51 protein-coding genes and 1 pseudogene (2 of these 52 cut by a window edge) are annotated in these 56767 nt (G+C 71.5%); 26 read left to right on the plus strand and 26 right to left on the minus strand.

Translation table 11 applies throughout. From position 1 onward, the window contains the following. Positions 1-413, plus strand: the 3' portion of a protein-coding gene (locus LXN57_RS33225; RefSeq protein WP_251802171.1) for an SAM-dependent methyltransferase. The gene continues 403 nt to the left of window position 1, outside the view; the window shows 413 of its 816 coding nt (coding positions 404-816); its start codon lies beyond the left edge, outside the window; the stop codon is at positions 411-413. A gap of 83 nt (positions 414-496) precedes the next feature. Here the strand turns inward: LXN57_RS33225 and LXN57_RS33230 are convergent, their stop codons facing one another. Continuing rightward, on the minus strand, positions 497-1216 hold the full coding sequence (locus LXN57_RS33230) for an SDR family NAD(P)-dependent oxidoreductase (RefSeq protein ID WP_251802172.1): 720 nt from the start codon (positions 1214-1216) through the stop codon (positions 497-499). A gap of 69 nt (positions 1217-1285) precedes the next feature. Here LXN57_RS33230 and LXN57_RS33235 point away from each other — a divergent pair, with 69 nt between their 5' ends. The 4 genes from LXN57_RS33235 (at position 1286) to LXN57_RS33250 (ending at position 5620) form a co-directional block, all read left to right on the plus strand. Continuing rightward, positions 1286-2113, plus strand: coding sequence for a LysR family transcriptional regulator (locus tag LXN57_RS33235; protein WP_251802173.1), 828 nt, complete (start codon positions 1286-1288; stop codon positions 2111-2113). A 320-nt stretch (positions 2114-2433) separates the two neighbouring features. Beyond that, positions 2434-3720, plus strand: a complete 1287-nt coding sequence (locus tag LXN57_RS33240; RefSeq protein ID WP_251802174.1) for a TetR family transcriptional regulator — start codon at positions 2434-2436, stop codon at positions 3718-3720. A gap of 53 nt (positions 3721-3773) precedes the next feature. Next, positions 3774-4361 carry a transcriptional regulator gene (locus LXN57_RS33245; RefSeq protein WP_251802175.1) on the plus strand — a complete coding sequence of 196 codons (588 nt, stop codon included), beginning with the start codon at positions 3774-3776 and terminating at the stop codon, positions 4359-4361. Next, on the plus strand, positions 4358-5620 hold the full coding sequence (locus LXN57_RS33250) for a PEP/pyruvate-binding domain-containing protein (protein ID WP_251802176.1): 1263 nt from the start codon (positions 4358-4360) through the stop codon (positions 5618-5620). The genes LXN57_RS33245 and LXN57_RS33250 overlap by 4 nt, the downstream gene beginning before the upstream one ends. Here the strand turns inward: LXN57_RS33250 and LXN57_RS33255 are convergent. Beyond that, complete coding sequence (locus LXN57_RS33255) at positions 5617-5973, minus strand: PRC-barrel domain-containing protein (RefSeq protein ID WP_251802177.1); 357 nt, start codon at positions 5971-5973, stop codon at positions 5617-5619. The two genes, LXN57_RS33250 and LXN57_RS33255, sit on opposite strands and share 4 nt — an antisense overlap. 59 nt (positions 5974-6032) lie before the next feature. Beyond that, the gene (locus tag LXN57_RS33260; RefSeq protein ID WP_251802178.1) at positions 6033-6644 is read right to left on the minus strand and encodes a GntR family transcriptional regulator; all 612 of its coding nucleotides are present in this window, start codon (positions 6642-6644) and stop codon (positions 6033-6035) included. Positions 6645-6722: 78 nt separating this feature from the next. Here LXN57_RS33260 and LXN57_RS33265 point away from each other — a divergent pair, with 78 nt between their 5' ends. Further along, the gene (locus LXN57_RS33265; protein WP_251802179.1) at positions 6723-7259 is read left to right on the plus strand and encodes a YbhB/YbcL family Raf kinase inhibitor-like protein; all 537 of its coding nucleotides are present in this window, start codon (positions 6723-6725) and stop codon (positions 7257-7259) included. 224 nt (positions 7260-7483) lie between these two features. On the opposite strand, the gene LXN57_RS33270 is transcribed toward LXN57_RS33265, so the two are convergent. Together LXN57_RS33270 and LXN57_RS33275 are read right to left on the minus strand one after the other, a co-directional pair. Further along, a complete protein-coding gene (locus LXN57_RS33270) occupies positions 7484-8620 on the minus strand; it encodes an amidohydrolase family protein (protein WP_251802180.1) in 1137 nt (378 codons plus the stop codon). Positions 8621-8950: 330 nt separating this feature from the next. Further along, positions 8951-9361 carry an MFS transporter gene (locus tag LXN57_RS33275; protein ID WP_251802181.1) on the minus strand — a complete coding sequence of 137 codons (411 nt, stop codon included), beginning with the start codon at positions 9359-9361 and terminating at the stop codon, positions 8951-8953. Between the two features lie 150 nt (positions 9362-9511). On the opposite strand from LXN57_RS33275, the gene LXN57_RS33280 reads away from it, so the two are divergent. From LXN57_RS33280 to LXN57_RS33300, 5 genes are all read left to right on the plus strand, one after another. Next, positions 9512-10129 carry a VOC family protein gene (locus LXN57_RS33280; RefSeq protein ID WP_251802182.1) on the plus strand — a complete coding sequence of 206 codons (618 nt, stop codon included), beginning with the start codon at positions 9512-9514 and terminating at the stop codon, positions 10127-10129. 188 nt (positions 10130-10317) lie between these two features. Continuing rightward, on the plus strand, positions 10318-11241 hold the full coding sequence (locus LXN57_RS33285) for an ABC transporter substrate-binding protein (RefSeq protein ID WP_251802183.1): 924 nt from the start codon (positions 10318-10320) through the stop codon (positions 11239-11241). Next, positions 11228-11974 (plus strand): class I SAM-dependent methyltransferase, encoded by a 747-nt coding sequence (locus LXN57_RS33290; RefSeq protein WP_251802184.1) that lies wholly within the window; start codon positions 11228-11230, stop codon positions 11972-11974. The genes LXN57_RS33285 and LXN57_RS33290 overlap by 14 nt, the downstream gene beginning before the upstream one ends. Continuing rightward, a complete protein-coding gene (locus LXN57_RS33295) occupies positions 11971-13083 on the plus strand; it encodes a FecCD family ABC transporter permease (RefSeq protein WP_251802185.1) in 1113 nt (370 codons plus the stop codon). Before LXN57_RS33290 ends, LXN57_RS33295 begins: the two co-directional genes overlap by 4 nt. Beyond that, the gene (locus LXN57_RS33300; RefSeq protein WP_251802186.1) at positions 13080-13850 is read left to right on the plus strand and encodes an ABC transporter ATP-binding protein; all 771 of its coding nucleotides are present in this window, start codon (positions 13080-13082) and stop codon (positions 13848-13850) included. Before LXN57_RS33295 ends, LXN57_RS33300 begins: the two co-directional genes overlap by 4 nt. A 116-nt stretch (positions 13851-13966) precedes the next feature. Here LXN57_RS33300 and LXN57_RS33305 read toward each other — a convergent pair whose 3' ends face one another. From LXN57_RS33305 to lon, 4 genes are all read right to left on the minus strand, one after another. Beyond that, the gene (locus LXN57_RS33305) at positions 13967-16384 is read right to left on the minus strand and encodes a transglycosylase domain-containing protein (protein WP_251802187.1); all 2418 of its coding nucleotides are present in this window, start codon (positions 16382-16384) and stop codon (positions 13967-13969) included. A gap of 494 nt (positions 16385-16878) precedes the next feature. Next, positions 16879-17523 carry a transcriptional repressor LexA gene (gene lexA / locus LXN57_RS33310; protein ID WP_251802188.1) on the minus strand — a complete coding sequence of 215 codons (645 nt, stop codon included), beginning with the start codon at positions 17521-17523 and terminating at the stop codon, positions 16879-16881. Between the two features lie 155 nt (positions 17524-17678). Further along, a complete protein-coding gene (locus tag LXN57_RS33315; protein WP_251802189.1) occupies positions 17679-19025 on the minus strand; it encodes a UTP--glucose-1-phosphate uridylyltransferase in 1347 nt (448 codons plus the stop codon). A 24-nt stretch (positions 19026-19049) separates the two neighbouring features. Further along, positions 19050-21302 (minus strand): endopeptidase La, encoded by a 2253-nt coding sequence (gene lon / locus LXN57_RS33320; protein WP_438872940.1) that lies wholly within the window; start codon positions 21300-21302, stop codon positions 19050-19052. 274 nt (positions 21303-21576) lie between these two features. Here lon and LXN57_RS33325 point away from each other — a divergent pair, with 274 nt between their 5' ends. Beyond that, on the plus strand, positions 21577-22215 hold the full coding sequence (locus tag LXN57_RS33325) for a hypothetical protein (RefSeq protein ID WP_251802191.1): 639 nt from the start codon (positions 21577-21579) through the stop codon (positions 22213-22215). A 15-nt stretch (positions 22216-22230) separates the two neighbouring features. Here LXN57_RS33325 and LXN57_RS33330 read toward each other — a convergent pair whose 3' ends face one another. Further along, entirely contained in the window at positions 22231-23037 is an 807-nt protein-coding gene (locus LXN57_RS33330; protein ID WP_251802192.1) for a (2Fe-2S)-binding protein, read from the minus strand. 32 nt (positions 23038-23069) lie between these two features. On the opposite strand from LXN57_RS33330, the pseudogene LXN57_RS33335 reads away from it, so the two are divergent. The 7 genes and pseudogenes from LXN57_RS33335 to LXN57_RS33365 all read left to right on the plus strand — a co-directional run. Further along, a pseudogene (locus LXN57_RS33335) lies at positions 23070-23660 on the plus strand (DUF1996 domain-containing protein); the annotation flags it as partial. A gap of 58 nt (positions 23661-23718) precedes the next feature. After that, positions 23719-25194, plus strand: coding sequence for a GGDEF domain-containing protein (locus LXN57_RS48040; protein WP_285904699.1), 1476 nt, complete (start codon positions 23719-23721; stop codon positions 25192-25194). Between the two features lie 200 nt (positions 25195-25394). Further along, positions 25395-26030, plus strand: coding sequence for a hypothetical protein (locus tag LXN57_RS33345; protein ID WP_251802193.1), 636 nt, complete (start codon positions 25395-25397; stop codon positions 26028-26030). Positions 26031-26178: 148 nt separating this feature from the next. Further along, the gene (locus tag LXN57_RS33350) at positions 26179-27666 is read left to right on the plus strand and encodes an MFS transporter (RefSeq protein ID WP_251802194.1); all 1488 of its coding nucleotides are present in this window, start codon (positions 26179-26181) and stop codon (positions 27664-27666) included. A gap of 61 nt (positions 27667-27727) precedes the next feature. Next, on the plus strand, positions 27728-28078 hold the full coding sequence (locus tag LXN57_RS33355; protein WP_251802195.1) for a TetR/AcrR family transcriptional regulator: 351 nt from the start codon (positions 27728-27730) through the stop codon (positions 28076-28078). A 100-nt stretch (positions 28079-28178) separates the two neighbouring features. Further along, a complete protein-coding gene (locus LXN57_RS33360) occupies positions 28179-29600 on the plus strand; it encodes a glycerophosphodiester phosphodiesterase family protein (protein WP_251802196.1) in 1422 nt (473 codons plus the stop codon). Between the two features lie 39 nt (positions 29601-29639). Beyond that, positions 29640-30428: an alpha/beta hydrolase gene (locus LXN57_RS33365; protein ID WP_251802197.1), complete on the plus strand. Its 789-nt coding sequence runs from the start codon at positions 29640-29642 to the stop codon at positions 30426-30428. On the opposite strand, the gene LXN57_RS33370 is transcribed toward LXN57_RS33365, so the two are convergent. Together LXN57_RS33370 and LXN57_RS33375 are read right to left on the minus strand one after the other, a co-directional pair. Further along, positions 30409-31143, minus strand: a complete 735-nt coding sequence (locus tag LXN57_RS33370; protein ID WP_251802198.1) for a CPBP family intramembrane glutamic endopeptidase — start codon at positions 31141-31143, stop codon at positions 30409-30411. The two genes, LXN57_RS33365 and LXN57_RS33370, sit on opposite strands and share 20 nt — an antisense overlap. A 32-nt stretch (positions 31144-31175) precedes the next feature. After that, positions 31176-32018, minus strand: coding sequence for a helix-turn-helix transcriptional regulator (locus LXN57_RS33375; RefSeq protein ID WP_251802199.1), 843 nt, complete (start codon positions 32016-32018; stop codon positions 31176-31178). Positions 32019-32142: 124 nt separating this feature from the next. Here LXN57_RS33375 and LXN57_RS33380 point away from each other — a divergent pair, with 124 nt between their 5' ends. Both LXN57_RS33380 and LXN57_RS33385 read left to right on the plus strand, forming a co-directional pair. Next, positions 32143-33141 (plus strand): aldo/keto reductase, encoded by a 999-nt coding sequence (locus LXN57_RS33380; RefSeq protein ID WP_251802200.1) that lies wholly within the window; start codon positions 32143-32145, stop codon positions 33139-33141. 340 nt (positions 33142-33481) lie between these two features. Further along, positions 33482-35389 carry a putative bifunctional diguanylate cyclase/phosphodiesterase gene (locus LXN57_RS33385; RefSeq protein ID WP_251802201.1) on the plus strand — a complete coding sequence of 636 codons (1908 nt, stop codon included), beginning with the start codon at positions 33482-33484 and terminating at the stop codon, positions 35387-35389. Positions 35390-35462: 73 nt separating this feature from the next. Here the strand turns inward: LXN57_RS33385 and LXN57_RS33390 are convergent, their stop codons facing one another. The 6 genes from LXN57_RS33390 to LXN57_RS33415 form a co-directional block, all read right to left on the minus strand. Further along, a complete protein-coding gene (locus LXN57_RS33390; protein ID WP_251802202.1) occupies positions 35463-36701 on the minus strand; it encodes a ricin-type beta-trefoil lectin domain protein in 1239 nt (412 codons plus the stop codon). A 137-nt stretch (positions 36702-36838) separates the two neighbouring features. Then, a complete protein-coding gene (locus LXN57_RS33395; protein ID WP_251802203.1) occupies positions 36839-37072 on the minus strand; it encodes a hypothetical protein in 234 nt (77 codons plus the stop codon). A 96-nt stretch (positions 37073-37168) separates the two neighbouring features. After that, positions 37169-37462 carry a hypothetical protein gene (locus LXN57_RS33400; protein WP_438872939.1) on the minus strand — a complete coding sequence of 98 codons (294 nt, stop codon included), beginning with the start codon at positions 37460-37462 and terminating at the stop codon, positions 37169-37171. Positions 37463-37551: 89 nt separating this feature from the next. Further along, a complete protein-coding gene (locus tag LXN57_RS33405) occupies positions 37552-37857 on the minus strand; it encodes an immunity protein TriTu family protein (protein WP_251802204.1) in 306 nt (101 codons plus the stop codon). Further along, positions 37857-41981, minus strand: a complete 4125-nt coding sequence (locus LXN57_RS33410) for a TreTu family toxin (RefSeq protein WP_251802233.1) — start codon at positions 41979-41981, stop codon at positions 37857-37859. Before LXN57_RS33410 ends, LXN57_RS33405 begins: the two co-directional genes overlap by 1 nt. 162 nt (positions 41982-42143) lie before the next feature. After that, entirely contained in the window at positions 42144-42632 is a 489-nt protein-coding gene (locus tag LXN57_RS33415; RefSeq protein ID WP_251802205.1) for a hypothetical protein, read from the minus strand. A gap of 207 nt (positions 42633-42839) precedes the next feature. Here LXN57_RS33415 and LXN57_RS33420 point away from each other — a divergent pair, with 207 nt between their 5' ends. Next, positions 42840-45782 carry an MGH1-like glycoside hydrolase domain-containing protein gene (locus LXN57_RS33420; RefSeq protein ID WP_251802206.1) on the plus strand — a complete coding sequence of 981 codons (2943 nt, stop codon included), beginning with the start codon at positions 42840-42842 and terminating at the stop codon, positions 45780-45782. Here the strand turns inward: LXN57_RS33420 and LXN57_RS33425 are convergent. The 4 genes from LXN57_RS33425 to LXN57_RS33440 all read right to left on the minus strand — a co-directional run bounded on the left by LXN57_RS33425 (position 45779) and on the right by LXN57_RS33440 (position 47911). After that, entirely contained in the window at positions 45779-45982 is a 204-nt protein-coding gene (locus LXN57_RS33425) for a hypothetical protein (RefSeq protein ID WP_251802207.1), read from the minus strand. The genes LXN57_RS33420 and LXN57_RS33425 overlap by 4 nt on opposite strands. A gap of 74 nt (positions 45983-46056) precedes the next feature. Continuing rightward, complete coding sequence (locus LXN57_RS33430) at positions 46057-46440, minus strand: DUF5615 family PIN-like protein (RefSeq protein ID WP_251802208.1); 384 nt, start codon at positions 46438-46440, stop codon at positions 46057-46059. Further along, complete coding sequence (locus tag LXN57_RS33435; protein ID WP_251802209.1) at positions 46398-46847, minus strand: hypothetical protein; 450 nt, start codon at positions 46845-46847, stop codon at positions 46398-46400. The genes LXN57_RS33430 and LXN57_RS33435 overlap by 43 nt, the downstream gene beginning before the upstream one ends. Positions 46848-46900: 53 nt before the next feature. After that, the gene (locus LXN57_RS33440) at positions 46901-47911 is read right to left on the minus strand and encodes a molybdopterin-dependent oxidoreductase (protein ID WP_251802210.1); all 1011 of its coding nucleotides are present in this window, start codon (positions 47909-47911) and stop codon (positions 46901-46903) included. 133 nt (positions 47912-48044) lie between these two features. Between LXN57_RS33440 and trhA the strand changes: the two genes are divergently transcribed. Both trhA and LXN57_RS33450 read left to right on the plus strand, forming a co-directional pair. Beyond that, positions 48045-48872: a PAQR family membrane homeostasis protein TrhA gene (gene trhA, locus LXN57_RS33445; protein ID WP_251802211.1), complete on the plus strand. Its 828-nt coding sequence runs from the start codon at positions 48045-48047 to the stop codon at positions 48870-48872. A gap of 143 nt (positions 48873-49015) precedes the next feature. Next, a complete protein-coding gene (locus tag LXN57_RS33450) occupies positions 49016-49165 on the plus strand; it encodes a response regulator transcription factor (RefSeq protein ID WP_285904701.1) in 150 nt (49 codons plus the stop codon). Here the strand turns inward: LXN57_RS33450 and LXN57_RS33455 are convergent. The 3 genes from LXN57_RS33455 to LXN57_RS33465 are packed head-to-tail and all read right to left on the minus strand — an operon-like array spanning position 49155 to position 51477. Continuing rightward, positions 49155-49757 (minus strand): TetR/AcrR family transcriptional regulator, encoded by a 603-nt coding sequence (locus LXN57_RS33455; RefSeq protein ID WP_251802212.1) that lies wholly within the window; start codon positions 49755-49757, stop codon positions 49155-49157. The two genes, LXN57_RS33450 and LXN57_RS33455, sit on opposite strands and share 11 nt — an antisense overlap. Positions 49758-49761: 4 nt before the next feature. Further along, positions 49762-50190, minus strand: coding sequence for a nuclear transport factor 2 family protein (locus LXN57_RS33460; protein ID WP_251802213.1), 429 nt, complete (start codon positions 50188-50190; stop codon positions 49762-49764). Between the two features lie 42 nt (positions 50191-50232). Beyond that, complete coding sequence (locus LXN57_RS33465) at positions 50233-51477, minus strand: putative bifunctional diguanylate cyclase/phosphodiesterase (protein ID WP_251802214.1); 1245 nt, start codon at positions 51475-51477, stop codon at positions 50233-50235. Positions 51478-51571: 94 nt separating this feature from the next. Here LXN57_RS33465 and LXN57_RS33470 point away from each other — a divergent pair, with 94 nt between their 5' ends. Further along, the gene (locus LXN57_RS33470; RefSeq protein WP_251802215.1) at positions 51572-53173 is read left to right on the plus strand and encodes a GGDEF domain-containing protein; all 1602 of its coding nucleotides are present in this window, start codon (positions 51572-51574) and stop codon (positions 53171-53173) included. Between the two features lie 60 nt (positions 53174-53233). Next, positions 53234-56356: an ATP-binding protein gene (locus LXN57_RS33475; RefSeq protein WP_251802216.1), complete on the plus strand. Its 3123-nt coding sequence runs from the start codon at positions 53234-53236 to the stop codon at positions 56354-56356. Here LXN57_RS33475 and LXN57_RS33480 read toward each other — a convergent pair. Beyond that, a protein-coding gene (locus tag LXN57_RS33480; RefSeq protein WP_251802217.1) for a hemerythrin domain-containing protein crosses the window boundary here: on the minus strand, positions 56316-56767 show its 3' portion. The gene runs 184 nt beyond the window's last position; only the last 452 of its 636 coding nucleotides appear in the window; its start codon lies beyond the right edge, outside the window; its stop codon occupies positions 56316-56318. The genes LXN57_RS33475 and LXN57_RS33480 overlap by 41 nt on opposite strands.

Below are 56767 nucleotides of genomic sequence, written 5' to 3' on the forward strand. Positions count from 1 at the left end.
ACCGGCCGGCCGAAATCCTCGAGCACCCGACGCTGCGCGAGACCCTCGACCTCGACCAGCCGATCGGCCTGATGCTGATCGCCGTGCTGCACTTCATCCACCGCGACGGCGCGGCCCAGCCGATCGTGCGCCGACTGCTCGACGCCCTGCCCTCGGGCAGCTACCTGGTGGCCACCCACGCCACCGCCGACTTCGGCACCCCCGAGCAGCAGAAGCTCTACCAGCAGCTCATCGCGCAGGGTAAGTCCGACGTCTGGACCAGGCCCAAGGACGAGTTCACCGCCCTGTTCGACGGCCTCGAGCTGGTCGAGCCGGGTGTCGTGCCGGCCAGCGAGTGGCGGCCCGAACCGGGCGCCGAGATCCCGGCCCGCTCCGACATCAACATCTGGACGGCGGTCGGCCGCAAGCCGTAGCCGCCCCCCACCCGACTGGCGTCGTCCTCACCAGGCCACAGGGCCGGCGTCGTCCTCACCAGGCCACAGGGCCGGCGTCGTCCTCACCAGGCGACGGGGCCGGCGTCGTCGAAGAAGCCGCCGGTCGGGCCGTCGGCGGGCAGGGTGGCCAGGTGGAGGGCGATCGCCGCACCCTGGGTGGGGGTGCGGTAGCCGCTGAAGTGGTTCAGGTCGGTCGCCACGTAGCCCGGGCAGCCCAGGTTGATCAGGATGTCCGTGTCCGCGAGCTCCTTGGCGTACTGCACGGTGACGGCATTCAGAAACGTCTTCGAGGGTGCGTACGCGGCGGAGATCGGCCCGGTCCCGCCGGTGTTCGCGCTCTGCAGCGTCAGCGAGCCCACGCTGCTCGACATGTTCACGATCCGCGGCGCGGACGAGCGGCGCAGCAGCGGCAGCATGGCGTTGGTGACCCGGATGACGCCGAGCACGTTGGTGTCGATCACCGTCCGGACCACGGCCGGGTCGACCACGGTCGGCTCCTGCGGCACCCCGCCGGTGATCGCGGCGTTGTTGACGAGCACGTCCAGGCCACGTTCCTCCAGCAGGGCCGCGGCCGCGGCGACGCTGGCGTCGTCGGTCACGTCCAGGGGCACCCCGAACGCGTCGACGCCGGACGCGCACAACTTCTCGACGGCGGTCTCCCGCCTTTCGGCTGAGCGGGCGCCCACGCCGACTGCCCAGCCCAGCGCGCCCAGGCCGGCCGCGATCTCGTACCCGATGCCCTTGTTCGCGCCGGTGACCAGCGCAATTGTCTTCTCGCTCATGAATCGATCCTGTCCGCGGCGGCGATTTCGGGCCAACACCATCTGGGTGCGCAGCGATACCGTGGCGGTATGGAAACGCGGGAGCTGCGCTATTTCGTCGCCGTCGCCGAGGAGCTGCACTTCGGCCGGGCGGCGCTGCGCCTCGGCATGGCCCAGCCACCGCTGTCGCGCGCGATCAGCCAGCTCGAGCGGCGGCTCGGCGTAGATCTGTTGCACCGCAGCAGCCGCTCGGTGGCGCTGACCGAGGCCGGCGCGGTGCTGCTGCACGAGGGGCGGGCGGCTCTGGACGCGGTGGCGGCGGCTGAACGGCGTACGCGCCGGGCCTCGGAAAACCCGGGGCTGGTGCTCGTCTCGAAGGCCGGGGCGGCCGGCGAGCTGCTGCCGAAGATGCTCGACGCGTACGCCGCCGAACCGGGCGCCGTGCCGGTCGAGGTCGTGTTGTGCGGCCCCGGCCAGCAGGAGGCGCTGCTGCGGGACGGCCGGGCCGACGTGGCGCTGCTGCACCTGCCGTTCGACTCGACCGCCGGGCTCGACACCGAGGAACTCAGCACCGAGAGCCAGGTGCTCGTGATGCCGGCCGGCCACGAGCTGAGCACGCGGTCCAGCCTGCGAATGTCCGACCTGGCGGACGTGCTGTGGCCGCGCTGGCCGGAACTCGACGGCACGTATGCGCCCGGCCCCGGTCCCGAGGTGCACGACGCCACCCAGCTGCTCCAGCTGATCTCGCTGGGCCGGGCCGTGACCGTGCTGCCCGAGTCGATCCGGGCCTCGCTGCACGAGGGTCTGACCACCGTCCCCGTGCTGGATGCGCCCCTGGTCACAACCGTGATCGCGTGGCCGCGGCACAGCCGGTCACTCGCCCTGGCCAGCCTGATCCAGGCAGCGACCCGCATCTGAGAACACGCTCGGTGACCGGCCAGAAGTGACCGAATCTCCAACGCATGCGGTCACTGGCCTGGAGCCTCTGACAGTCGACGATCGCGACTGAGAACACACGCGGTCAGCGCAGCTCAGGCATCGCCGGGGACGCGATCTCGCTGACGCGCGCGCCAGGTGCCACTACGCCGGCTCCCACCTGGTGGTCCGGGACAGCATGGCCGCGCCCGATGGGTCGGACAGAACCTTCCGCCGCTGGTACACCTGCGCCTCGTGCAGCCCATCAAAGAGCGGGCTTTCGCATGTTCCGAACATCCGGATGATGTGAGTATCCTGATGATGTGAGGATCTCGCGGATGGAGCAGCAGGCTCGGACCAGGAGGGCCGTGTTGACCGCGGCGCGGGCTGAGTTCGCCGAGCGTGGCTACTCGGAAGCCAAGATCGACCGCATCGCGGAGCGGGCCGAACTGACTCGCGGGGCCGTCTACTCCAACTTTCCGAGCAAGCGGGCGCTGTATCTGGCGGTGCTGCTCGACGGTGCCGAGCCGGCCCGCACGCGGGACCCATCGGCGCCTCCTGCTGAGCACACGCGCTCACATGGGCAGGCCGCTGAGCAGAAGCGCGCGATGGAACCAGCCGACGAGCAGGAACGCGCAGCCGGGCATGCCGCTGAACAGGAACCTGCAGCCGGATCGACCGCTGAGCGCGAGCACATCAGCGGACTCCTGCCAGCGACGGAACGGAATGACCCGGGTCGGGTCAACCAGCGGTCGCCCGCGGCGGAGCTGGAGGCGCTCGATGTGCCGGGCGCGGTCGAGGCGTTCGCCCGGGTGTGGCTGGAACGGCTGCCGCTCGCCTACGACGACAACACGGCTGGGCGTTTGCGGGCGCGGTCGCTGACCGGGGTGTTCGACGACGACGAACGGGGCCGGGCGGCCCTGGCTCAGCTCACCTGGCTGGAAGCCCTGCTGCTGGCGGTCGCGCTCGAGTCGTGCCGGGCGCGGGGCGCCGGGCGGCGGGTGCGGCTGGCCGAACTGATTCTCACGATGCTGCACGGCGCGGCCACGCTGGCCGAGACCGCCCCCGGCTTCGGCGACGCGTTCGACGTGGCGGGCGCCTGCCGACATCTGGCCGGGCTGGACGTGGCTGACGAGTGGAATCCGCCCTATCTTCCCTACGTGGCACCGGCCCGCCCGGTCGCCGAGGCCTGGGTCTCCCCCGGCGCGGTCGCCGATGAGCTCAGCGGTCGCTCCTTCGAGGTCGGCGACGGCGTGGTCGTGCTGCTCGGCGCCGGCCGTCTCGGGTCGGCCGAGGATGCCGTCCGATCGGCCCGGCCGGGCGAGGTGGTCATAATCGCGGTCGTGACCGACGATCCGGCCGAGACGGGGGCGCTCGTCCGGCTGCGGTTGAACGATCTGGCGACGATGCTGCGCCAGATCTTCGGTCCGGCCTTCCGCCCGTCGCTGCGCCTGGTCCTGGACGAAAGCGGCGCGCTGGCATCAGCGATGGGCGCCACTCCGGCCTTCGATACCGAGACGTCCGTCCGGATCAAGAACGGCGAGATAGTCGCCCGCTCCGACGGCCGCGGCGCCGGACACGCAACGGCGATCGCCAGGGAGACGCCGTGAACGCCGCGCGGCGGGGGGCGAGGAGTCGTACGGGATGACGGGCTGGGGGCGCTGTGAGTGATGTGCTGCATGTGTTGCGGTGTATGGGGTTTGCTGAGCTGTCGCGGATCGCTGATGCGGTGGGGCGGGCGGAGGGGGAAACCGAGTCGGCGCTGATCGACCTTGCGGTCGACGGGTTGGTGACCCGGGAGATGGGGGCCTGGGGGCTCACCGCGGCGGGGCGGGCGGAGGACCTCCGGCGCACTGCGGCCGAGCTTCGGGCGGCGGGGGCCGCGGGGGCGGTCGAATCCGCGTACGGAAGGTTCCTGGTTCTCAATCCGGAGCTGCTGGACCTCTGCTCGGCCTGGCAGCTGCGCAGCGTGGACGGGGTGGCCGTGGCCAATGACCACCGCGACACCGCGTACGACGGAAGGGTTCTGGAGCTTTTCGGGGATCTCGACCGGCGCGTGGAAGTGGTGTGTGTCGAGCTGGCTGGGGCGCTGCCTCGGTTCGGGCGCTATCGGGAACGGCTGGCTTCGGCGCTCGGGCGGGCTCGGGGCGGGGCGCTGGAGGAGTTGGCGGACAGCATGACCTCGTACCACGTGGTGTGGTTTCAGTTGCATGAGGATCTGCTGGTGACGCTCGGGCGGCCGCGCACATGATCCGGTCGCTCGGGCCTGCGGTGGACGCGCCGGCGGACACCATCGGCGGCAAGGCAGCCGGGCTCGTCACCCTGATGCGGCTGGGGTTGCCGGTGCCGACCGGGTTCGTCGTGGACGTCGCCGCCGGGCGAGCCTTTCTGCGGGACGGGCAGATGCCGAGCGGGCTGGAAGCGGCCCGTGACGCCCTGGGGGTGGACGCGGTTTCGGTGCGGTCGGGGGCGGCGGTGTCGATGCCGGGCATGATGTCCACGGTGCTCGACGTGCGCGGGCCGGTCACTCCGGCCGTACGGGAAATCTTCGGCTCTTGGAACACCGCGCGCGCCCGCACCTACCGGACGTTGCACGGAATCCCGCACGACCTGGGCACCGCCGTTGTCGTGCAGGCGATGGTGTACGGGGATCGGGACAGCCACAGTGGCAGCGGCGTCGCTTTCAGCCGCGACCCCACCACCGGCGACCGCGAACCGTACGGCGATCTGCTGTTCCGCGGCCGCGGAGATGACGTCGTCTCGGGGCGTGCGGTCACGCTGCCGCTTCCGGTGCTGGCCGATCGGGAGCCGGCGGTGTGGGCCGAGCTGGCCGAGGCGCTTTCGGCTCTGGAGAAGCACTTCCGCGACGCCTGCCACGTCGAGTTCACTGTGGAGTCGGGCCGGTTGTGGCTCCTTCAGGTGCGCCCGGGCGGGCTGACCGCGCGGGCCGCCGTCCGGGTGGCTGTCGACCTGGCCGACGAGGGGCTGATCGACCGGCGCGAAGCCGTACGCCGCATTTCGCCGCAACGGCTACGGGCCGCCGCCGTCCCTCGGCTGCTCGGCGGCGATCTGCTGGCCCGCGGTCGCGGCGCTTCCCCGGGCGTGGCCACCGGCCGGGTCGCTGTGACCGCCGACCGGGCCGTGCGGATGGCCGGCGACGGGCCCGTCATCCTGGTACGCCCGGAGACCTCGCCCCTCGACCTGCACGGCCTCGCCGCCGCGACCGGCATCGTGACCAACCTTGGCGGCCTCGCCAGCCACGCCGCGGTCGTCGCGCGCTCGCTGGGCCGCCCCGCCGTCGTCGGCGCCACCGATCTGCGGCTGCCCGAGGGCACGATCATCAGCATCGACGGCGCCAGCGGCGCGGTCGTGCGGGGCAACCCCGGCTTGATCCCGGCCGTGGCCGACACCCACCTGCACCGCTTGCTGTCGTGGGCCGACGACGTCTCGGGCGACCGCTCGCCCCGCTCCGGCGAGGAACGACTCGCCGCCGCCCACGCCAAGGGCTAGCGCCGGGCCAGGCGACGCTCGCCGGCCGCGCCGGTCTGGTACGGCAGGTTGTAGTGGGCGAAGACCTTGGGCTCCTCGGTGGCCTCCAGCTCGCCGTCGACGTCGATCGTCGGCGCGTCGCCCACCGTCTTCTTGTCGTAACGGACCCGTACGGCGCTCGGCAGCACGGTCGCGCCGTCCAGGGGCACGAAGACCAGCCGGTGCCGGCCGAACATGCCGACCCGTACGGTGGCGAACGCGGGCTGATCGGTGACCGTGTCGACGTAGACCGCCTCCAGGTCGCCGATTTTGTTGCTGTCGGGGTCGATGACCTTCTCGCCGCGCCAGTCGCGCAGGTTCTCAGCGGGGAACATGCACGTCAGATGCCCTGTGCCGGCCGTTGCGAAACGACTTCGCCCAGTGACTTCGCGCGCTAGAGCAGCACCGCCGCCGTGTACAGAATGTGCCTGCGCAGCAGGGTGGCGGCCCGGTCGGCGTCGCGGGCCAGGACGGCCTGCTCGATCGCCTCGTGCTCGGCGGCCGCGTCGCGCGTCGGGTTGGCCTCGAACGACCACCGGCGGGCCAGCTCACCGGCCGTCCAGAGGCGGTCGAACGTCTCCAGCACCACGTCGTTGCCGCAACCGCTCAGCAGCGTGCGGTGGAACAGCCGGTGGGCCTCGGCCCAGTCACCGGTCACGGCGAAGGGAGTGCCGGCCAGGCGGTGGTAGGCGGCCCGGACGGCGGCCTCCCATTCCAGGTCGCCGCGGGCCACGGCCAGGCTCAGGGCGGCCGGTTCGACCAGCGAGCGGGTCTCGGCGATCTGCTGCCAGCGCTCGGCGCCGGTGTCCGGCACGACAAAGCCCCGGTTGGGCAGCCGGTAGGCCAGCCCCTCGCCCACCAGCCGTAGCAGGGCCTCGCGGGCGACGGCCAGGCTCACGCCGTGGCGGGTGGCCAGCTCTTGCGGCTTCAGCGCCTGCCGCGGCTCGAATTCACCGTCGAGGACGGCCGCTCGCAGCGAGGCGTACACCTTCTCCGACGCTGTCATGGTGGTCACCCTACCGAAAATAATCGATTATCTGTAGGTTAGTCGATCGTAAGGACACGATCTCAGCGAGGAGACACCATGAACGACCCGTTCGCCCGGCTGCCCGAGGTGCCGGCCTTCACGGTTACCAGCACCAGCGTGAAGCACGGCGAGGTGCTGCCCGCCGCGCAGATGTCCGGCCTGTTCGGCGTCCCCGGCGGCCAGGACGCCTCGCCCCAGCTGAGCTGGAGCGGCGCCCCCGAGGGAACGAAGAGCTACGCGGTCACGATGTACGACCCCGATGCCCCGACCGGCTCCGGCTTCTGGCACTGGGCCGTCGCCGGCATCCCTGCCACCGTGACGTCCCTTCCCGAGGGCGCGGGCGACGAAGCCGGCTCCGGGCTGCCCGAGTCCGCCTACCAGCTGCCCACCGACGCCGGCGCGGCCCGCTTCGTCGGCGCCGCCCCGCCCGCCGGCCACGGCCCGCACCGCTACTTCATCACCGTGCACGCGCTCGATGTGGAGGACATCGGCGTTCCCCCGACCGCGACCCCGGCGTTCCTCGGCTTCAACTTCCTCGGCCACATCCTGGGCCGCGCCACCCTGGTCGCCACCGCGGAGACCCCGGCGTCCTGATCGCTCGCCGCGCTTCTCGCACTTCGTGGCGCACAGTGCGAGAGGCGCGGCCTCCGGGCGGGTATGCGTGCGAGCATTCACATTCGGGTCGCCGCCGGCCGCGAACCTCGTTCAATTGAGAAGAGCCTGCATGAGACCGCGTTATGGGGCAGCCGCGCATCGCATGCCTCGGCCGCATTCTCCCTTACCGCACGAATTCTTTCACTCCGGCCGACGCGGGCGCATCACTTCACGGGCACTTTCATTCTGAACAGCTTCTCTGCATTTCGGAACGCAATCTTTTCCTTGTCTTCGCGTGGCAGATCGACTCCGCGGAACCAGTCGGTCTGCACCTTTATGTCAGCGAACGGGTAGTCGGTTGCGAACATCACCCGATCCACGCTCATGAACTTCAGCAGGAGATCGAGCAGTTCGGTCTGGGGGAATGCGCTGGTTGTGATCCAGAAGTTGTCCTGGAAGTATTGCCCGAAGGGCTTCTCGAGCGAGTTTTCGGTCGGCTCGCCCATGTCTTCGATGATCCGCTTGTAGTAGAAGGGAAGACCCTCGCCCATGTGGCCGATGATGACCTTCAGCTTGGGGAATCTGTCGAAAACCCCGTACGCGATCATCCGGATGCATTGGGTCAGCACCTCCTGGTGCCAGCCATATCCAGACCCACTGAAAATGTAGTCTTGGAACTCTTCCGTGTATTCAGACCGGGTGGTGCTGTAGTAGATCTTGAAGATCTCGTCAGCCGGATAGCCGGGATGCAGGTAGATCGGCACGTCGAGAGCAACGGCACGTGCCAGCACGGGCTCGAAATCGGGATGATCGAGAAACTTCTTCGTGATGTGCCCGTTGGTCAGTGCGCCCAGGAAGCCATCTTCCTTGACCGAGCGTTCCAGTTCGTCCGCCGCCGCCTCCGGGCTCTGCAAGGGCAAGGTGGCGAAAGCCTTGAAGCGGCCCGGATACTTGGCGATCGGCCCGTCCACAAGTTGCCGGTTAAGACGATAGGCAAGGTCGATGCCCCTTTGCCCAGGGACATTTTGTACGGACGGTGTATGAGCAGAGAGGATTTGAACGTTGAGTCCCCCCGCATCCATAGCGTCGATGCGGCGTTGGCCTAGATCCGAAAGACCAATTTCCTCAAGGAACTCGATGTGTTCCTCGTTGATGGAGTTCAGCTTCAACAACGTGGGAGTCGAAAATGTCTCCTCCGTGCCGATGAAGGGCAGGTCCCGGTCTCGCAACGCAATGTCCGGAGTCTTGTCCGGAGTCTTGTTCCCGTCCGCTGCCGAAACGGCGGCGTACGTGGACAAGCCGGCACCAGCACCAAGTGCCGTGGCAGCGGCCAGAAAGCCGCGGCGTCCCATGGACTTCATGTCAGTCTCTCTTCAAGTGTTTGTGTGGCGTGGTTATCCGTACGGCATCCGTCTGCGAGATGCTTCAGTTCGACCCTTCGTCGTTACCAGGCGCCCACGCCGCGTCCCCCTTCGACCTCGGCGCCGGACCCCGCGTTGTTGTCGGCGTACGACCCGTAGGCGGCGACAGGGAACGCCGTCACCAGCGCCATGGCGCCCACCCCGGATCTCAACCGCCCGGGCGGCGCTTTCCCGGACCGCGTTACTTTGACAGCCATCAATACCTCCGGCGCACGAGTTGCCTCGCTCATCTGACGCCGACTTTCGTACCAAGCGAATCTGAGACGACCGTTAAAAAAAGGCTCCTGGCACGATCTCCTGGTACTCCGGCGGGGGATGTTGACCTTGGCTGAGCTGGACGTCGGGCGGTGCGAAGACGAAGGCAGCCACCGTCGACGTCCCCGGATCGGGTGTGACGGCGCACGCGACCGAGGCGACCAGCATCACCAGCAGCCCGGCGATCAGTACCTTCTTGCGTCCGAAGTGGTCGGCCGGCGCCCCGGCGAGCAGCAGCAACGAGGCGACCGTGATGAGGTATCCGGTCAGCACCCACTGCAGCTGGGTGACGCTCGCGGGCAATTCGCGGCCGATCGCGGGGACGGCCACATTGATCATGTACGCGTCGACGAAGCCGACCATCGACGCCAGCACCGTCGCCGTGACCAGCGCCACCCCACCCGGCGAGCGCAGCTTGACTGTCATGCCAACCAGCCTGGGCCCCGGGGCCCTGGTTCGCGCCCGTGGCATGCCCTGGCGCCCTGGAAACCAGTGTGTCCCCCTGGCGCGACCCGGTGCCCCTGAGCGCGAGATTAAGGGGTGTCGAGTTTTCCCGTACGAACTCAGGAGCACACCATGGACATGAAGCTCGAAGTCGTCGTTGTCCCCGTCGCGGACGTCGACCGGGCCAAGGAGTTCTACACCAGGCTCGGCTGGCGGCTGGACGCGGATTTCGCCTCCGACGACGGATTCCGGGTCGTTCAGGTGACCCCGCCCGGCTCGCCCGCGTCGATCATCTTCGGCAGCCTGGTCCTCGAGCAGGAGCCCGGCAGCGCCCAGGGCCTACATCTGGTCGTCAGCGACATCGACGCCGCGCACGACGAGCTCAAGCGGGCCGGCGCCGAGCCCAGCGAGGTTTTCCACGACGCGGCCGGCGTCTTCCACCGCGGTGGCACGGACAACCGGGTGACCGGCCCCGACCCGAACCGCAGCAGCTACGGCTCGTACCTGTCGTTCAGCGACCCGGACGGCAACGGCTGGGTGCTGCAGGAGGTCACCAACCGCCTGCCCGGCCGTGTCGACCCGAGCACGACCGCGTTCGCCACCACGGCCGATCTGGCCGCTGCCCTGCGCCGGGCCGCAGCCGCGCACGGTGAGCACGAGAAGCGCACCGGCGCCGCGGACCCGGACTGGCCGGACTGGTACGCCGACTACATGGTCAAGGAGCAGGCCGGAGCCGAGCTGCCCCGCTGAGCTCACGGGCGGGCGCCACGCGTCGGCGCCCGCCACTTCCTTCAGCCGAAGATGCCGCGCGGGAAGATCCTGCGGAACAGCCCGCGCGACCGCCCAGCTGGGACCCACGGGTGCTCATATGTGCAGTTGACCGCCCGGAAAAACGGCTACTAGGGTGCGCCCTTGTGAAAACGACTTTCATTTCTATGATGCTGGCACTGGTTGTGCTGTCGGGCTGCGCGACCGTTGCCGCGTCGCCCGCGCCGCCCGCCGCCGCGGCCGTGACGGTCACCAACTGCGGGCGCGAGGTGACGGTCCCCGCACCACCGGCGCGGGCGGTCACCATGGAGCAGAACGCCACCGAGATCCTGCTCAGCCTCGGCCTCGCCGACCGGATGGCGGGCACGAGCTACCAGACCGACCCCGTGCTGCCGGCCCTCGCGAGCGCCTACGCGGGTGTTCCGGTGCTGGCGAAGCTGTATCCGTCGCGTGAGAAGGTGCTCGAGACCCGGCCGGACTTCGTGTACTCCACCTTCACCTCGGCCTACGCGCCGGACGCGGCGGGGCCGCGCGCCGGGCTGGGCGAGCTCGGCATCCCGGCGTACCTGTCGAGATTCGCCTGCGAGAAGTCGCCCGCCGGCTTCACGTTCGACGGGCTCTTCCAGGAGATCGAGGAGGTGGCGTCGCTGTTCGGCGTGCGGGACCGCGGCGCTTCGCTCGTCGCCGCGCAGCGGGCCCGGCTGGCGGCGGCCACGAAACACGACGAGACCTCGGTGCTCTGGTACTACTCGGGCACGAGTACGCCGTACGTGGCCGGAAAGGGCGGCGTGCCGGCGGCGGTCAGCTCGCGACTGGGGTTGCGCAACGTCTACGGCGAAGCCGGCGTGACCTGGCCGGCCGGCAACTGGGAGCAGATCGCGACGCGCAACCCGGCCTGGATCGTGGTCGCCGACCTCACGCGGGGCGGGGACGGGGACAGCGCGCGGTCCAAGATGGATTTTCTGCGCTCGAACCCGGTGACCTCGAAGCTGGACGCGGTCAAGGCAGGGCGGTTCATCACCGTGCCCGGATCGTCGCTCGACCCGTCGGTGCGCAGCATCGACGCCCTGGAGGCCGTGAATGCGCGCCTCTGAGCTTCTGCGTTCGTGGGACAGGCAGCAGAGCGCGTACGTCGCCCACCGCGAGAACCGCTTCACGGCCATGCTCGACGTCCTGACGCTGGGCCCGTCACCGAGCCCGCACGTGCTCGACCTCGCCTGCGGGCCGGGCGCGCTCTCGCACCGGATCCTGGCGGCGCTGCCGGACGCCACCGTCACCGCCGTCGACTACGACCCGGTCCTGCTGCGTGTCGCCGCGGGCGCGCTTTCGGCGTACGGGGACCGCGTGCGCGTCGTCGAGGCCGACCTCGTCTCGCCGTCGTGGCCGTCGCTGGCCGGGCCCGGCCCGGTCGACGCCGTGGTCAGTTCCACCGCGCTGCACTGGCTCTCCCCCGCGCAGCTGCTCGCCGTCTATCAGGATGCGGCCACCCTGCTGCGGCCCGGCGGCGTGCTGATGAACGCGGACCACCTGCGTTTCGACGAACGGTCACCCACGTTGCTCGATCTGTCGAAACGGCACGACGAACGCACCCAGCGGGACGGCTTCGCGGCCGGCGCTCTCGACTACGCGGCCTGGCACGCCGAGGCGTACGAGGAACCGGAACTGGCCGCGCTGCGGGAGGAGCGGGAGAAGCGGTTCGCCGACCGCCCGCCGCAGCCGCACGCGCCGCTCGAGTTGCACCTGGCCGCGCTGCGCACCGCCGGCTTCGCCGAGACCGGCACCGTCTGGCAGTACCTCGACGACTACGTCGTGTTCGCCCGGCGATGAAAGCCGTCGTAGCGGCCGCGGTGCTCGTGCTGAGCATCGCGGCCGCGGTGACCATCGGCGTGGCCGACCTGTCGGCGGCCGACGTGCTGCGCACGGTGGCCGCGCACAGCGGACTGCCGGTCGCCCCGCTGCCACCGCTGGCCGACAGCATCGTGTGGGACCTGCGCATGCCCCGCGTGCTGCTGGCCGCGCTGGTCGGCGCCGGCCTGGCCGTCTGCGGCGCCGTGCTGCAGGCGCTGACCCGCAACCCGCTCGCCGACCCGTACCTGCTCGGCATCTCGGCCGGCGCCTCGACCGGCGCGGTCGGCGTGCTGGTGCTGGGCCTCGGCGCCGGGGCCGTGGCCCTCTCGACCGGCGCCTTCGCCGGCAGCGTGGCCGCCTTCGCGGTAGCGCTGCTGCTGGCCGGCCGACGATGGACGCAGCCGTCCCGCATCCTGCTGGCCGGCGTCGCCACCGCCCAGCTGTTCAGCGCCGTCACCAGCCTGACCATGGTGGCTGCGGCCAGCCCCGACAGCACGCGCAGCACGCTGTTCTGGTTGCTCGGCTCGCTCACCGCGGCGTCGTGGCAGTCGGTTGCCCTGTGCGGTGCGGCCGGCGGCGTGGTGCTGCTGGTCTGCTGGGCTTCGGCGCCCGCCCTGGACGCGTTCTCGTTCGGGGCCGATGTCGCCGAATCGCTCGGCTTCGCGCCGGGCCGGGTGCGGGCGCTGCTCTTCGCGGCGACCGCGCTGCTGGCGGCCGTGCTCGTCGCTGCCAGCGGCGCGATCGGCTTCGTCGGCCTGACCGTGCCGCACCTGGCCCGCCGCCTGACCGGCGCCCGCCACCGCACGCTGCTGCCGCTGACCGCCCTGGCCGGCGCGATTCTGCTCGTGTGGGCGGACACCCTGGCCCGCACGGCGTTCGCGCCCCAGGAGCTGCCCGTGGGCGTCGTCACCGCACTGCTGGGCGTGCCCGTGTTCGCGTTGATCTTTCGAGGCCGCGGCTTCCATCCCGAACCCCCTCCCTCCCGGGGCAGGGGGCGGACCGTACGTGATCCGGCTGGGAAGACCGCTGGTTATCCACAATCCCGGGCTGTCCACAGGCCCGTCAGCGAGAGCGAGCTCCTTCGGTGAGGATCGAGGCACGAGACATCGGGCGGCGCCTGCGGGACGCCACGCCCCTGCTGGCCGAGGTGACGCTCAGCGCCCCCACCGGCAGCACGGTCGGCCTGCTCGGCCCCAACGGCTCGGGCAAGTCGACTCTGCTGCGGCTGCTGGCCGGCCTCGACCGGCCCGACGACGGCCGCGTGCTGCTCGACGGCGCCGACCGCCGGGCCTTGCCGCGGCGGCAGGTGGCCCGCCATGTCGCGGTCGTCTCGCAGCACACGCCCGACGACGCGGACATGACCGTCGGCGACGTCGTGCTGCTGGGCCGCATCCCCCACCGCGCGCGGCTGGCGCCGGTCAGTGCCGACGATCTGCGCCGGTCCGCGGCCGCCCTCGACCGGGCCGGCCTCGGCGGTTGGGAGAACCGCTCGTGGACCTCGCTCTCCGGCGGCGAACGCCAACGCGTCGCCCTCGCCCGCGCGCTCGTGCAGGAGCCGGACGTGCTGCTGCTCGACGAGCCGACCAACCACCTCGACATCCGGCACCGGTTCGCGCTGCTGGAGGACCTCACGCGCCTGCCGGTCACCGCGGTCGCCGCCCTGCACGATCTCGACCTGGCCGCCCAGTACTGCGACGAGATCGTCCTGCTGGCGGCCGGCCGGGTCGTAGCCTGCGGGCCGCCGGCTGCTGTCCTGACGGCCGATCGCGTCGAGCGGGTCTTCGGCGTCACGGCCGAGGTCGGCCCGGACGTCACCGGCCGCCACCGGGTCGCCCTACGGGCCGCCTCCGGCTGACCGCCGCACCCAAGTGTCGGCCCGGGACAAATAGCCGGACCGAGAAAAGGCCGGAGCCGACGAAAACGGCCGGCACGGGCTGAGCCCGTGCCGGCCGTTCTGGTGGATCGGCGTCCCTATCTGTTCCCGCCGCCGGCGCCGCCGTTGCCGGCCGGCGGGAACCCGGTGTTCGGGTCGTTGATCGGCGGGGTTCCGGTGCCGGGGTTGTTGGGGTTGGTGCCCGGGTTGTTCGGGTTGGTGCCGGGCGGGCAGACCGTGCCGTTCAGGATGCAGCCGTTGTTCTCCGGCGGCGGGGGCAGCGGGTCGAGGCCGTTGCCCTTCTTGCTCGGGTCGCCAACCTTCACGTCCGGCGGGAAGTCGGTCTTCTCGGCGTCCAGGGCCTTGTTGGCCAGGTCCATGAAGATCTTCCAGGTGTCGCCAGGGGTCGAGCCGCCGGTCATGCCTTTCTTGGTGCCGGGCTTGTAGATCGGCAGCAGCTGCATCTGGGTCTTGACCTGCTTCTCGCGGCCGATCCAGACCGTCGCGGCCAGGTTCGGGGTGCCGCCGACCCACCAGGCGTCGCCGTTCTGGCCGCTCTTACCGTCCTTGTACTCCCAGGTGCCGGACTTGCCGATGGCGTCGTAGCCGTTGCGCAGGTTCTGGCCGTTCTTGCCGGGGATCTTCTGCAGCACGTGGTCGAGCGCGGCGACCACGTCCGGCTCGAAGGCCTTGACGCCTTGGAGCCGCTCGGTGTGGAACGTCTTGAACTTGCCCGTCTTCTCGTCGCGCTTCTGCACCGACTTCACGAAGTGGGCCTTGTTGTAGATGCCCTGGTTGGCCAGCGTGGCCACGCCGTTCGCGTGGTCGAGCGCGGTGATCGCGTACTGGCCGTAGCCGATCTCGTTGCCGTACTGCTTGAGCGCGTCGCCCTTGGCCTTGGCCAGGTCGACCCGAGCGCCGATCTTGGTTGGGCTGGAGATGAACTGGACGCCGGCCTTGCGGGCGGCCTCGGCCACCTTGTCCGGGCCGAGCGCCGCGGCCAGGTGGTAGAAGGGGAAGTTGTACGACTGGACGGTCGCCTCGTCGAGCGGGCACCGCCGCTTGTCACAGGTGAAGTTGGTGCGGCTGGAGTTGTTGATCGCGTCGCCGCCGACCTTCTTGGCCTCGGAGTCCCAGGTGGTGTCGAGGCCGTACCCGTCGCTGAGCGCGGCCAGCAGCGTGTAGATCTTGAAAGACGAGCCGGGCGGACGCCCACCGCCGATGAAGTCGCCGCTGTCGTTGTAGTTGGGACCCGCGTAGTCCCAACCGACGCCGTCGCCGTTCGGGCCGCCGTAGTAGGCGAGCACCCGCCCGGTCTTCGGGTCGACCGCGACCAGCGCCGTCTTGTACGTCGCGTCGAGCTTGCGCAGCGGCGACTTGTCGCTGGTGCGCTTGGCGGCGGTCTCGGCGGCCTTCTGCACGGCCGGGTTGATCGTGGTGGTGATCCGCAGACCACCCTTCTTCTGCTCGGCGTCGCTGATGCCGATCGCCCGCAGTTCCTGCTTCACGTACTTGACGATCTTGCCGGAGGCGCTGTCGGTGCCGCACGAGGTGCGGCAGGCGTCCGGGTTGAACTTCTGGACCTTGGGGTACGCGGTCGGAAGCTGCTTGATCCAGCCCTTCTCGAGCATGTTGTTGAGCGTGTACTTCCAGCGGATCTCGGCGTCCGCCCGGTTGTTGTCCGGGTCGTAGCCGCGGTGCGTCTTGGACGGCTCGGGCTGCTTGATCACCGAGGCGATGACGGCGGCCTCGGACGCGGTGATGGCGCCCTTCTGGCCGGGCTGGGTCAGCGACGAACGGCCGTTGCCGAAGTACGCCTTGACCGCTGCCTCGATGCCGTTGGCACCCCGGCCGAAGTACACCGAGTTGAGGTAGCGGCCGAGGATCTCTTCCTTGGAGTAGTGGTCCTCCATCTTGCGGGCGATCACGGCCTCGCGCAGCTTGCGGTTGTAGCTGATCTCTTTCAGCTCGGCCGCGTGCCGCGCGTACTGCTGGGTGATCGTCGACGCGCCCTGCTGGTCGCCGCCGGTGAAGTTGTTCCACGCGGCGCGGGCGATGCCCTTCATGTCGATGCCGTTGTGGTCGTAGAAGTTCTTGTCCTCGGCCGCCATGACGGCCTGCCCGATAAGCGGGTTGATGCCCTGGTAGGGCACCACCGAGCGGGTCGAGTTGCCGATGGTGGCCACGACCGTCTTGTTGTCGGCCGCGAAGATCTGGCTGACCTGGTCCTCGACCGGGGGCTCGGTGAACTGGACGTCGTCGAAGAAGTACGCGCCGCCGACCACGCCTGCGCCCAGCACGATCACGAGCACGGCCGCGGCCACGGTCAGCAGGTTGGTGCGGCGGCGCTTCTTGGCCGCCTTGACCTGGTCCTTGGCGGGCTTGGGGGGCACGCCGGGCGGGCCCGGCGGCGTGGGGCGAACGGCGGCCCGCGCGACGGCAGCCGAGGCGCCGACCCTGGCCGCTCCGACGGGCGCGGCACCGACAGGCGCGGCGCCGACGGAGGCGGAGCCCACGGACGCGGAGCCGACGGACGCGGAGCCCACGGGCGCGGCGCCGACGGAGGCGGAACCGACCGACGCGCGGCCGCCGACAGACGCCGAGCCCACCGAGGCCCGGCCACCGACCGCGGCGGAACCGACCGAAGCGCGCCCCCCCGCGGGAGCGGGCGGCACAGAGGCGGAGCCGGCGCCGGGCACGCGGGCCCGGGCGCTCGGAGACTGCGGATCGCCGTAGGGGTTCATCTATCCTCGTCGTCGCCGGAGTGGATCTCCTATTTACACGACTCGGCCAGGACCGGACAACGCGTCCTGACGGTGTCGTGCGCTTCTGAAGCCGAGTTCGGGAAGACATGATAAGGCCCCGCACCGTAAATGCGGGTGCTCACCTTCCGTGCACGGGCGAATCCGGGCCTCCGACCTGCACGAATACCGACCGAACGGCCCTACCGCCGAAGTGATCCACGACACCGTACGCATCGGGATCTCGCTGGCGAACAAGCGGCAACTTCCTAGGTGCGGCGCAGCACCGAGACGACCTTGCCGAGCACCGTGGCCCGGTCGCCGTCGATGTTCTCGTAGGCGCGGTTGCGCGGCTCGAGGACCACGTGGCCGCCCCGGCGGCGGTAGACCTTCACGGTCGCCTCGTCGTCGATCATGGCGGCCACGATGTCGCCGTTGTACGCCTCGTGCTGCTGCTTCACCACGACGATGTCGCCGTCGCAGATGGCGGCGTCGATCATCGAGTCACCGCGTACGCGCAGACCGAACAGACTGCCCCGGCCCACCAGCTCGCGGGGCAGGGCGAGCACCTCGTCGGAGTTCTGCTCGGCCAGAATCGGCGTGCCGGCCGCGATGTCACCGAGCAACGGCACCCCCACGGTCGCCGGCTGTGCGGGCTGCCGCTGCTCGGGCAGCAGGAACATCCGTACGTCAATGGGCCTGGTCGCCCGCCCGCGGCACAGGAAGCCGAGCTCTTCGAGGGCGCGCAGATGCCGCCCGACCGTCGAGGTGGAGGCCAGCCCGAGCGCGTCCGCGATCTCCCGCGACGACGGCGAGTAGCCGTGCCGCTGGGCCCAGGTCTGGATGACGGTGAGGATCTGGCGTTGCCGCTCGGTCAGCCTCGACGTGTCGTAGTAGTCCTCATCCGTCAGCACCCCAGGATCCTGCCAGCCTTCTCACGACCGGCCTGGTAGGCGCGCCGACAGCTTCGCCGTCGCCGCCGGCAGCTGCGTCAGATGTCGTCGACCACGCGCCCCAGATCCGCCGGCTTCGCGATGCGGGCCTGCGAGAACACCAGCTACTCAGCTGCTCAGCCGCGCAGGGTTTCGCCGTCCGGGACGGTGAGCGGGCCGGTCAGGTGGACGTCGCCCTCGATGGTGACGTCGGCGCCGAAGGTCACGTCGCCGTCGACGGTCAGGTGGGTGGCCTCGCGCAGGGACGGCGGGCCGGCCGGGAAGTGCTGGTCGAAGGCGGGCATCAGGCGGAAATGGGCCGGGTCCAGCGTCACCACCGGACCGGAGCCGTCGAAGCTGGGGCGCATGTGGCCGTCCGCGGTCAGCTCGTAGGCGTCGGAGCGGACGACCAGCAGGTCGTCGGTGGTCTTGACCGGTGCGAAGCGGGTTCGCGGCACCAGCACCGGGCGGGCGCCGTCGATGGAGCCGATCGCGGCGCCCATCGCGGTCTCCAGCTGGATCACCGGCGTACTGGACGGGTCTTTGGGGTCGACGGTTTTGCGGTTGACGATGAGCGGGAGCTCGGGATCGGCCGGGTCGGCCTCCTGCAGTCGCCGCAGGGCTCGCAGGTCGATCCACAGGTTGTTCGTGTTGTAGTACCGCCAGCGTTCGACGTCGCTGAACGAGTCGTCGCCGTCGGGCACCTGGGCGGTCTCGCGCAGCACGACCCGGCCCCGGTAGCGGGCCAGGTGACCGCCCTTGCGGTCGGCCGGCGTGCCGCGGACGACCTCCATCGCGAACGGGACCTGCTCGGCCGCCATCCACGCGGCCAGGCGGACGTCGAGGGTGGCGCCCAGGTTGTCGGCGTTCGACACGAAACACCAGCGCACGCCCGCGTCGAGCAGCTTGTCGAGCGTTCCCGAGGCGGTCAGCGCGGTGTAGAGATCGCCGTGGCCGGGCGGGCACCACTCCAGGGTGGGGTCGGCCGGCCACTCCACCGGGAACAGGGTGTCGGCGCGCAGTTTGGGTTCGCGGCCCTGCAGGAAGTCCTCCGCGCCGGTCCCCTCGAGCGCGGCCATCGACGGGCCCCGGGTGGTGGCCGAGTTCATCAGCAGCAGAGGCAGGCGTACGCCGTACCGCTTCCGGACGGCCAGCACCTGAGTGGCGATGATGCCGAGGAAGCTGCGGCCCGGCTTGACCTCGAGCAGCGACTTGGGCCCGCTCAGGCCCATGCTCGTACCCAGGCCGCCGTTGAGCTTGACCACGGCGAGCTGGTCGAGGACCTCGCGGGCCCGCTCCACCGACGGCTCGGGCAGATCGTCCAGCCCGGGCACGTCGGTGAGCGGTTCCAGCTCGTCGCCGGGGAGCAGCCCGGCCCGCGGCGCTTCCACCTGGTCGAGCCGGCGGCGCAATGCTGCCAGCTCGGCCGGGTGGGCGCCGTCCTTCTCCGCCTTCGACAGGGTCGCTCGGGCGTAAGCCTCCATACCCGAGACCCTATCGCCGGGGCCTTACGCCGCGGCGACCATTCCCGCGGACACGGGCTCCAGGGCCGAGCTGAGGATCTCCCGTACGTCGGAGACGATGTGCACGGTCAGGGCGGCCAGCACGTCGGCGGGCACCTCGTCGAGGTCGGGCTCGTTGCGTTTCGGCAGGAAGACCTCGGTGAGGCCGGCCCGCTGGGCCGCGAGCAGCTTCTGCTTCACACCGCCGATGGGCAGGACCCGCCCGGTCAGCGACACCTCGCCGGTCATGCCGACCTCGGCCCGCACGTTGCGGCCGAGCAGCAGCGAGACCAGCGCCGTGGTCATCGTGACGCCGGCCGACGGCCCGTCCTTGGGCACCGCGCCCGCGGGCACGTGCAGGTGGATCGGGTGGTCGAGCTGCTCGGGCGAGATGCCCAGCTCCTCCGCGTGGGCCCGGACGTAGGAGAGCGCGATCTGCGCCGACTCCTTCATCACGTCGCCGAGCTGGCCGGTGACCGACAGGCCGCCCTTGTCACCGGGCAGCAGCGACGCCTCGATGTAGAGCACATCCCCGCCCATCCCGGTCACAGCCAGACCGGTGGCCACACCGGGAACGGCCGTGCGCTCGGCCGACTCCGGCTCGAAGCGCGGCCTTCCGATGAGGTCCTTGAGGTCGGCCGCCCCGACGGTGACGGGCAGCTCGCCCAGCGCCGCCTTGCGGAACACCTTGGCCAGCAGGCGCTCGAACGACCGTACGCCCGCCTCCCGGGTGTAGTTCGCGGCGATCTCGCGCAGCGCGTCCTCGGTGACCGTCACCTCGCCCTCGGACAGGGCAGCGCGCGAAAGCTGCCGCGGCACCAGGAAGTCGCGGGCGATGGCGACCTTGTCGCTCTCGGTGTAGCCGTCGATCGCGATGAGCTCCATCCGGTCGAACAGCGCCTGCGGGATCGTCTCGAGCACGTTGGCGGTGGCGATGAACACCACGTCCGACAGGTCGAGATCGAGATCGAGGTAGTGGTCGCGGAACGTGTGGTTCTGCGCCGGATCGAGCACCTCGAGCAGCGCCGCCGCGGGGTCGCCGCGGTAGTCGCTGCCGACCTTGTCGACCTCGTCGAGCAGGACGACCGGGTTCATCGAGCCCGACTCGCGGATGGCCCGCACGATGCGGCCGGGCAGGGCCCCGACGTACGTACGGCGGTGGCCGCGGATCTCCGCCTCGTCGCGGACGCCACCGAGGGCGACCCGGACGAACTTGCGGCCCAGGGTGCGGGCGACCGACTCACCCAGCGAGGTCTTGCCGACTCCGGGCGGCCCGGCCAGCAGGATCACCGCGCCGGAACCGCGGCCGCCGACGACCGTCAGCCCGCGGGACTCGCGGCGGGCGCGCACGCCGAGGTACTCGACGATGCGGTCCTTGACCTCGTCGAGGCCGTGGTGGTCGGCGTCGAGCACGGCTCGGGCCGCCACCAGGTCGGTGTTGTCGGTGGTGCGGACGTTCCAGGGCAGGTCGAGGACCGTGTCGAGCCAGGTGCGGATCCAGCCGGCCTCGGGGTTCTGGTCGCCGGCCCGCTCCAGCTTGCCGACCTCGCGCAGCGCGGCCTCGCGGACGTCGCCGGGCAGGTCGGCCGCCTCGACCCGGGCGCGGTAGTCGTCGTTGCCGTCGGCCTCGCCCTCGCCGAGCTCCTTGCGGATGGCCTTGAGCTGCTCGCGGAGCAGGTACTCCCGGTTGCGCTGCTCGACCGACTCGCGGACATCGCTGTCGATCTTGTCGCTGACCTCGGACTCGGCCAGGAAGTCGCGGGTCCACTCGATCAGCAGCCGCAGCCGGGCCTCCACGTCGGGAGTCTCCAGCAGCTCGCGCTTGCGGTCGTTGGACAGGTACGGGGCCCAGCCGGCGGTGTCGGCCAGGTCGCCCGGGTCGTCGATGGCGCTGACCGAGTCGATGACCTGCCACGCCTCGCGGCGCTGCAACACCGAGACGACCAGCTGCTTGTACTCGGCGGCCAGCTCACGGGCGTGCTCGCTCGGCGCGACGGTCGCGACCGGCTCGGCCTCGACCCACAGGGCCGCGCCGGGGCCGGTCACCCCGCTGCCGATGCGTGCTCGGACGCCGGTGCGGAGAACGGCAGCGGGCGTGCCGCCGCGGGACTTGCCGACCTGCCGCAGGCTCGCCACGACGCCGTGGGACGCGTAGCGGTCCTCGAGCCGGGGCGCGATGAGCAGCTCGGAGCCGGCCGAGGTGCGGGCCGCGTCCACGGCGGCCTGGGCCGCCTCGTCGAGCTCGACCGGCACGACCATGCCCGGCAGCAGAACGATGTCGTCAAGGAACAACACGGGAAGTCGCTTGGTGGCCACCCGGCACCTCCGAAAAGTTGAGTATGAGCCGCTCAACCTCGAAGGCCGTCAACATCTTCCGCCGTTCACTGCCAGCGAACACCGTCCGCCAGCAGGCTCAGCACCACGGGCAGTGCGAGGTCCGCGCGGAGGCATATGGCACAAACAGGTGATTCCTGCCATTGGGTCTGGGTAGACGATCGAACGACAAAGATCACGACTCCTGGAGGTTCTCCCCGTGCGTCGCTCCGCAACTCTGACCACCAGCGCCGCTCTGACCGGCCTCGCGCTGGTCCTGTCGGCGTGCAGCACGCCCTCCCCGGCCCAGGCCCCGGCCGGCATCGCGTCGACGCCGTCGGCAACGGCGCCGGAGACCACGTCGCCCTCACCAACTCCGGACGACACCAGGGTCGACCCGGCCGCGGCCACCAAGCAGATCCTGGGCGGCAAGCGGCAGGCTCTCATCCACATCACCGAGGACGACAAGGACTGGAGCGCCTCCTACGAGGGGCCGATCACCATCGGCTCCGGCACCGACGACGGCGCCCGGTTCCGGCTCATTCCGGCCGGCAACGGCCAGTTCCTGATCGAGGCGCTTCGGGCCCGCGAGGAGGGCGGCCGCTGGTGCGTGAACGCCGACACCGGGGACGAGCCGGTCAGCCTGGGCACGGTCAAGTGCGCCGAGAACGAGAACACCCTCTTCCGGATCAGCGCGACCGGCAAGTCGGACGACAAGGGCCGCCCCACGCACTGGATCTCCAACGAGAAGTTCGGCACCGTGCAGGTGCGAAACGACGGCTCGGCGCTCTACATCCAGGAGGTCGGCGACGGCGGCAGCCGCGGCACTTTCAGCTTCGTCGACCGTGGCGCCCTCTGAGAACCGCGGCGCCCGCTAAGGCCCGTAGGCGAGCAGCCGCGTACGGCGGGAGTCGTCGTCGCGCAGGGGGCAGGTGTCGCAGCGGTTCTCGGCGGGCGAGCCGGGTTCGGACGTGCTGCGGTAGTAGAGGCAGCACGTGCCGCGCACCTGGTGCAGACGATCGCCGGCCGGGAACTGGCGGCTGCGCGGGAAGCGTACGGGGACGTGCCGGGCCAGCGCGTCCAGCAGGCGCTGCGCCCGCGACCAGGCGGCCTGCTGGTCGCGCCCGGCCAGTTCGGCCAGCCACAGGGCCGTCGCCGTGACGTCGTCGGCGGCCAGACCCCAGAGGTTGCGTAGCCCGAACGGGGCCCGGGTGCGCACCGCCTCGAAGAGCGGGGTCAGCGTGGCCGCGGCCCGCGACGCCCACCAGTCGTCGAGGGCGTTCTCGTCCGGCAGGGCGACGCTGTCGGGGTGGGCGGCCGCCGGGTCGCCGGTCAGCACCGCGATCACGCCCGTACGTACGCCGCGCGCGTCGAACTCGCCGTTGCCGGCGGGCAACGCGGTCAGGTTGGACAGCGCCGGGTCGGGGCAGCGCCGGTCGAGCAGCAGCGAACCGACGGTCGGGCCGACCACCGCGGCGGCCAGGGCAGAGCCGAGGGTGCTGCCGGCGACGTTGCGGCCGCCGTGCTCGGCGATGAGCAGTTCCAGCCAGTGGTCGAGGCGGCCGTCGGCCTCGGCGGTGGCCAGCGCGACCCAGCCGTCTCCCGGTCGTACGGAAAAACCCGCGTAATCGTCGAGCGCCGCCAGCCGGGCGGCGGTTTCAGCGGCCGGGGCGAACACCATGCGGTAAGGCTAACCTAACCTCCGGCGCCACCTGCCGCCCGGCGCCCGACCTGTCGGCCTACTGGATCCCCACCCTCTACGAGAACGACCGGGCCATCGAGCCCAAGGACGTGGTCGTCTACTACGGCTCGCGCCTGACCGACCCGTCGGTCACGGTGCCCTTCCCTCAGGGCTTCCGCATGATCGCCGGCGACGCCCGGTCGCAGACGCCGACGCCCGCCGGTTCGGTCAACGCGTTCTACTGCGCCGGGCCGGGCGGCGAGATCGGCCGCAGCGCCGACGGCAACTGGCCGGTCTGCGCGCCCACCGCGGTGCTGATGTTCCACCTGGTCTTCCAGGACTGCTGGGACGGCCGGAACCTCGACAGCCCCACCCACAAGGCGCACGTCGCGTACAGCTACGACGGCACCTGCCGCGGCGACTACCCGGTCGCCATCCCCAACCTGTCGTTCCTGATCGCCTACCCCACCAGCGGTAGCCCGAGCGGCTTCCGGCTGGCGTCCGGGATGGCCTCCTCGATGCACGGCGACGCGTTCATGGCCTGGGACAACAGGGCGCTGGGCGAGCGCGTGAAGAACTGCGTCGTCCAGAAGGCGAAGTGCAACACCAACGGCGACTTCTAAACCCGCCCCCGCGTACGCCGATCATGTCCGGGTCAGGACACTCGGCAGGGGGTACGCGGTGGGCAGATGGCGCCGGCCGGCGGCCTGGCAGGTCTATCTCGCCCTCTGCGCGGTGGCCTCCGGGGTCTACTACGCGTTCCCGTACGAATTGGTGCAGTCGGTCGTCGTCGGCGTGCTCGGCATGTCGGCGGCGGCTGCCATCGTCGTCGGTGTCAAGGTCAACAAGCCCGCCGTACGCTGGCCCTGGTACCTGCTGGCGGCCGCGCGCGCCTGCTTCGCGCTGGCCGAGGTCGTCTACTGGTTGCAGCACATCTCGGCCGGCGGCGACGTCTTCCCCGGGTACGCCGACTGGTTGTACCTGGCCTTCGCGGCCATGCTGGCGGTGGCCGTGGTCGGCCTCGTGCGGGCCCGCCGCCCCGGCCGGGACATGCCAGGCCTGATCGACGCCCTCGTCCTGTCCACCGGCGCCGCCCTGCTCACCTGGGTCTTCCTGCTGGTCCCGTACGTACGGGCCGAGGACCTGAGCCCCCTGGGCCGAGCCGTCTCCCTGGCCTACCCCATCTCCGACCTGCTCGTGCTGGCCGTCCTGTCCCGCCTCGTTACCGGCCGCGGCGACCGCCCGCCGGCCTACTGGCTGTTCGTCGGCAGCGTGCTCACCCTGCTGGTAGCCGACGTCGGCTACGCGCTGCTGGAGCTCAGCATCGGCTACACGGCCGGCAACATCATCGACCTGGGCTGGCTCGCCATGCAGGCCCTGGGCGGAGCCGCCGCCCTGCACCCGTCGGTGGCGACACTGTCGAGCCGTAGCGCCCCCGTGGCAGCCGGCGCCCCCGCTCCCCGGCGCCGGGTCCTGATGCTGGCCGCCGCCAGCCTGACCGCCCCAGCCGTGCTGGCCATCGAGTGGCTGCGCGGCATGCCGATCGACGTCCCCATCATCGTCGCCGGCAGCACCATCCTGTTCCTGCTGGTGATCGCCCGCATGGACGGCCTGCTCCGCCAGCTGGCGGGCGCCCTGCGAGCGGTGGAACGCCAGGCCAGCACCGACCAGCTGACCGGCCTGGCCAACCGGCGCCGCTTCCACGACCGCTGGGCGGCCACCCTCACCGGCTCCACCGGCCCCACCGCCCTGCTCTACCTCGACCTGGACGGCTTCAAGCCGGTCAACGACACGTACGGCCATGAGGCCGGTGACGCGGTCCTGGTCGAGGTGGCCACGCGCATCAACGCCGCCGTCCGCCGGGGCGACGTGGTTGCCCGCCTGGGCGGCGACGAGTTCGCCGTCATCCTCCCCGAAACCGACGACGCCCTGGCCGGCACGGTAGCCGAACGAATCCTGACGTCCCTCGCCGAGCCGTTCGACGCCCTCTCCCACCCGGTCCACGTGGGCGCCAGCATCGGCGTCATCACCACCGCCCCCCACGCGAACCCCGACACCGAACTACGCCGGGCCGACCAGGCCATGTACACAGCCAAGAACAGCGGCCGCAACCGCGTGCACCACAGCTTCCCGATCGCTTCCGTCGGAACGCGGTGAGTGGGTAACCGCTGCCGGAGTCTGGCCGGCACGGACGGTCGCCGGGCGTCAAACGGTGTGTCAAACAGGGGCGCTGTCCTATGAGGGCTGCGCCGGCTCGCCGGTCTCCTGTACGCCGAGGCCGACGACCCGCTGCGGGCCCTGCGGTGGGGGCTGGCCGAGATCCGCCGCGGCCTGGGGTGGAGGTCGACGGGGATCCGGTGCGGCTGCGCCTTCCGCCGGGCGCCGTGGTCGATGTCGATGTGCTCCGTCACGGATCGTGGGTGGCCGCCGTCGCGTTGCCGGGGCTGGGTTCCGACCTGCTGGACGGCATCGCGGTGCGGGGTGCGCCCGCGTTCGAAGCGTGGCTGCTCTCGGAGCGGCGGCGGATCGCGGCGGCGTCCGAGGCGATACTGCACGAGGCCGCGCTCGGGCGGCTGGCCGCGGGTGATCTCACGGCGGCTCGTGGCCTGGCCGTGCGGGCCCGGCGCGGCGAGGTCCACCTGACCTCGGGCGATCCCGGTGCCGCGGCCCGCATCCTGCAGCAGGACTTCGCCCGGGCCTGCCAGATCGGTGACCCCTGCTGGGAGGGGATGGCCGCCCGGTCGCTCGCGCTCGTCGCCGAGGCGGCGGGGAACACCGGGCGGGCCTTCGACCTGCTCGCCGACGCCCGCCGGCGCTCGAACCGGCTGGCCGACTCGTACGTCTGGCTCGACGCGCACATCCTCGGCGCCCAGTGCGAACTCGGCCGCCGCCAGGGCCACCCCGACCTGGACCTCTGGATCGACGCCCGGCGCCGCCTGGCGTCACGCACCGGAATCGTCATCGGGACTTCTGGAGCAATCGCAGCTCGGTGATCACTTCGTGGGCCGCGTGGAGGATCGGGGCCCGCGGATGGCGGCCCTCATCCTGGCCGACGCGTGTGACGTAAGCAACTGTTTACTTATGGGGCGGGCGAACCATAATAAGTCAGCAGGCGTTTACTTCTAGCTGTTGGGAACACCCATGACGCAAACCGTGGAAGAGACCGGGGCCGGGCCGGCCACGAGTAAGAGCTCGTTACTGGTGCTCTATCTGGCGCTGGGCGGGCTGGCCTTCGCGGTGCTCCAGTCGCTGGTGTCGCCGGCGCTGTCGACGATCGGGCGCGAGCTCCAGGTGTCCACGAGCGACGTCAGCTGGGTCGTCACGGCGTACCTGCTGTCGGCCTCGGTCCTGACCCCGATCCTCGGCCGGCTCGGCGACATGCGGGGCAAGCGCAAGGTCCTGATCGGCGTGCTGGCCATCCTGGCCGTCGGCACCGTGGTCGCCGCGCTGGCGCCGAACCTCACCGTCCTGATCATCGGGCGCGTGCTGCAGGGTGCGGCGGGCGCGATTCTGCCCCTGTCGATCGGCATGGTCCGCGACGAGCTGCCCCGCGAGCGGGTCGCCACCACGGTCGGCCTGATCTCGGCGATCTTCGGTGTCGGCGCCGGTATCGGCATCGTGGCGGCCGGGCCGATCGTCGAGCACCTGTCGTGGCATTGGCTGTTCTGGCTGCCGCTGGTTCTGGTCGTGGTGGCGCTGCTCGGGGCGATCTTCGGCATGAAGGAGTCGGCCGTCCGCACGCCGGGCAAGCTGGACGTGCTGGGCGCCGGCATCCTCTCCGTCTCGCTGGTGGCCCTGCTGCTGGCGATCAGCAAGGGCCAGGCCTGGGGCTGGGACGACGGCAAGACCGTCGGGCTGCTCGCGCTGGGCGTCGTCGGGCTGGCCGGGTTCGTCCTCGTCGAGCTGCGGGTCAAGGAGCCGCTGATCGACATGCGGCTCATGAAGATCCGCGGCGTCTGGGCCACCGACCTGGTCGCGCTCATCCTCGGCTTCGCCATGTTCGGCACGTTCCTGCTGGTGCCCACGCTGCTCCAACTGCCGGCGATCACCGGCTACGGCTTCGGCAAGTCCGTCTCCCAGGCCGGCCTGTTCCTGCTGCCGACCGTCGTCATGATGGTGGTGTTCGGTCCGCTCGCCGGCATCCTCAACCGCAGGTACGGGCCGAAGCTGCCGATGTTCCTGGGCGCGGTCTTCGTGGTCGCCGCGTTCGCCCTGCCCGCGATCGCGCACGGCCAGATCTGGCAGGTTCTCGCCTCCGGCATCCTGACCGGCGCCGGCATCGGCTTCGCCTTCGCGGCGATGTCGAACGCCATCATCGAGAGCGTCCCGGCCGCCCAGACCGGCGAGGCCACAAGCGTCAACACCATTGCCCGTACGATCGGCAGCAGCATCGGCACGGCCGTGGTGGCCGCCGTGATCACCTCCAACACCACGCCGCAGGGCCTGCCCACCGACGCCGCGTTCACCAACGGCTTCTGGGTCTGCGCCGCCGTGGCCGCCCTCGCGGTCGTCGCCGCGCTGGCCCTCCCCCGGGCCCAGAAGCGGCACGAGGAAGCCGTCGAGGCCGGCGTGGACGACCTCCCGCCCGAGCCCGACGAGATCCACCTGCTGCACCGCACGAACGCCTGAGCCGGTACTTCACCTCGAAGGAGGCCTGTTCCGGGCGTGCCTGACCTTTGCCGCCTCCGACGTGCGGGCGGAGGCCACCGCCACCGGGCCCGGCAAGATCGCGGCGCGGCTCGCTCATCGGCTGGGCGGCTCGCTGGACGACCGGCGGCACCTCGACGCGCTCCTGCTGCTGATCAGGTCGTCCGGCGACGAACGGATCGACGAGCTGCGCCGGGATGTGCTGCGCTCGCTGAGCGAGAAGCTGGCTCCGGACGGAACCGACGACGCGTTGCTGCGGGCTCAGATCGTGCTGGCCACGGCGGTGGGCATCAGCCTGCTGAAGGCCGCGCTCGGCCTCGAACCGATCGCTTCGGCCGGCGAGGACGATCTGCGCGAGCCGCTCGAGGACGCGACCCGCGCCCTCATAGGCTGACCCGGCCGGTGCGGTAGGCGAAGACCACGGCCTGCACGGGGCTTCCCTGGCCCCCCGCGGACTGAAGCGGGTGCGGCGGCATGGTTCGATACACGGCGACATGCGTGTGCCGATCATTGCCGCCGTTACCCTCGTCGCTCTGGCCGGCGCGGTTCTTCCGCTGCGGGAGACCGAGGCCCTTCCGCTGCCGGCGGCTGTTCCGCTGCGGGCGGTCGAGAAACCGGGCAGCCTGTTCCTCCGGCACGGCACGGGGGCTCCCGTCATGGTTGTCGCGCACCGCGGCTATTGGCGGGGCGCGCCGGAGAACTCGCTCGGGGCGGTCACGCAGGCCGTCTCGCACGGGGCGCAGGTGGTCGAGGTCGACATCCGGCGGACCCGGGACGGCGAGCTGGTGCTCATGCACGACGACAGCGTCGACCGCACCACCGACGGCCGGGGGCGGGTGGCCGATCTGACGCTGGCCGAGGTGCGGGCGCTGCGGCTGCGGGAAGGGCTGGGCGGCAGGTACGCGCCGGTCACCGCGGTGGGCGTGCCGACGTTGCGGGAGGCCCTGCTGGCCCTGCGCGACAGCGGGGCCCTGGTCAACCTGGACCGCGGATGGGCGTACCGGGACCAGATCTACGACCTGCTCGTCGAGCTCGGCCAGGTGGAGCAGGGCATCTTCAAGAGCGGCGCGCCGATCGACGAGGTCACCGCGTTCCTCGACCGGGACCCGCGGATCCTCTACAACCACGTGGTCGGCGACGCCAACGCGGTGGACATCGGCGCCTTCCCGCCGGGACGGCCTCCGCAGGCGTACGAGCTGGTCTTCGACCGCCTGACCGACGCCCAGATCCAGCCGGCGGCGGTGGCGCGGGCGAAAGCCACGAGCCGGGTCTGGGTGAGCACCATGTGGTACGGGATGGCGGCCGGCTACACCGACGAGGCCTCACTGCGGGATCCCGCGCTCGGCTGGGCCACGCTGATCGAGCGGCACGGCGCCGACATCATCCAGACCGACGACCCGGACGATCTGAGCGCCTGGCTGAGCGCCCGTGACCTCGGCCACCCGTGGCCGCCACAACCCGCCGGCACGGTGCGGGTGCAGGCCGAGGACTACTCCCCCGCCGGCAAGGGCCTGGGCTACTACGACCTGGACGACATCAACCGTGGCGGCGCCGCCCGCCCGTTCGAGGGCGTGGACGTCGGCGACACCGCGGGCGCGATCGTGGTGGGCTGGATCCGGGCCGGCGAGTGGATCCGCTACGACGTCGCCATTCCCCGCAGCGGCAACTACCGCGTCTCGGCGCGGGTGGCCTCCCCGTACCGCCCGGCCGGCCGCTTCACCCTCACCTTCGACGGCGCCCGCACCACCCCGCCGGTCGAGGTCATGACGACGACCTCCCACTACGCCTTCGCGTCCCAGGTCGTGATCCCGTCCTGGCACCTGACCGAGGGCGCCCACACCGTCGTCCTGCGAGCCGACGCCGACCGATACCAGAACTTCAACCTCGACCACCTGGAGTTCACGCCGCTCGACTGAGCCCGGCCCGCTCGGCGCGGGAGGGCACATAATCGATGCATGGTCCGGCTCCGGGTGGCACTTGTCGTGCTGGTGGTGCTGGCCCTGATCCTGACCGCGATCTGGTTCCTGCAACGACGGTTGATCTACTTTCCCGACCGGGCGACGCCGCCCCTGGTCGCCGGGGCCGAGCCGGTCACCCTGCACACGAGCGACGGGCTGCGGCTCGGCTCCTGGCTGTTCCGGCCACCTTCCGGTACGCCCGATCAGGGCACAGCCGTGCTGGTGGCGCCCGGAAACGCGGGCAACCGGCTGGGCCGGGCGCCCCTCGCCGCTGCCCTGGCGGCCGAGGGCTTCACCGTGCTGCTGCTCGACTACCGCGGCTACGGCGGCAACCCCGGGCGGCCGAGCGAGGAGGGGCTGGCCCGCGATGCCGATGCCGCCCGCGCCTTCCTGGCCGAGCGGGCCGGGACCAGGCTGGTCTATCTCGGGGAGAGCCTGGGCGCGGCGGTCGTGACCGGGCTGGCGACCCGGCACCCGCCGGAGATGCTGGTGCTGCGGTCACCGTTCGCCGATCTGGGGTCGGCGGCCCGGGAGCACTACCCGTTCCTGCCGGTCCGGCTGTTGTTGCGGGACGAATTTCCGGTTGCCCGGCCGATCCGCACGATCACCGTGCCGACGCTGGTCGTCTACGGCACGGCCGACTCGGTCGTTCCGCCCGAGCAGAGCATCACCGTGGCCGACGACGCCGCCGGGCCGGTCCGGGTCGTCGCCGTCGAGGGCGGCGGCCACAACGACGACTACCGCGAACCCCTCGTGGAAGGCCTGCTCAGGCGAAGCTGGTCGTAGCCAGGGCGGCCGCCACCAGCAGACCCAGGCCGTTGGTGGCCCAGTGCAGGGCGGCGGCGGCCAGCAGGCTTCCGCTGCGGCGGCGCAACTCGCACAGCAGCACGCCGGCGAGGGCGGTGAAGGCGACCGCGCCCAGCACGGCCAGGATGCGGCCGGTCGCCCCCGAACCGAAGACGGAACCGACGGCGGCGTTGGCGTTGTTGAGGCGCAGCGACGGCAGGATGTGCCACAGGCCGAACAGGACCGACGACGTGATGCTGGCCCACACGGCGCCGCGGTGGCGGCTGACCAGGCCGAGCAGTACCCCGCGGAAGGCGATCTCCTCCAGCAGCACGGTGCCCAGCGGCACGATGATGAACGCGGTGAGCAGGGCGGCGCCGGGGTGCAGGTGGTAGCGGACGTCGTTGAACGCGGGACGCGTCAGGGGCAGGGCCACCCCGATCGCGTAGACGACCGCGACGGCCAGGATGGCACCCACGGCGTACTTGAGCCCGGGCACGAACGTACGGCGGGAAAGCCCGAGATCGTGCCAGCTCAGACCGGACCGGCGGGCCAGGAGCACGAGCAGCACGGCAACCAGCGGACCGGCAACCAGACCGGTGTGGTGCGGGCCGTACATGTCGGCGACGTTCACCGCGGCGAGGATCAGGACAACGGCGCCGAGCAGGAGGAACAGCCTGCGGCGGGACTGGGGTTTGACGGCAACTGGAGGCATGACCGCGCGAAGCGTACCCGCGCCGGCGGGCCTCACACCCCGGCGGCGAACTCCTGGAGACCGACGACACGTAGCAGGTCGAACCGCTCGCGGGTGTCGTCGTCGGCCGGGGTGAGCACCAGCAGGAACTGCCCCAGATCGGGCGTGACCAGGGTTTCGCAATGCATCAGGAGCGGCCCGACCCGCGAGTTGACGAAGGTCTTCCGGTCGAAGCGCCGGACCCCGACCTCGTGTTCCGCCCAGAGCCGGCGGAAGGTCTCACTCTCGGCGTTGAGCCGCGCGACCAGGCGGGCGATCGTCGGATCGCCGTGCCGGCGCCCGGCCACCGCGCGGAGGTCGGCCACGATCACCCGGGAGTGGCGCTCCTCGTCCTCCGACGGGTGAACGGCGCGGGCCACCGGGTCGGTGAACCACCGGTAGGCGTGATAGCGGCGGTCGCCCTCGATGCCGACCTGGTCGCCGGAAAGCAGCACGGCTCCACGGTTCTGGGCGAGCGTCTCCCCGAGATCGGACAGCACGAGAGCGGGAGTGTCACCGAGCAGGTCGAGCATGCGCAGCAGGCCGGCCCGGGCCAGCCGGGCCGTGCCGTCGGCCGGTGGCGGCTGGTGGCCGGCCAGGTGGAACAGGTGGTCGCGCTCGTCGTCGGACAGCCGCAGGGCCCGCGCCAGCGCGCCGAGCAGTTGCGTGGAGGGTTGGCTGCTGCGGCCCTGTTCCAGGCGTACGACGTAATCCACCGACATGCCGGCCAGCATCGCGACCTCTTCGCGCCGCAGACCCGCCGTGCGGCGCCGGCGCCCGTCGGCCAGACCCACCTCGGCCGGGCGGATCGCCTCGCGGCGGCGGCGCAGGAAGTCGGCCAGCTCATCCCGTTGCATGCCCTCCATGCTGCCCCGGCGGGGGCCGGCGCAACCAGGGACTGCCGCTCCCACGATGAACTCTCCGCTCCCGCCCGGCCCGATACGGGCGCATGGTCGACACAGACCAACGAAGGAGCACACGATGCAGTCAGTCACTCTGGGCAAGACCGGCCCGACCGTGGGCAAGCTCGGGCTCGGCGCCATGGGCATGTCCCACGGTGTCTACGGCCCCACCGACCGGGCCGAGAGCCTCGCCACCGTGCACGCCGCGCTCGACGCCGGCGTCACGCTGATCGACACCGGCGACTTCTACGGCATGGGCCACAACGAGCTGCTGCTGTCCGAGGCGCTGCGCGGGCGCCCCCGCGACAGCTACCAGCTGAGCGTCAAGTTCGGCGGACTGCGCGGCCCCGACATGTCCTGGAACGGGCAGGACGGCCGGCCCGAGGCGGTCAAGAACTTCCTGGCCTACACGCTGACCCGGCTCGGCACCGACCACATCGACATCTACCGCCCCGCCCGCCTCGACCCGGCCGTGCCGATCGAGGAGACGGTGGGCGCGATCAAAGAGATGATCGACGCCGGCTACGTGCGCCACGTGGGCCTGTCCGAGGTCGGCGCCGAGACCATCCGCCGCGCGAACGCGGTGCACCCGATCGCCGACCTGCAGATCGAATACTCGCTGATCTCGCGCGCCATCGAGGCCGAGGTCCTGCCCACGCTGCGCGAGCTGGGAATCGGCCTGACCGCGTACGGCGTGCTCAGCCGCGGCCTGATCTCGGGCCACTGGAACGCCGACCGCGGCGGCGAGCCGGGCGACTTCCGCGGCGTCACCCCGCGCTTCTCAGGCGACAACCTCGACCACAACCTGACCCTGGTCGAGGCCCTGCGCCGCGTCGCCGCGGCCAAGGGCTGCACGGTGGCCCAACTGGCGATCGCCTGGGTGGCCGACCAGGGCACCGACATCGTCCCCCTGGTCGGCGCCCGCACCCGCGAGCGACTTGCCGAGGCCCTGCCCGCCCTCGAGGTCACCCTGACCGACGACGACCTGACCGAGATCGAAAAGGCCGTCCCGCCCGGCGCCGCCAAGGGCGACCGCTACCCCACCGCGATGATGTCCCACCTCGGCGCGGGCAACTGAACTACTTGGTCGGGGCGACGATGGGCCTGGACGTCCTCGAGGTGGTAGCGCAGCGGCGGGCAGTTCGACCGTGCCGGGGAAGAAGCGCAGCAGGTCGGCCAGTTCGCCGCTGTCGTGCCGCTGGCTCAGCAAGCCCCTCACCACCGCCGTGGCCGCAGGCATAGCCACGCTCATCATCGGCCTCAACGCCTTCCTGCCTGCTCTACGACACCTTCCTGGGGTAAGCGCCGCTCTGCTCCCCGTTAGCAACCGGAAGGCGGTCAACCGGGAACCGCCGCGTCCGATCCTCGCTCCAGCGGGACTGTCCCGTCGTGTTCCGAGGACGGACGAGGAGGCCGACGTGTCGTTGTCCCGTGTCCGTCCCGCCCGCGCGCTGACCGTGCTGTTCGGGCTGCTGCTGGCCGCGCTGGCCGGCTATGCCGTCGTGGGCAACTGGCAGCAGGCCTCGCTGGTGCGCAGCGTCGCCGCCGCCGGCAGCGACACCGACGCGTATCAGGCGGCGGCCTTCGATCTGACCACTGAGATGGCGATGCTGCAGGCCACCATGCTGGAGGCCGGCGGCGAGGAAAGCGACGACCTGCTCGCGGCGAACCAGCGGGCCGACGACGCGATGGCCCGCATGGCCATGGTCGACGAGGAGCACCACGGCGATGCCGCCGACCTGGCCGCCCGGCACCGCAACCTGCGGATGGTCGTGATCGGCTTCCTGGCCCAGGTCGAACGGGGCGACGAGGCGGCGGCCGAGGTGACCCTCGAGGAGGTGCTCGAGCCCGAGTACACGGCGATGATGAATGAGCTGCTGGCCGAGCAGAGCCACCACCTCGCCGACTACGACCTCCTGCAGACCCAGGCGCTGCGCGACTCGCGCCACTCGGTGATCGCCGTCCTGGTCGTTGTCCTGGCCGGCCTGGTCGTGCTGGGTGGCCTCGGGCTGTCCCGCCGCGCCTACCGCCGGCAGGTTACGGCGATGGCCGGCGCCGACCCGCTGACCGGGCTGCGCAACCGGGCCGCCTTCGTCGACCACGTCGCCGAGGCGCTGCCCGGTGAGCCCACCGTGCTGGTCATCAACGTCGACGGCTTCCGCGACGTCAACGAGCAGCTCGGGCACCGCGTCGGCGACCTGTTGCTGGTCGAGACCGGTAGGCGGCTGGCCTCGCTGGTCCGCGGCGGCGACGTGGTCGCCCGGCTCGGCGGCGACGAGTTCGCCGTGCTGCTGCGCGACCGGGAGCCGGGCGTCGGCGAGACGATCGCTGTCCGGCTGACCGAGGCGTTCGACCGTTCGTTCGTCCTCGACGAGATCACCATCGACCTCGAGGTGAGCATCGGCGCCGCCACCGCGGCCGCCGGCGAGGACGTCATCACCGTGCTGCGGCACGCCGACGCCGCCATGCACGAGGCCAAGCAGAACCGGACCGGTTTCCACCGCTTCCAGGGCGAGGGCCGGCAGGACGCCGCGGCCCGGCTGTCGCTGCTGGGCGACCTGCGCCGGGCCGTGGAGGACCCGGAGCAGCTGACCCTGCACTACCAGCCGAAGGTGGCGGTCGACACCGGCGCCCTGGTCGGCGTCGAGGCCCTGGCCCGCTGGCACCACCCGGCGCGCGGCTCGGTCTCGCCGGCCGAGTTCATCCCCGTCCTCGAGGTCACCAACCTCATGCACCGTTTCACCGAGCGGGTGCTGACGATGGCGCTGGGCCAGGCCCGTGCCTGGCTCGACGCCGGCCACCGGGTCCCGATCGCGGTCAACGTGTCGGCCCGCAGCCTGCTCGACCCGCAGTTCCCGGTCCGGGTGGCCGCCCTGCTGGCCGAGAGCGGCGTGCCCGGCGACCTGCTGTCGATCGAGGTCACCGAGTACGCCCTGATGAGCGACCCCGACACGGCGATCCGCGCGCTGCACCGGCTGCGCGAGGCGGGCGTGACGGCGTCCATCGACGACTACGGCACCGGCTACTCGTCGATGACCTACCTGAAAGTCCTGCCGATCGCCGAACTGAAGATCGACCGTTCCTTCGTCCTGGACATCGCGGAGAACAACAGCAGCCGGGCCCTGGTCGCCTCGACCGTTGAACTGGGTCACCGCTTGGGCCTGACCGTCGTGGCCGAGGGTGTCGAGGACGAGGCGGCCGTCGAGGCGCTGCGCGAGATCGGCTGCGACACCGCCCAGGGCTATCACTTCGACCGGCCGCTGCCGGCCGGGGAACTGACGGCCCGTTTGCAGGAGACCGCCTCACCGTCTTTGTTGCCGCACTGACGTGTTGACGTATTGACGTGTTGATTCAACACGTCAATACGTCAACATGATGGATCTGGCGCCATGGCCTCGATCAGGCGCGCGACCACTTCTGGTTGGGCTGGCCGGAGCAGTCCCACAGCTGCAGCTGGGCGCCGTTGGCCGTGTTGCGGTCCTTGATGTCCACGCACTTGTTGGCGGAGACGTTCACCAGGTCGCCCTGCTGCGACAGGGTAAACCGCTGCACCGGGTTGGTGTTGCACTGGACCAGCTGGATCGGGGTGCCGTTGGTGAGCGCGCCGCCGGCCGGGTCCATGCACTTGCCCATGGCACGCATCGTGCCGTCGCCGTTGGCAACCCACTGCTGCGCGGCGGTGCCGTTGCAGTCGTAGGTCTGCAGCCGGGCCCCGTCCACCGGGTTGGCGCCCGGAATGTCGATGCAGCGGCCGCTCAGGCTCGACTTGAGCGCGGTGCCGCTACCGCCCGGCGGCGGCGTCGGCGTCGTGGTCGACGTGTTGACGTGCACGTAGTCGATCAGCATCTTGCTCTCGGCGGGCAGGCCGGCCGGGTTGCCCTGGCCGAAGTTCCCGCCGATGGCCAGGTTGAGGATGATGAAGAACCCGTGGTTGAAGACCCAGTTGACGTTGCCCTTGGCGGCGCGCAGCGATTCCGGGGTGGCGCGGAAGTACTCCCGGCCGTCGACGGTCCAGACGACCAGGTTGGGCGACCAGTCCACGGCGTACGTGTGGAAGGCCTGGTGCCACGGCGTGCCGGAGGTCGTGATGGCGCCGAACGAGTTGCCGCCGGAGTAGCCGGGACCGTGCAGCGTGCCGAACAGCTGGTTGGGCTCGCGGCCGACGACCTCCATGATGTCGATCTCGCCGTCGGTCGGCCAGTTGCTGCCGCCGAGCATCCAGAACGCGGGCCACAGACCCGAGCCGTTGGGGACCTGGATGCGCGCCTCGATGTGCCCGTACTGCTGGGTGAACTTGCCGGCGGTCTGGATCCGGCCCGAGGTGAACTGGCAGGCGCCGTTCCAGCAGCTGTTGCCGCCACTGCCCTTGCGGGCCGTGATGACCAGCTGGCCCTGACCGTTCATGGCGACGTTGCTGGTGCCGCTGGTGTAGTACTGCAGCTCCTGGTTGCCCCAGCCGCCGCCGCCGGTGTCGAAGTTCCACTTCGACGTGTCGACGCCGCTGCCGGCCGGGCCGTTGAAGTCTTCGTTCCAGACGACGGCCGCCTCGGCCGTGTCGTTGCGGGAGCCGACGGCGAGGCCGGCGCTCAGGGCCACCACGAGGGCGGTGGCCGCGATCAGGAATCGGGACTTGCGCATGGGGATGATCCTCCGGGGAGAGGAGTGGGGGTAATATGCAACAGTCTTAAAAATTGACCGCCATGAGTCAAGTCAAAGCCGGTCCTACCCGGAAAATCGGCCCCTAAGACTCCACTCGAACTGTGCGTCGGCGCACTTCAGGCCACGGCCAGGGCGGCGACGGCGATCACCGTGCTCATGGCCAGGAACGCAGTGTGATGAGCGCTCCACCAGCGGATGCGCCCGCGGACGGAGGCCGGGCACTCGTCGGGCCGGACCACCCGCAGCGCGACGACGGTGAGAGCCGCCAGGACCATGCCGGCCACGCCCATGCCGGCCACGCCCAGGCCGGCCACCAGGGTGGCGAACTCGGCTGGCGTGGTCGGCTCCATGGCGTCATCTCACCGCGCCGCGGCGGGTGGCGGTGTCTCAGCTTGAGACGCGGGGATCGTCACCAGAATTCGGGTGGTAGGGCTTCCAGCCGGCCGTCAGTCGTGGAGGCGGCGCAGCCATCGGCCGACCTGGGTGAGCAGGCCGTCGGTGAAGGTCCAGGCGGGCCAGGGGAAGCGGCCGGCAGCCGTCTCGCCCGGCAGGAAGGTGAGCATCTCGCGGCCCTGGTCGTCGAAGCCGAGGGCCCGGGGAGCGCCGCCGAAACCGGCCGCCTCGAGGTGCCGCAGCAGCGCGTGCACGGTCGGCGTCCACGGTGAGGCCTGCTTGTGGACCACGCCGCCGATCCGCACCGCGCCGACGGTGTTGCCCCCGGCCAGGGTCTCTTCGGTCATAGCCGATGTATAGACCCCGCCCGGCGACGGCGACACCCGATTACGACGGCCGGGCGACTGGCAGTCGCCCGGCCGTCGTACGGCAGACGTCAGGCCGGACGGAGCCAGTCGCGGACGATGGTCAGTAGCTCGTCCAGGTCGTGCGTCCCGGACAGGCGCCGGGACTCCGTCCGTACCTCGCCGGTCGCGCTGTCGACCAGGTCGGTCTCGGACTGACCGTCGTCCCAGATGACCACCTGGGCCATGCGGTCGCCGTCCTCGACGACCCAGCTGAGCGTGCGCGGAACGTGGCCCGAAGGGGACTCCTCGAGTTTCGAGGTGGCATCCCAGGCCGGATTCTGCGCCCGCCCGCCGGCGATCCAGCGCCGGGCGTGAGACAGCAGATCAATGTCCATCAGCAGATCTCCAGGTTTCCCGCGTCCGGCAGTTCGAGCGGCAGGCCGCCGCGCTTCACCGCCAGCCGCGAGAACACGGTTGTCGAGTCGGCCATCTTGTAGTCACCGGGCCGGCCGCCGGGGATCAGCGACGACTTCGGCACGTCGAACTCGGCGTAGACCGAGCCGGGCCGCGAAGATCGGTAGGCCTCCTTGTCGGCCGGGTAGACCACGTACGACATCCCACTGCCGTGACCGGGCTGAACCTTACCCGTGTTCTTGATCTTGTCGTACTCCTCCTGGGACATCCACCGGCCCACGCGCACGATCTCTTCGTCGTTGTGCACGAGCACCGGGACCTTGCCGGCCATCACGTAGTAGGTGTGGATGTCGGCGACGGTCAGGTTGTAGACCGTGGTGGTCTCGGTGCGCGGATCCACGGCCGTGACGGAAACGGGCTTACCGCCGAACGCCTGCAGTTCCGTGCCCGCGGCCAGCTCCTTGGCCGGTAGCCAGGCGTTGCGGGCAGGCACCCAGAAGGGGTGTTCGTCGGTGGCGGTGATGACGGCGGGCGTGGTCGTGGGGTCGGCGTCCTCGTCGATGGAGATGTCGACGAGGTGCTTGATCCCCTGGCCCGTGATGAGGGCGGTGACGGGCTTGACAGCGGTGCGGTTCCCGAGGGGATCGGTCGCCTCGACGCTGGTGGCGCCGGGCGTGACGTCCTCGATGTTCCGCGTGTCGTCGTCGGAGTCGCCGTCACGCAGCAGAACCTTGGTGCCGGCCACGAAGCTGTTCCGTGGGGCGAGCGCCGGGCACTTGCCCCTCTTGAGCTTGAGCTTCTCGACCAGTTTGAGAACGTCGCGGATCTTGTCGGAGTTCTTCCAGGCCTTGGCCCCGGTGGCGAGATAGCCCACCAGCGGGACAGCCGCGCCGGCCGAGAGCAGACCGCCGACCCAGTCGCCGCGGCTGAAGGACACCGCGGCGTCGATGCCGTCGCAGACCTCACCCGCGGCGGGAACGAGGCCGCAGGCCATGAGCGTGAGCTGGAGCAGGTCCAGCAGCAGCTCGCCGTTCTCGCCGATGAACTCCTTGACGTCGCCCAGCATCGTGCAGCCCGCCGAGGCCGCGTTCGCGGGCGACTTGCACCGCTCCTGGTGCAGCATCTTGTCGGCGAAGTCGGTCAGGACGTCGAGGCACTCTCTCGACGCGGACGACGCCTCGAGCGACAGGCAACCCCAGGTCTTGTGGTCGTCGGCCGCGGTGCCCTGCCCGCCTGGCCCGCTGCCCGGCTCGGTGCTGCGCCGGTCGAGCTCGGCCTGCTTCACGCGGTTGGTGTAGATCACGTCGGCCTCGGTGGCCGCCTTCGCGGCTGCCTCGGCGTCCTTGCCGGCTGCCTCGGCTGACGCCCGCGCGTCCCTCTTGGCCGCCTGTGCGGTCGCCGCGTCGGCCGCCGCACGACGGGACGCGGCGGTCGCCGTCGCCGCCGAGCGGGCGGCCTGGCTCGCACTCGCGGCCGCGCTGTTCGCCGCGTTGCGGGCGGTCTGCGCGGACCTCGCCGCGTCCTCGGCGGACTTCTTCGCCGCATCGGCCGAGGCCGCGGCCTGCTTGGCGAACGCCGTCGCGTCGGCGGCCGCCTTGTCGGCCCGGGCCTTCGCCGCGTCGGCTTCCTTGGTGTGCTGCTGCGCGCGCTCCGCGGCCTCGACGGCCCGCCCGGCGTCCTCCAACGCCTTCTGCGCGTACTGCGTCGCCTCGGCCAGCAGCTTCTTCACCGTCGCCACGTGCGCGGCCTGTTCCAGGTCACGCTGCTGCGCCTCGTACTGCCCGGTCGTCACGAAGAACGACAGCTGCGACGCCGTGCCGGCGAGCGCGACCTTGGCTGCGGCCCTGACCTCGGGGCCGCCTTCCAGCAGCCCGGTCGCGGTGAACCGGTCGTCCGCGGCCCGCGCCGCGTACTGACCCGTCCGCAGGAACTGGTGCAGCTCCGCCCCGGTGCCCTCCAGGGCCCGGCTCGTCGCCGCCTTGAGGTTGGCGCTCGCGGTCGGCAGCAACGCGTACGCGGCCTGCCGGTCCTTGACGGTCTTGCCGGGATAGTTGCGCGTGCGCAGGAACTGCTCCACGACCGCGACATCACCGTTGAGAGCTGTCCGCGCGGCGGTCTTCTCCGCGCCGTCCGGCAGCGTGTCGACCAGCCGCCAGACCCGGGCCCGGTCGTCCTGACCCGCCGCGGACCGTCGGCCCGTCGCCAGCCACTCCCGCAGATCGGCGTCGGTGCCGCTGAGAGCGTCCTGCGCCGCCTGCCTGGTCCAGTCGCCACCGGTGTAGGTGAGCGCGAGCGCGACCCGCCGGCCCCGCTCCAGCACCACGACCGGGTCGGCGCCGGGCGCGGTCGCCTCGGCCAGCAGCGTCCTGGTCGCGGCATCGATCCGGTCCTGCTCCGCGGTGTCCCACAGCAGCGACCGGTTCCAGACGGCGATCTCGCCACCGGCCGCCGTGGTCTCCTGCTCGGCCTGCACCGCCGCCTGCGCGGCGGCGACACCCTGCTCGGTCCATTCGGCCAGCCGCGTCTCGTCGTCCAGACGCGCCAGGGCCTCCAACTTGGTGGCTTGGTTGGCCGCGGCCACCGCCGTCTGCGCCGCGGCGTCGGCCGCCTTCGCGTGCTTCGCCGCCTCGATCGCCGAGTACTCCGCGCGATCGGCCGCGTCCGCCGCCGCGTTGGCCTGCGTCACCGCCGTGCTGGCGTGCTGGGCGGCGGACTGGGCCAGCGCGAACGCCTCGTCCGAGGCCTGCTGCGCCTGCCGGGCCAGCGACTCGGCCCGGTCCGCAGCCCGGTCCGCGGTCTTCGCCGCCGCGCGCGCCTGCGCGGCCGCGTTGCGGGCCCGCTGCGCCTGCTGCGCGGAGACACCCGACTGCGACGACGCCTCGTCCGCGGCGTTCGCCGCCTCGTCGGCGTTGGCGCCGGCCTTGCCCGCCGCGACCGCCGACGCCAGGGCCTGCGCCTGCGCGCGGTCCCGCTGCGCCTTGACCTGCTCCAGCTGCTGCGCCAGGGCGGCCGCGTCGCGAGCCGCCTCGGCCGCCTCACGGGCCAGCCGGGCATCGCCCGCGTTCAAACGCGCCGCCGTCGCGGCCCGCTGCGCCCGCGTCGCCGCCTGAGCGGTCAGCGACGCTGCCGCCGTGGCCTTGCGCGCCGCGTCGGCCGCCGTCCGGGCGGCCCGCATGGCCGCGTTCGACGCCTTGACCGCCTCGCGTGCCGCCGCCGCCGCGCCGTCCGCGGCATCCGCGGCCCGCCCGGCTGCGGCCGATGCCTTCTTCGCGTCCCCGCCGGCCGCCTTCGCCTCGGCCACGGCCGCGTTCGCGGCCGCCTTGGCCTCGGCGGCGGCGTTGCCGGCCTGCGTCGACGACTCCTCGGCGGCCAGCGCCTCACGCGCCGTCGCCGCGCCGGCCTGCTTGGCCTGCTCGGTCAGGCTCCGGATGGAGGCCAGCTCGGCGTCGCGGGCCCGAGCCACGTACTGACCCCACCGCAGGAACTCGGCGAGCTCCTCCGGCGTGCCCGTCAACGCCTTCTGCGCCGCCTCGTTCAGCAGCGCACCACTGTTGTTGGCCGCGCCGGTCAGCATCCGGGTCGCCGCGAGACGATCGTCCGCGTGCTCGGCCGCGCGCCGGCCCGTCGACATGAACTCGTTGAGGTCCGCGGCCGAGCCGTTCACCGCCCGCTGCGCGGCCGCCTGAACCGTCGGGCCGCCGGCGTCGAGGATCCGGAACGCCCGCACCCGCTCGTCCGCGTTCCACGCGGCACGCCAGCCGCCGTCGACGAAGGTCCGCAACTCGGCCGGCGACTTGTCCAGGCTGGCCAGCGCGGCCGCGGTCAGCGACGGGCCGTCCGTGCCGGCCAGCGCCTGCGCGGCGAGCCGCTCATCGGCGGTGCGAGCCGAGGTGAAACCGGAATCGCTGTACGCCCGCAGGTCCTGCTCCGAGCCGACCAGGGCCGCCTCGGCCGCCCGCTTGACCGACGGCCCGCCGGACTGCACGTCGGACGCCGCGGCCTCCCGCAGCTCGTCGACGGTGAACTCAGGAACATCAGCGAACGCGGGCTGGACTCCCGCGCCGGCGAGTTGCACCGCCAGGGCGAGTACGAGACCAGTTCCCACTGTTCGCAACGCGCGTATTGCTCTCGGGCCCGAACTTCGGGCGTACGCCGGAAAGACTGCCATCAGAAACCCCCGTTGCCGAACGACACAACAAAGAGACGCCTGCCCCGCGCGGGGCAGGCGTCAGCACGTACTTCGATCAGGTGGCCGGACGCCGAGCGGTCAGCTCATGCGGATCTCGACGAGGACGGCCTTGGGCAGCTCGTTGCCGTCGCCCGGCTCGATCGCCACCGGTTCGTTCGGCTCGACGGCGTACTCCTTCGTCGCGGCGTCGGGGTCGCCCGTCACCTTCGCCTTGACCACCAGGTCCTCGGTGCCGCCGCGGACGCCGAACGTGCCCGGCACCTCCAGCGTCAGGTAACCCTTGGACCCGATCGTCTTGAAGCAGTAGTACAGCCCGAACGGCGGCAGACCGTTGGTGGACTTCTCGACCTGGGTCAGGCCCACCGGGCACTGCCCCTCGGCCAGCGTGCGCTTCGAGTCGAACAGGATGTGGCCGTCGCCCTTGAACAGCTTCAGCTCGTGCTGGGCCAGGATCCCCGCCGCGCCCGGATAGGCGTAGTCCTCGACCAGCGACGGCGGCGCGTCGTCGGCCTGGGCGGCGGTGACGCCGGAGGCAGCCAGCCCCACGCCACTGGCCAGTGTGAACACAGCAAGAGCCGAGAGTGCCTTGGCACCCTTCATATGAATCCCCCGTTGAAATTGTGTGACCGCCCTGCCATCGAACGGAGACAGAGCCAGCGCGCTGGACAATATCGGCGGCCACCGATCTCCGCAAGGCCGCTCGAGCCTTGACGTTGATGACAGCCGATGTTTGACTTTGGTCGTTCATGCTCGTTCAGTTCAGAGGGGCGTGCGATGGTGATTGGTCGGAAGCGGATCGGGGCTGTCGCGGCGCTGAGCCTGATCGGAAGCCTTCTGGTGGCGGGCGAGGCGGCCGCGGCTCCCCCGCTCTATCCGCCCGGCGGCACGAGCACACAGTTCCTCGATCACCGCGCGCTGCTGGGGACCACCCCCGAACCGGCCTGGTACGAGGCCAACATCCCGTTCGTCGACCTGCCCGACGACGAGATCGAGAAGACGTACTACTACCGGTGGCGCACCTTCAAGGAAGCCCTCAAATACACCGGGCCGCAGGACGGGTGGATCGTCTCCGAGTTCCTCGGGCCGGTCGGCTACTCGGCGCCGTTCGGCGGCATCAACGCGGCCGCCGGGCACCACATCTACGAGGGACGCTGGCTGCGCGACCGGCGCTACCTCGACGACTATCTCGACTACTGGCTCACCGGGTCGGGCTCGGCGGCCAAACCGGCCACCGAGGAGCTGAACAAGAACACCACCGACTGGGCCCACCAGTACTCGTTCTGGGCGGTCGACGCGGCGGTGGCCCGGGCCGAGGTCACCGGTGACTGGCGGTTCCTCACCGAGCGGATGCCGGCGCTCGAGCGGCAGTACAAGGGCTGGAAGCGCACCAACTTCGACGCGGCCCGCGGCGTCTACTGGCAGACGCCGGTGTGGGACGCGATGGAGTTCACCGCCGGCTCGTACCAGAGCGACGACCCCTACCACGGCGGCGACGGTTACCGGCCCACGCTCAATGCCTACCAGTACGGCGATGCCCGCGCCCTGGCCCTGCTGAAGCGCAAGGCCGGCGACCCGGCGGCCGCGCGGCGCTACGACAGCGAGGCGGCGCGGCTGAGGACGGCGACCGAGCGGGCCCTGTGGGACGGCTCCTTCTACAAGCACGTCATGAAGGGCCAGAGCACCCGCCTCGCCGACCGGGAACTCATGGGCTACGTGCCGTGGTACTTCAACATGCCACCGGCCTCGGCCGCGCCGGCCTGGGCCCAGCTCACCGATCCGCAGGGGTTCGCGGCCACCTACGGGCCGACGACCACCGAGCGCCGCAGCCGGTGGTTCATGCACCAGGCGCTCGACGGCTGCTGCCGGTGGGACGGGCCGAGCTGGCCGTTCGCCACCAGCCAGACGCTGACCGCGCTGGCCAACCAGCTGCTCGACTATCCGGCACAGTCCTACGTGGACGCCGCTGACTACGTTTCGCTGCTTCGCGGGTACGCGCTGACCCAGCGCAAGAACGGCCAGCCGTACGTGGCCGAGGCGCACCATCCGGACGAGGACCGCTGGATCTACGACGGCCGCGGCCACAGCGAGGACTACAACCACTCGACGTTCACCGATCTGGTGCTCTCCGGGCTGCTCGGCATCCGGCCGCAGGCCGGCGACACGGTGCGGATCGCGCCGCTGGCCCCGGCGGACTGGACACATTTCGCAGTCGAGAACGTGCCGTATCACGGCCACAACCTCACGGTGGTGTGGGACAGGGACGGCAGCGTCTACGGTCGCGGCGCGGGAATGCGCGTCTGGATCGACGGCGTGCAGAAGCTTTTCCGTACGACGCTGGGGGACGTGCGGGTGGCGGTGCCGGCCGCACCGGCGACGGCCGGGCAGCCCGAGCTCGTCGACGACGCGGCGAACGTACGGGAAACGGGTTATCCCGCCGCCGGCGCCTCGTACACGTGGTCCGGGGACGCCGCCGTCAACGCCATCGACGGGCAGGGCTTCCACCTCGACGTGCCGACGACCCGCTGGACCTCGTACGGAACGCCCAACAGCAGCGACTGGCTGGCGGTCGATCTGGGCGCGCCGACAACGGTTTCCGACGTACGCGTGGACTTCTACGACGACGACGGCGGGGTGCGCACTCCCCCGTCGTACGCGTTGCAGCACCAGACCTCCGACGGCGCCTGGCTGGACGTGCCGGGCCAGCAGCGCACCCCGGCGGCACCGGTCGGCCGTGCCATCAACCGGATCGTGGTCGACCCGCCGCTGACCACCGACCGTTTGCGGGTCGTGGCGCCGGGCTCGTTCGGCATCACGGCGCTGCAGGTCTGGCGGCAACCCGACCCGCGGCTGAAGGCGTCGTTCACGGTGAGCTCGCTGGCGATCGACGCCGGCCGCACCGTGCGCGTGCAGAGCCGGGTCACCGCTGCCAAGCGCACCACCGGCGTGCACGCGTCGCTGCAGGTGCCGCGCGGCTGGACCGCTAGCGCCCGCACGGCCGCGCAGGCTCCGGTGCTGAAACCCGGCGCCACCCTGACGACCACGTGGGACGTCACGATCCCGGCATCGGCCGATCCCCTGGCCGGCCTGCCGATCCGGCTACTGGCCGAGGCCGGCGCCGGCGTGAGCGGCGCGCTGCTGCCCACCCGCTACCAGTTCGACCCGGCCGACTATCCGGTGACCGTGTGGGACGACGACTTCTCCACCGATCGGCTCGACCGGTACCGCGTCGACCACCCGGCAGCCGAACCGTCACCGCAACTGACCGTCGCCGGCGGCACGCTGACGGCTGCCGCCGGTTCCCGCGCGTTCGCCGTCCTGGCCGCCCCCGTCACTACCGGCTCGGCCGTGATCGTCGAACCCACCAAGTTCGCCGGATCCAGCCCCGAGGACAGCCTTTTCCTCGGCTTCTCGGCGGGCGACCGCACCAACGCGCTGGCCTGGTACAACAACTTCCACGGCACCTCGGGCGCCGACGTACGGGTGGACGGCACAGCCCAGCCCGACGGCGGCTGCTGCGCCCCCGTGCGCTGGCAGCCGGGTGACCGCTTCGCCGTCCTGGCCCGCTCCGGCAGCCTCACCACCTGGCACGAGCACGCCGGCGTCTGGACCCTCCTCCACACCGCACCCCTGGCCGCCGTGCCGGGTTCCCCCGCCTTCGGCCTGCGACTCGACGTGGGATCGCTGGCCCTCACCCGGGTGACCGTCCGCTCCCGCTAATCGCCCCCACCGCCGCCGCTGCCCGAGTCGCTCGAGTAGCCGCCGTCGTCGCTGCTGCTGCTCGACCAGAAGCTGCCACTGCTGTCCCCGCCGCCCCGGCGCTTGCTCTGGGGCCGCGGGTCGTTGTAAGCACGCACCACGAGAACCACGAAGACCACGGCGACAACGACGACAGCGCCCACCACGAAGAGGATCTCCATGGCGGCAGTGTGCGGCACGCTCGCCACCCGTCAGAGCACGACGGTGCACCTTGCTGAGCTGAGCCGAATCACCGCTACCAGGCGACACCGTCTGAGCCGGGCAGGCCATCCGCCGTCAGCATCTCGTCGAGGGCTTTGGCAATTCGCTGGAGTCCGGCGCCGGTACGAGGAAAGCGCCGGCCCGAAATGAAGACGATGCCGTGATGTCCGAAGCCTTGCTGCGCCAACCGCGCGAAGTCACTGATGTTCTCGGTGACCACGCACCGGCGATTCCGGCTCGCCCAAGCCAGAACATCCTCGTCCGTCTTGGCGGCGAGTCCCACCTCGATCTCCAGGACGGCGACCGCATCATGGCCGGATTGCCGCAGGTGTTGCGCGAGCGCCGGCGGATACATCTCGTCGAGGAGGAGACCCCTCAGGGCTTCCGCTTCTGCAGAAGCTTCTGCTGGGCTTCCCACAACTGCTCCTCCCGGTCCGCAACTTCGTTGTTGAGGACTATCCGTTCGTCGATCTCGTCGGGGTATGCGGCGTAGTAGCGCAAGGCAACCCCCACCTGGGCCGAGGCCAATCCGGTCACCTCGGCAAGCTGGCGGAGCAGTGCAGCCGAGTCGATTTCGGGATCTTCATCGCGGACGGCGTTCAGCGCCGCGACGACCTCCCAGATGTCCGGGCCACCCGCGAGTGCCGCTCGCCGGCCGGTCGGACCGGGCCGGAAGGTTACACCGGGATGTTCGTAGGTCCTCAAGGCCTCGTCGATGAACATATTGGCCACGGAAGAGGAGGAGGATCCGGGATGCTCCCTGACATAGCGATCCAGGCGGGACAACACCTCGGCATCGAAGCGAACTGAGCGCGGTGCGGTCATGACTACAGCGTAGTCGGTAGTAGTAGGTTTGTCGCACCATCTGCGGTCGACGGTCAACTCAGCGGGAAGACGGACTGGGCCCAGGGTGGGCGGGCGGAGGGCTGGATCGAGGTCACCCACTTGACCCACCAGAAGCCACGGCGGCCGGGGGCGGCCAGGCGGGCCGGGTAGCCGTGGCCATAGGTCAGGGGGCGGCCGTCGATCGCGGTCACCAGCCAGACGTCGTCCAGGGTGCCGGGGCCGAACCAGCGGGCGTAGCCGGTGGTCGAGCGGACCTCGAGGCTGCGCCAGCCGTCGGTGGGCACGCCGGCCGCTTCGAGCAGGGCGCTCAGCCGTACGCCGTCCCACTGCTGGCTGCTGTACCAGCCGCTCGTGCAGTCGAGGACCGCGGTGAACCGCTCGTGGGGCAGGGCGAGCAGGGCGGCCAGATCGAAGGTGGTGGCGCCGACGCGTACGTGCCAATCGGTCTGGTCGATGCGTTGAATGCCGTCGTCGAACCAGGACGTGACCAGCAACCTCTCCTGCGGGACGGAACCGCTGAAGCGACGCTCGGTGGCGGCCCACGTGTCCCAGGCGGCGGTGGCCGCGGCCGCGCCGGCGCCGAGCACGCCCAGTCGCAGCAAAGCCCGCCGGTCGACGTCGGTTCGTCGCGGCCGGACGTAGTGGCCGACAAAATGCAGGGCCACCGCGAGCAGCGCGCCGATGGCCGCGCCCACGTGGATCTGCATGAGGGTCAGCGGGCCGACGTCCTCGACCTTGCCGGTCGAGTGCAGCAGCCCGCTGCCGATCGTCACCAGCACGAACACGAGCAGTGTCAGCGACAACGCCTTCTTGCCGCGGCCGCGACGCTGGTTTCCCAGGCCCCGCCGGATGACCACGTACTTCCACGGGGCCAGCAGCAGGATCGCGAGCGCCGCCCCGGCATGCAGCTGGATGAGGTCGAGCGGCCAGTTCACCCCGATGGTGTTGGCCGCCGTGCCGGTGAGCACGCCGGCCGCGATCAGCAGCCCGAGGGCGAGATCGATGCGCCGCCCACCCTGTCGCGCCCGGAAGCTCACCCTCATGGCCGAACGGTAACTCGGCGACCCGCTCCGGTGGCCGGGGTGAGACGGTCCCGTCGCTCAGTGCGCGGGCAACGCTCTGCGCGTATTGTCTTTGCTGCGGCCGGTTTTCGGCTGCCGCCTCGGACCCCGGCGTGTGTCGCTGCGCTTCAAAAGGGTGGGCCATGGCACCGTACTCAACGTCCGTCTGCGCCGTCGTGGTCGTAGCAAACCCCGCAACAACGTGAGCTCTGGTGACGTGCCGGCAGACGAGCGCCACCATCCGGATGCCGGGCTGGATCGGCTGGGGGACAGGGTCGAGCACGGCCTGGACCACCTCAGCGCCGTGATCAAACCCCGGCTCCGGGGATGGCTGCATGCCGTTGCCTTCCCCGTCGCCGTGGCAGCCGGAGCGATGTTGACTGTGCTGTCCCCGGATACCGGTTCCCGGCTGGCCTTGACGCTGTTCACGCTGTCGGCGGCGCTGCTGTTCGGCGTCAGCGCCGTGTATCACCGCGGTCAGTGGACACGGCGCACGCACGGCTTGCTGATGCGGTTCGACCACGCCAACATCTTCCTGATCATCGCCGGCACCTACACGCCGTTCTGCGTGCTGGCGCTGCCGTCCGAACAGGCCCGAGCCCTGCTGTGGATCGTGTGGTGCGCCGCCTTGGGCGGAGTCGCCTTCCGGGTCCTGTGGGTGGGCGCGCCGCGCTGGCTGTACGTGCCGGTCTACATCGCTCTGGGCTGGGTCGCCGTCATCTACCTGCCCGGGTTCTGGCAGGCGGGCGGTGCAGCGGTGGTTACGTTCCTCCTTCTCGGCGGCGTGCTCTACACCCTCGGCGCTGTGGTCTACGGCTTGAAACGGCCTGACCCCAGCCCGCGCTGGTTCGGGTTCCACGAGGTCTTCCACGCCCTGACCGTTGCCGCCTTCACCGCCCATTGCATCGGCATCTCGATCGCCCTGAGCACCGTCGAGGTCTGACGGCGTCCCGGAGGGATTCCGAGGCGCGTCCCCGTTCCCGGCGTCACACGCCGCAAAGCGTCCTAGGAACCTAGTCTTTGTGTCGGACGGCGCCGATCAGCAGCGGCCAGATCGCGGTGTGGTCGCCGTAGACCTGCGCGGGCCTGGCCGCGTCCGGCCTGACCAACCGCGAGATCGCCGGCCGCCTCGCGCTGAGCCGGCGCACGGTCGAGACCCATCTGGCCCACACGTACGCCAAGCTCGGGATGGCCTCCCGCCACGGCCTCGACGCAGCGCTGAAACCTACGGGGTGAGGGACGCCAGAATGACGTCCTGCGCCGCGCGCACCGTGGCCTCGTACGACGCCGGGTCACGGCCGATCCGTTCGGCGCCCGCCCGCATGGCCCCGGAAAGCAGTTCCACGGTGAGCGGCACGTCGCCGACATCGCGGAACTCTCCGCGCGCGACGCCGTCGCGGACGACGCCCTCCACCTCGGCCACCACCACGGTGAACGGGTTGCCGGGCCCCTTGGGCACCTCGGCCACCAGCGCGGCCGAGCCGGGCCGGAACATCGGCTGCAGAGCCTGATCGGTCGACGCGGCCAGAACCGCCGCGACGATCTGCCGCATCCGCTCGGCGGCCGGTTCCGCCGAGCGGGCGGCGATGGCGGTGACGCTCTCGACCATCGGCCGGCTGGCCCGGCCGGTCAGCGCGAGGACCAGCGCGCTCTTGTCGACGGCGTAGTTGTAGAGCGTGTTGCGCGCGAGCCCGGCCCGGGCCGCGATGTGGCCCATGGTGATCGACTCGTAGTCGCGTTCGAGCATCAGCTCGCGCATCGCCTCGGCCAGGGCGGCCCACACCATCTCGTGGTGTTCCTCGATGCTGGCTCCCCTGATCCGCGGCATACGGTCATCCTGCCTGAGGCGCCAGATGCGGGTTCTCCTGGTGGGCGACCGTGAGCTTGACGCGGCTGAGCCGCCAGCCCCGAGGCGTACGGACCGCCTCGTTGTCGTAGAAGCCGACCACCAGCCAGCGGTCGCCGGAGGGCGTCCAGTGCTCGGCGCGGACATGCGCGTGCACCGTCGCGTGGTCGCCGTCGATCTCGACGACGTGTCCGGTGATGGCGTGGTGGGTGGCGGTGAAGGGCGCGAAGGAGCCGCGGAGGATCTCCACGTATTCCGGCAGGGGCAGGGTCATCGGCGGTACCTCGACGACCGACGAGAAGTCGAGCGTCACCGGATCGGTGAGAACCCGCCCGGGCAGGTCGGTGAACTGCTTGAGGTCGGCGACGTCGGCGTAGCGGCCCAGCAACTCGATCAGTGCGGCGTGATCATCCATGGCGCAAAGGTTACGACAGGTTGTCGTAAAAAACCAGGCGGGTCAGGAGGGCGTCAGCAGGGCCTCGTTCGCGAGGAACAGCGGGATCGCGCGGGCGGGCTGCGGCACCGCGTAGTGGAAGCCCATCCCCTGCCGGTAGCCGAGGTCGTGGAGCATGGCCGCCTGCGGGGCGCCCTCCACGGCCTTGGCCACCGCGGTGATGCCGAGGTCGGCCGCGAGCGTGGCGATCGCGCGGGCCACGGCCGCCTGCCGGGGCGAGGTGATGATCTGCTCGGTGATGGAGCCGTGCAGCTTGATGACGTCGATGGGCGCCGTCGCCAGCGACCGCAGGGAGGCCGGCCCGGCGCCGAAGTCGTCCAGCGACACCCGTACGCCGGACTCGCGCACCGCCCGCAACGTGCGCGCCACGGGCTCCTCGAGCAGAGCGTCCTCGGTCACCTCGACGATCAGCCGGCCGGGCGCGGTGACGGTGCGCGCCACCTCGTCGGCGAAGCCCGGTTCGCGCAGCTGATGAGCCGAGACGTTCACGTACGTCGCGGGCCAGTCCGCCTCCTGCTGACGGCACGCCTCAGTCAGCATCCAGCGGCCGAGCGGCACGATGAGCCCGCTGCGTTCGGCGATCGGGATGAAGTCGCCCGGCATGATCGGCCCCCGGACCGGGTGCTGCCAGCGGGCGAGCGCTTCCAAGCCGGTCAGCGTGCCCTCACCGAGCCGGACGATCGGCTGGTACACCAGCTCCAGCTGCCCGCCCGCGACCGCGTCGTGCAAGCCCTCGAGCACCGCCGCCTGGTCGAGGAAGTGGGCCTTCAGACCCGACTCGTAGTGCACGGGCCGCCCGTGGCCGCGCGACTTGGCCGTACGCAACGCCATCTCGGCCTTGCTGAGCAGATCGGTCCCGCGGTCGCCGGGCGCGGCGTGAGCGACCCCGGCGCTGGCCCGGGCCGAGACCGGGCGGCCGCCCGCGTCGATCGGGCTCGCCAGCGCGACCCGGATCCGCTCGGCCAGTTCCTCGAGCCCGGGCGCCGCGATCCGGGGCACCAGCACCGCGTACTGGTCGCCGCCGAGCCGGCCGACCACTCCGGCGTCAGCGACGGTGTCGCGCAGCACGCGGGCCACACCCTCGAGGATGCTGTCCCCGGCCTCGTAGCCGAGCACGTCGTTGACGCCGGCGAAGTCGTCGAGGTCCACGACCAGCACACCGGGCGCGTCACCTCGTTGGAACCCTTCGGTGGCCTCGTCGAGACGGCGCAGGAACGCCGCGCGGTTCGCCAGATCGGTGCCGGTCACAAGACTCCGATCGGCACCCGGCGACCTTCGCTTAGGGTCCGTGTCGCCGGCCGAAGAGGCTCACCTCGCGCGGCTCGCTGCCGATCACCAACTCGTGGAACCCAGGCGCAGGCTGACCCCGGACCCCGTGCTGGCCGGGCTGGCCGTCTTCAGCCTGGCCCTGATCGGGTGGTTCCTCGCCGGTCCGGGCGGGGCGACCGTCTCGTGGACGGTGCAGACCGGCCTCGACGTGACCATCGTCGTCTGCTCGTGGCGGCTGGCCCGGCAGGACGCCGGCCACCGGCACGCCCGGCGCTTCTGGCTGGCCGTCCTCGCCACCGGCGTGTGCTGCGCGCTGGGCGACGGCTTCCAGGCCGTTCTCACCCTCTTCGACCCGGCCGCCGGTCACCAGCCGAGCGTGGTCCAGACCGGCCTGGTCGTGCTCGGCATGCTGATCGTCGTCGTCACGATGGTGTTCCACCCGCTGGGCGGCACCGGGCGCCAGCGGCTGCGGCTGTGGCTGGACGCGGCGACCGTGCTGGCCGGCGTGGCCGTCTTCCTGTGGTACTTCCTGCTCGCCGGCGTGGTCACCCACGGCAACCGGACCGAGCTGGCCGGCGCCGTCGCCACCTCCACGGTCATGCTGCTGATCACCGTCGGCCTGCTCAAGCTGATGCTCGGCGGCACCGCCCCGTTCGCCCGCGTGCCAGGGATCGTCGCCAGCATCGGCGTGGCCGGCACCGCGGTCGCCGCCTCGACCGTGACGCTGGTGGCCGGCGACGCCGAACCGGGCGTCATCTACGTCTCCCAGCTGTTGCCGTGCCTGCTCATGCCGGTCGGCATGCGCCTGCAGACCCTGCACATGCGCCGTGCCGCAACCGGCACCGCCCCCGCCGACCGGCGCCGTTCGAGCCGGCTGCCCTACGTGGCCATCGTCGCGGTGCAGCTGCTGCTGCTCGCCGCGCTGGTCGGCCACAGCGGCGACCTGCGGATCTGGGGTGTCGCCGTGGGCGCGGTGACGATCACCGCGCTGGTCCTGTCGCGTCAGCTCGCGGCGTTCACCGACAACGAGCGGCTGCTGGCCGAGCTCGACCACCGGATGGCCGAGGTCCGCGACCTGCACGACGAACTGCACCACCGGGCCACCCACGACGCGCTCACCGGGCTCGCCAACCGCAGCCTGCTGGAGCAGCGCCTGGCCGAGCACCCGGCCGGCGACCAGGTCAGCGTGCTGCTCGTCGACCTCGACGGGTTCAAGCCGGTCAACGACTCGTACGGCCACCACGCGGGCGACCAGGTGCTCGTCGCCGTGGCCGAACGGCTGGCCGCGTGGACGCCCGAGGGCGGCCTGGCCGTGCGCCTGGGCGGCGACGAGTTCGCGGTCCTGCTGCCCGGCCCGGCCGAGAGCTCGGCGGAGGTCCCGACCGAGGGCCTGGCCGCGGCGCTGGAGAAGCCGATCATGCTGCCCGGCACCGCCGAGGTCACCGTCGGCGCCAGCGTCGGCCTGGCCACCGGCTCGCCGGCCGACGCCACCCCTCTGCTGCGCGAAGCCGACGCCGCCATGTACCGGGCCAAGGCACAACGCAAAGACGGAGAAACCACTGAGTTTCTCGGTTTGACCGAGGGGCGGCGCACCGCCGAGGCCGGCCCGGCCGTGCTCGACGCGCTGCGGGCCGCCCACCGCGGTACCTACGAGCGCGTCAGCCGTACCCCCTGAGCTGGATATCAGCCTTTCGGAGGGGCCGCCGCCGACGATCTTCGGAGTAACTTACGGGCAGTGTTCCTCTCCGTTCTGGGCCCGCTGCGCGCCACCGTCCGGGGCGCGGCGGCCGACCTCGGTGGGCCGCGGCAGCGGGCCGTGCTCGCACGTCTCGCTGTCGCGGCCGGTGAGGTCGTCTCGGCCGACCGGCTCGTCGACGACCTGTGGGGCGATGCCGACGTGCCGGCCAAGGCGCTCGCCACCCTCCAGGTGCACATCAGCCACCTTCGCCGCGCGCTCGAACCGGGCCGGGCCCCGCGCACTCCGGCCACCGTGCTGGTCAGCGCGCCGCCCGGCTACGCCCTGCGGCTCCCCCCGGAGGCGGTGGACGCGTGGCGCTTCGACGCCCTGGTGCGCCGGGCCGCCACGGCATCGCCGGCCGAGCAGCTGCGGCTGCTGACCGAGGCGCTGGACTGCTGGCAGGGCGACGCGTACGCCGAGGTGGCGGCCCAACCGTGGGCCGTGCCCGAGGTGGCCCGCCTGGCCGAGCTGCGCCTGCTGGCCGTCGAGTCCCGGGCCGAGGCGCAGCTCGCGCTCGGCCGCTCGGCCGTCGTCGTGGCCGAGCTCGAGCGTCACCTGCACGACAGCCCCGGCCGCGAAGCCGCCGTCCGCCTGCTGGCGCTGGCTCTCTACCGGTGCGGCCGGCAGGGCGACGCCCTCGCTGTGCTGCGGCGCACCCGCGACCACCTGGCCGACGAGCTCGGCGTCGACCCCGGCCCGGTGCTGCGCGCACTCGAGTCGGCCATCCTGGCGCAGGCCCCGGCGCTCGACCCGCCCCCGGTGGCGGCCGCGCCGCGGGCTCCCTTCACGGCCGTGCCCGTCGCCTGGGGCCGAGACGCCGAGCTGGCCACGCTGGCCGCCGCCGCCGAGGAGGCCGATCAGCACGGCGCCCGGGTCGTGCTGATCGGCGGCGAGGCCGGCGCCGGCAAGACCACCCTGGCCGAGGCGGCCCTGGCCACGCTGGCCGAGGCGGGCTGGCACGGGCGCCGCGGGCGCTGCCCCGAGGTGGCCGGCGCCCCGCCCGGTTGGGCCTGGTTCGAGGCCCTGGACATCCCGACGCCGGCCGCCGCCGACGCCAACCCGTTCGAGCTGGGCCGCTCGATCGCCGCCGCGCTCGACACCGGCCGGACGGCGGTGCTGCTCGACGACGTGCACCAGGCCGACGACCTGACCCTGCAACTGCTGCGGCAGGTGGTCGCTCAGCAGGCCCGGCGGCCGCTACTGGTGCTGGTCACCTATCGCACCACCGACCGCGGCGACGAGCTCGACGCGACGGTCGCGGCACTGCTCGGCGCGACCTCGGCCCACCTCGTGCTGCGCGGCCTGGCCCCGGCCGCGGTGACCGAGCTGGCCCGGCGGCACGGCCTGGCCGAGGCGGGCCCGGAACTGCTGGCCATGGTGGCCGAACGCACCAACGGCAACCCGCTGTTCGTGCGGGAGCTGGCCCGGCTCATCGCGGCCGAGGGCGCCGGCGCGGCCGGGTCGGGAATCCCCACCGGCGTCCGTGAAGTGCTGCGCCGCCGGATCGCCCGCCTGCCCGACGCCGTCGCGACCACGCTGCGGCAGGTCGCCGTGCTCGGGCGCGGGGCCGACCTCGATGTGCTGGCCGCGGTGGCCGGCCGCGACCCGGACGACCTGCTCGACACGCTGGAGGCGGCGGTCATGGCCGGGCTGCTCGACGAGCCCGCGCCCGGTCAGGTGCGCTTCACCCACGCGCTGGTGCGCGACACGCTCTATGAGGACACTCCGCTGCTGCGCCGGGCGCGGTTGCACAGCCGGGCCCTGGCCGTGCTCGACGGGCAGGCGGAAGCGGCGACGCTGGCCCGGCACGCGGCCGCGGCGGCCGGTCCGGCGACGGCGCAACAGGCCATTCCGTACGCCGTGACAGCCGCCCGCGCCGCCGAGCGGGCCGGGTCGTGGCGGGAGGCGGCCGGCGAGTGGCGGCAGGCGCTGCGGCTGCGGCAGCTGGCGGGCACCCGGGCCATCGGTCCGGCGGTCGAGCTGCTGGCGCCGGCCGTGACAGCGCACGCCCGGGCCGGGGACATCGTGCGCGGGCGGGCGATCTATCTCGACGCACTCCCCGCCCACGACGACATCGCGCTGCACATCGCCTGGGACGCGCCGCTCATCTGGACGACCCGCGACGGGCGCGAGCCGTCCTTCGTCGCGGTCGAGGCCATCCGGGCCCGGCTCGCCGGTGAGCTCTCCGACGATGTTCGCGTACGACTGCTGCTCGCCCTCTTCCGCGAGCTGGAGGGCTACGACGAGGCCGAGGCGCAGCGGATCAGCGCCGAGGCCCTGGCACTGGCCCGCGGCGTGGACGACGCGCGCCTGCTGTGCGCCGCGCTCAACGTGCGGGCGTACGCCGCGCTCGGCCCCGACCTGCGCCGTGAGCGCCGCCCGGTCGCCGAGGAATACCTGGCCCGGGCCGTGGAGTCCGGCCAGCTCGACCACGAGGCGGTCGCGCACTGGCTGCTCTTCCTCGACTCGGCCGCGCACACCGAGCTGGACCGGGCCCGGGCCGAGATGGACCTGGCCGTCGCCCGGTCGACCACGGGACAGCTGGGCAGCCTGCTGGCGGTGGTCGGCATCTTCACGGCGCTGCTCGAACTGCTGGCGGGGCGGGTCGACGAGGCCCTCGAACGGTACGAGGAGGTGAGCCGGCGGCTGGCCGAGCACGGCGCGTTCAACGGCGCCGCCATGGCCACCGTGGGGCGGCTGGGAGCCGCGATGGCCCGGGACGACTTCGCGCCGCTGCGCGACGAACTGGTCGCGGTCGAGGCCGCGTACCCGGGACGGGTGACGGACCCGCTCGTGCTCGCGCTGCTGGACTCGGGCGACGAACCGGGGGCCCGGCGAGTGTGGGCGGAGCGCCGGCCCATCGACCGGAACTACTACTGGCTGGGTTTCACCACGCTGCGCGCGCACGCGGCGGCCCGGCTCGGCGACGTCGAGACGGGCGCTCTTCTCGTCGCCGAGCTGCTGCCGTTCGCCGGACGGGTCGCCGGGCTCGACTCGGGCTCGCTCTACGCCGGCCCGGTCGACGGCGCCCTGCACGCCCTGACCGGCGATCCGGCGTACGCGCAATCGGCCGCTGCTCTCACCGCGAGTCTCCGAACACCAGACTCTCGCGGCGCTTGAACGGCAGCGGCAGCAATCTGATCATCAGAGCGACCGGGATGCCGCCCTCGCGCCGGGTCTCGGCCAGCTCGTCGTCCGTGCAGACGGCCAGGATGCGCGGCACCTCGAAGCTCATCTTGGCGCCCCGCCGGCGAATCGCCGTCTCGACCCGGTTCCACTCGTCGTCGGAGACGTACTGCTTGATGAGCGGCACGATCGTGCGTTCTTCGTCGGCGATGTGCTCGCGCAGGGTGTCCCGCAGGTCGGCCAGATCGGCGGCCAGCTCGGCCGGGACGACGTGGGTCGCCGCGAGTGCGGCCGCGCCCGCGCGGATCCGGGCCAGCTTGGGATCGAGCACGGCGTGGTCGTCGGTCAGCTCGGTGAGGTCGACGTGCGCGCCCGCCGAGCGCTCGAGCACCGGCCACAACACCT

It is taken from the genome of Paractinoplanes hotanensis (assembly GCF_023717965.1).
Classification (GTDB): Bacteria; Actinomycetota; Actinomycetes; order Mycobacteriales; family Micromonosporaceae; genus Actinoplanes; species Actinoplanes polyasparticus.

Bases quoted from the DNA above. Each gene is read 5' to 3' on its own strand.
- LXN57_RS33230 (WP_251802172.1), bottom strand. From the start codon at position 1,216: ATGAGCGAGAAGACAATTGCGCTGGTCACCGGCGCGAACAAGGGCATC.
- LXN57_RS33235 (WP_251802173.1), top strand. From the start codon at position 1,286: ATGGAAACGCGGGAGCTGCGCTATTTCGTCGCCGTCGCCGAGGAGCTG.
- LXN57_RS33250 (WP_251802176.1), top strand. From the start codon at position 4,358: ATGATCCGGTCGCTCGGGCCTGCGGTGGACGCGCCGGCGGACACCATC.
- LXN57_RS33255 (WP_251802177.1), bottom strand. From the start codon at position 5,973: ATGTTCCCCGCTGAGAACCTGCGCGACTGGCGCGGCGAGAAGGTCATC.
- LXN57_RS33260 (WP_251802178.1), bottom strand. From the start codon at position 6,644: ATGACAGCGTCGGAGAAGGTGTACGCCTCGCTGCGAGCGGCCGTCCTC.
- LXN57_RS33265 (WP_251802179.1), top strand. From the start codon at position 6,723: ATGAACGACCCGTTCGCCCGGCTGCCCGAGGTGCCGGCCTTCACGGTT.
- LXN57_RS33270 (WP_251802180.1), bottom strand. From the start codon at position 8,620: ATGAAGTCCATGGGACGCCGCGGCTTTCTGGCCGCTGCCACGGCACTT.
- LXN57_RS33275 (WP_251802181.1), bottom strand. From the start codon at position 9,361: ATGACAGTCAAGCTGCGCTCGCCGGGTGGGGTGGCGCTGGTCACGGCG.
- LXN57_RS33280 (WP_251802182.1), top strand. From the start codon at position 9,512: ATGGACATGAAGCTCGAAGTCGTCGTTGTCCCCGTCGCGGACGTCGAC.
- LXN57_RS33285 (WP_251802183.1), top strand. From the start codon at position 10,318: ATGCTGGCACTGGTTGTGCTGTCGGGCTGCGCGACCGTTGCCGCGTCG.
- LXN57_RS33290 (WP_251802184.1), top strand. From the start codon at position 11,228: ATGCGCGCCTCTGAGCTTCTGCGTTCGTGGGACAGGCAGCAGAGCGCG.
- LXN57_RS33295 (WP_251802185.1), top strand. From the start codon at position 11,971: ATGAAAGCCGTCGTAGCGGCCGCGGTGCTCGTGCTGAGCATCGCGGCC.
- LXN57_RS33315 (WP_251802189.1), bottom strand. From the start codon at position 19,025: ATGGAGGCTTACGCCCGAGCGACCCTGTCGAAGGCGGAGAAGGACGGC.
- lon (WP_438872940.1), bottom strand. From the start codon at position 21,302: ATGGTCGTGCCGGTCGAGCTCGACGAGGCGGCCCAGGCCGCCGTGGAC.
- LXN57_RS33330 (WP_251802192.1), bottom strand. From the start codon at position 23,037: ATGGTGTTCGCCCCGGCCGCTGAAACCGCCGCCCGGCTGGCGGCGCTC.
- LXN57_RS33350 (WP_251802194.1), top strand. From the start codon at position 26,179: ATGACGCAAACCGTGGAAGAGACCGGGGCCGGGCCGGCCACGAGTAAG.
- LXN57_RS33360 (WP_251802196.1), top strand. From the start codon at position 28,179: ATGCGTGTGCCGATCATTGCCGCCGTTACCCTCGTCGCTCTGGCCGGC.
- LXN57_RS33365 (WP_251802197.1), top strand. From the start codon at position 29,640: ATGGTCCGGCTCCGGGTGGCACTTGTCGTGCTGGTGGTGCTGGCCCTG.
- LXN57_RS33370 (WP_251802198.1), bottom strand. From the start codon at position 31,143: ATGCCTCCAGTTGCCGTCAAACCCCAGTCCCGCCGCAGGCTGTTCCTC.
- LXN57_RS33375 (WP_251802199.1), bottom strand. From the start codon at position 32,018: ATGCAACGGGATGAGCTGGCCGACTTCCTGCGCCGCCGCCGCGAGGCG.
- LXN57_RS33380 (WP_251802200.1), top strand. From the start codon at position 32,143: ATGCAGTCAGTCACTCTGGGCAAGACCGGCCCGACCGTGGGCAAGCTC.
- LXN57_RS33390 (WP_251802202.1), bottom strand. From the start codon at position 36,701: ATGCGCAAGTCCCGATTCCTGATCGCGGCCACCGCCCTCGTGGTGGCC.
- LXN57_RS33395 (WP_251802203.1), bottom strand. From the start codon at position 37,072: ATGGAGCCGACCACGCCAGCCGAGTTCGCCACCCTGGTGGCCGGCCTG.
- LXN57_RS33400 (WP_438872939.1), bottom strand. From the start codon at position 37,462: ATGACCGAAGAGACCCTGGCCGGGGGCAACACCGTCGGCGCGGTGCGG.
- LXN57_RS33405 (WP_251802204.1), bottom strand. From the start codon at position 37,857: ATGGACATTGATCTGCTGTCTCACGCCCGGCGCTGGATCGCCGGCGGG.
- LXN57_RS33420 (WP_251802206.1), top strand. From the start codon at position 42,840: ATGGTGATTGGTCGGAAGCGGATCGGGGCTGTCGCGGCGCTGAGCCTG.
- LXN57_RS33425 (WP_251802207.1), bottom strand. From the start codon at position 45,982: ATGGAGATCCTCTTCGTGGTGGGCGCTGTCGTCGTTGTCGCCGTGGTC.
- LXN57_RS33435 (WP_251802209.1), bottom strand. From the start codon at position 46,847: ATGACCGCACCGCGCTCAGTTCGCTTCGATGCCGAGGTGTTGTCCCGC.
- LXN57_RS33440 (WP_251802210.1), bottom strand. From the start codon at position 47,911: ATGAGGGTGAGCTTCCGGGCGCGACAGGGTGGGCGGCGCATCGATCTC.
- LXN57_RS33455 (WP_251802212.1), bottom strand. From the start codon at position 49,757: ATGCCGCGGATCAGGGGAGCCAGCATCGAGGAACACCACGAGATGGTG.
- LXN57_RS33460 (WP_251802213.1), bottom strand. From the start codon at position 50,190: ATGGATGATCACGCCGCACTGATCGAGTTGCTGGGCCGCTACGCCGAC.